The sequence below is a fragment of the Streptomyces sp. NPDC002676 genome (assembly GCF_053592455.1).
Window position 1 is genome coordinate 1 of sequence record NZ_JBSFVT010000028.1, and the last position, 57459, is coordinate 57459.

47 protein-coding genes and 4 pseudogenes (1 of these 51 only partly in view) are annotated in these 57459 nt (G+C 68.9%); 26 read left to right on the forward strand and 25 right to left on the reverse strand.

Annotated features, from left to right (window positions below):
- The 3 genes and pseudogenes from ACWD3E_RS39075 to ACWD3E_RS39085 all read left to right on the forward strand — a co-directional run.
- Positions 1 to 677: acyl-CoA carboxylase subunit beta (locus ACWD3E_RS39075; RefSeq protein WP_451392245.1), on the forward strand; the 677-nt coding region annotated here is incomplete at its 5' end.
- Between the two features lie 97 nt (positions 678 to 774).
- A pseudogene (locus ACWD3E_RS39080) lies at positions 775 to 879 on the forward strand (VOC family protein); the annotation flags it as partial.
- A 529-nt stretch (positions 880 to 1408) separates the two neighbouring features.
- A complete protein-coding gene (locus tag ACWD3E_RS39085; protein ID WP_451392293.1) occupies positions 1409 to 2239 on the forward strand; it encodes an AfsR/SARP family transcriptional regulator in 831 nt (276 codons plus the stop codon).
- A 224-nt stretch (positions 2240 to 2463) separates the two neighbouring features.
- Here the strand turns inward: ACWD3E_RS39085 and ACWD3E_RS39090 are convergent, their stop codons facing one another.
- Positions 2464 to 3885, reverse strand: coding sequence for a condensation domain-containing protein (locus tag ACWD3E_RS39090; RefSeq protein ID WP_451392246.1), 1422 nt, complete (start codon positions 3883 to 3885; stop codon positions 2464 to 2466).
- Positions 3886 to 4656: 771 nt separating this feature from the next.
- Here ACWD3E_RS39090 and qcrB point away from each other — a divergent pair.
- The 12 genes from qcrB (at position 4657) to ACWD3E_RS39150 (ending at position 18588) form a co-directional block, all read left to right on the forward strand.
- Positions 4657 to 6393, forward strand: a complete 1737-nt coding sequence (qcrB, locus tag ACWD3E_RS39095) for a cytochrome bc1 complex cytochrome b subunit (RefSeq protein WP_451392247.1) — start codon at positions 4657 to 4659, stop codon at positions 6391 to 6393.
- A gap of 295 nt (positions 6394 to 6688) precedes the next feature.
- Positions 6689 to 7045: a DUF3099 domain-containing protein gene (locus ACWD3E_RS39100; RefSeq protein ID WP_451392248.1), complete on the forward strand. Its 357-nt coding sequence runs from the start codon at positions 6689 to 6691 to the stop codon at positions 7043 to 7045.
- A 543-nt stretch (positions 7046 to 7588) separates the two neighbouring features.
- Positions 7589 to 8656 carry a type III polyketide synthase gene (locus ACWD3E_RS39105; protein ID WP_451392249.1) on the forward strand — a complete coding sequence of 356 codons (1068 nt, stop codon included), beginning with the start codon at positions 7589 to 7591 and terminating at the stop codon, positions 8654 to 8656.
- 30 nt (positions 8657 to 8686) lie between these two features.
- Positions 8687 to 9253, forward strand: a complete 567-nt coding sequence (locus ACWD3E_RS39110) for a cupin domain-containing protein (RefSeq protein ID WP_451392250.1) — start codon at positions 8687 to 8689, stop codon at positions 9251 to 9253.
- Positions 9250 to 10407 carry a DegT/DnrJ/EryC1/StrS family aminotransferase gene (locus tag ACWD3E_RS39115; protein WP_451392251.1) on the forward strand — a complete coding sequence of 386 codons (1158 nt, stop codon included), beginning with the start codon at positions 9250 to 9252 and terminating at the stop codon, positions 10405 to 10407. The genes ACWD3E_RS39110 and ACWD3E_RS39115 overlap by 4 nt, the downstream gene beginning before the upstream one ends.
- Positions 10408 to 10530: 123 nt before the next feature.
- On the forward strand, positions 10531 to 12117 hold the full coding sequence (locus ACWD3E_RS39120; RefSeq protein WP_451392252.1) for a class I adenylate-forming enzyme family protein: 1587 nt from the start codon (positions 10531 to 10533) through the stop codon (positions 12115 to 12117).
- A 152-nt stretch (positions 12118 to 12269) separates the two neighbouring features.
- Complete coding sequence (locus ACWD3E_RS39125) at positions 12270 to 13343, forward strand: polyprenyl synthetase family protein (RefSeq protein ID WP_451392253.1); 1074 nt, start codon at positions 12270 to 12272, stop codon at positions 13341 to 13343.
- Positions 13344 to 13386: 43 nt separating this feature from the next.
- A complete protein-coding gene (locus tag ACWD3E_RS39130) occupies positions 13387 to 14145 on the forward strand; it encodes a helix-turn-helix transcriptional regulator (RefSeq protein WP_451392254.1) in 759 nt (252 codons plus the stop codon).
- Positions 14146 to 14235: 90 nt separating this feature from the next.
- Positions 14236 to 15492, forward strand: a complete 1257-nt coding sequence (locus ACWD3E_RS39135; RefSeq protein WP_451392255.1) for a cation:proton antiporter domain-containing protein — start codon at positions 14236 to 14238, stop codon at positions 15490 to 15492.
- An 82-nt stretch (positions 15493 to 15574) separates the two neighbouring features.
- Positions 15575 to 16960: an MFS transporter gene (locus ACWD3E_RS39140; protein WP_451392256.1), complete on the forward strand. Its 1386-nt coding sequence runs from the start codon at positions 15575 to 15577 to the stop codon at positions 16958 to 16960.
- A gap of 130 nt (positions 16961 to 17090) precedes the next feature.
- Positions 17091 to 17864: a sigma factor-like helix-turn-helix DNA-binding protein gene (locus ACWD3E_RS39145; RefSeq protein ID WP_451392257.1), complete on the forward strand. Its 774-nt coding sequence runs from the start codon at positions 17091 to 17093 to the stop codon at positions 17862 to 17864.
- 97 nt (positions 17865 to 17961) lie between these two features.
- Positions 17962 to 18588: a TetR/AcrR family transcriptional regulator gene (locus ACWD3E_RS39150; protein WP_451392258.1), complete on the forward strand. Its 627-nt coding sequence runs from the start codon at positions 17962 to 17964 to the stop codon at positions 18586 to 18588.
- Between the two features lie 152 nt (positions 18589 to 18740).
- Here the strand turns inward: ACWD3E_RS39150 and ACWD3E_RS39155 are convergent, their stop codons facing one another.
- Entirely contained in the window at positions 18741 to 19016 is a 276-nt protein-coding gene (locus tag ACWD3E_RS39155; RefSeq protein WP_451392259.1) for a DUF6059 family protein, read from the reverse strand.
- A gap of 183 nt (positions 19017 to 19199) precedes the next feature.
- On the opposite strand from ACWD3E_RS39155, the gene tpg reads away from it, so the two are divergent.
- Entirely contained in the window at positions 19200 to 19754 is a 555-nt protein-coding gene (gene tpg, locus ACWD3E_RS39160; RefSeq protein ID WP_451392260.1) for a telomere-protecting terminal protein Tpg, read from the forward strand.
- Positions 19755 to 19824: 70 nt separating this feature from the next.
- On the opposite strand, the gene ACWD3E_RS39165 is transcribed toward tpg, so the two are convergent.
- From ACWD3E_RS39165 to ACWD3E_RS39180, 4 genes are all read right to left on the reverse strand, one after another.
- Complete coding sequence (locus ACWD3E_RS39165) at positions 19825 to 21399, reverse strand: DUF6851 domain-containing protein (RefSeq protein ID WP_451392261.1); 1575 nt, start codon at positions 21397 to 21399, stop codon at positions 19825 to 19827.
- Between the two features lie 169 nt (positions 21400 to 21568).
- A complete protein-coding gene (locus ACWD3E_RS39170) occupies positions 21569 to 23155 on the reverse strand; it encodes a DUF6851 domain-containing protein (RefSeq protein ID WP_451392262.1) in 1587 nt (528 codons plus the stop codon).
- A gap of 113 nt (positions 23156 to 23268) precedes the next feature.
- The gene (locus ACWD3E_RS39175) at positions 23269 to 24705 is read right to left on the reverse strand and encodes a DUF6851 domain-containing protein (RefSeq protein ID WP_451392263.1); all 1437 of its coding nucleotides are present in this window, start codon (positions 24703 to 24705) and stop codon (positions 23269 to 23271) included.
- A 113-nt stretch (positions 24706 to 24818) separates the two neighbouring features.
- Positions 24819 to 25724 (reverse strand): aromatic prenyltransferase, encoded by a 906-nt coding sequence (locus ACWD3E_RS39180; protein WP_451392264.1) that lies wholly within the window; start codon positions 25722 to 25724, stop codon positions 24819 to 24821.
- A 375-nt stretch (positions 25725 to 26099) separates the two neighbouring features.
- Here ACWD3E_RS39180 and ACWD3E_RS39185 point away from each other — a divergent pair, with 375 nt between their 5' ends.
- Both ACWD3E_RS39185 and ACWD3E_RS39190 read left to right on the forward strand, forming a co-directional pair.
- A complete protein-coding gene (locus tag ACWD3E_RS39185; RefSeq protein WP_451392265.1) occupies positions 26100 to 27032 on the forward strand; it encodes an aromatic prenyltransferase in 933 nt (310 codons plus the stop codon).
- Positions 27033 to 27286: 254 nt separating this feature from the next.
- Positions 27287 to 27790, forward strand: coding sequence for a DoxX family membrane protein (locus ACWD3E_RS39190; protein ID WP_451392266.1), 504 nt, complete (start codon positions 27287 to 27289; stop codon positions 27788 to 27790).
- Positions 27791 to 27922: 132 nt separating this feature from the next.
- Here the strand turns inward: ACWD3E_RS39190 and ACWD3E_RS39195 are convergent, their stop codons facing one another.
- The gene (locus tag ACWD3E_RS39195) at positions 27923 to 29236 is read right to left on the reverse strand and encodes an NAD(P)/FAD-dependent oxidoreductase (protein ID WP_451392294.1); all 1314 of its coding nucleotides are present in this window, start codon (positions 29234 to 29236) and stop codon (positions 27923 to 27925) included.
- 217 nt (positions 29237 to 29453) lie between these two features.
- Entirely contained in the window at positions 29454 to 30275 is an 822-nt protein-coding gene (locus ACWD3E_RS39200) for an AfsR/SARP family transcriptional regulator (RefSeq protein ID WP_451392267.1), read from the reverse strand.
- A 224-nt stretch (positions 30276 to 30499) separates the two neighbouring features.
- On the opposite strand from ACWD3E_RS39200, the gene ACWD3E_RS39205 reads away from it, so the two are divergent.
- A complete protein-coding gene (locus ACWD3E_RS39205; protein WP_451392268.1) occupies positions 30500 to 30700 on the forward strand; it encodes a hypothetical protein in 201 nt (66 codons plus the stop codon).
- 165 nt (positions 30701 to 30865) lie between these two features.
- Here ACWD3E_RS39205 and ACWD3E_RS39210 read toward each other — a convergent pair whose 3' ends face one another.
- Complete coding sequence (locus ACWD3E_RS39210; protein ID WP_451392269.1) at positions 30866 to 32398, reverse strand: FAD-dependent oxidoreductase; 1533 nt, start codon at positions 32396 to 32398, stop codon at positions 30866 to 30868.
- Between the two features lie 761 nt (positions 32399 to 33159).
- Here ACWD3E_RS39210 and ACWD3E_RS39215 point away from each other — a divergent pair.
- A complete protein-coding gene (locus ACWD3E_RS39215; protein WP_451392270.1) occupies positions 33160 to 33789 on the forward strand; it encodes a hypothetical protein in 630 nt (209 codons plus the stop codon).
- 291 nt (positions 33790 to 34080) lie between these two features.
- On the opposite strand, the gene pcaB is transcribed toward ACWD3E_RS39215, so the two are convergent.
- The 11 genes and pseudogenes from pcaB to ACWD3E_RS39270 all read right to left on the reverse strand — a co-directional run bounded on the left by pcaB (position 34081) and on the right by ACWD3E_RS39270 (position 48196).
- Positions 34081 to 35529: a 3-carboxy-cis,cis-muconate cycloisomerase gene (gene pcaB / locus ACWD3E_RS39220; protein WP_451392271.1), complete on the reverse strand. Its 1449-nt coding sequence runs from the start codon at positions 35527 to 35529 to the stop codon at positions 34081 to 34083.
- Complete coding sequence (locus tag ACWD3E_RS39225; protein ID WP_451392272.1) at positions 35519 to 37435, reverse strand: FAD/NAD(P)-binding protein; 1917 nt, start codon at positions 37433 to 37435, stop codon at positions 35519 to 35521. Before ACWD3E_RS39225 ends, pcaB begins: the two co-directional genes overlap by 11 nt.
- A gap of 91 nt (positions 37436 to 37526) precedes the next feature.
- Positions 37527 to 38501: a 3-oxoacyl-ACP synthase III family protein gene (locus ACWD3E_RS39230; RefSeq protein WP_451392273.1), complete on the reverse strand. Its 975-nt coding sequence runs from the start codon at positions 38499 to 38501 to the stop codon at positions 37527 to 37529.
- A 361-nt stretch (positions 38502 to 38862) separates the two neighbouring features.
- Positions 38863 to 40038 carry a hydroxymethylglutaryl-CoA synthase gene (locus tag ACWD3E_RS39235; RefSeq protein ID WP_451392274.1) on the reverse strand — a complete coding sequence of 392 codons (1176 nt, stop codon included), beginning with the start codon at positions 40036 to 40038 and terminating at the stop codon, positions 38863 to 38865.
- A gap of 4 nt (positions 40039 to 40042) precedes the next feature.
- Positions 40043 to 41104, reverse strand: coding sequence for a hydroxymethylglutaryl-CoA reductase (locus ACWD3E_RS39240; protein WP_451392295.1), 1062 nt, complete (start codon positions 41102 to 41104; stop codon positions 40043 to 40045).
- Positions 41105 to 42194 (reverse strand): annotated as a pseudogene (gene fni / locus ACWD3E_RS39245) (type 2 isopentenyl-diphosphate Delta-isomerase); the annotation flags it as partial.
- Positions 42191 to 43306 (reverse strand): phosphomevalonate kinase, encoded by a 1116-nt coding sequence (locus ACWD3E_RS39250; protein WP_451392275.1) that lies wholly within the window; start codon positions 43304 to 43306, stop codon positions 42191 to 42193. The pseudogene fni and the gene ACWD3E_RS39250, both read right to left, overlap by 4 nt.
- Positions 43306 to 44352, reverse strand: coding sequence for a diphosphomevalonate decarboxylase (gene mvaD / locus ACWD3E_RS39255; protein ID WP_451392276.1), 1047 nt, complete (start codon positions 44350 to 44352; stop codon positions 43306 to 43308). The genes ACWD3E_RS39250 and mvaD overlap by 1 nt, the downstream gene beginning before the upstream one ends.
- Positions 44342 to 45349, reverse strand: coding sequence for a mevalonate kinase (mvk, locus tag ACWD3E_RS39260; RefSeq protein ID WP_451392277.1), 1008 nt, complete (start codon positions 45347 to 45349; stop codon positions 44342 to 44344). Before mvk ends, mvaD begins: the two co-directional genes overlap by 11 nt.
- Positions 45350 to 45622: 273 nt before the next feature.
- Positions 45623 to 47143, reverse strand: a complete 1521-nt coding sequence (locus ACWD3E_RS39265) for an MFS transporter (RefSeq protein ID WP_451392278.1) — start codon at positions 47141 to 47143, stop codon at positions 45623 to 45625.
- 669 nt (positions 47144 to 47812) lie between these two features.
- The gene (locus tag ACWD3E_RS39270; protein WP_451392279.1) at positions 47813 to 48196 is read right to left on the reverse strand and encodes a winged helix-turn-helix transcriptional regulator; all 384 of its coding nucleotides are present in this window, start codon (positions 48194 to 48196) and stop codon (positions 47813 to 47815) included.
- A gap of 194 nt (positions 48197 to 48390) precedes the next feature.
- On the opposite strand from ACWD3E_RS39270, the gene ACWD3E_RS39275 reads away from it, so the two are divergent.
- From ACWD3E_RS39275 to ACWD3E_RS39285, 3 genes are all read left to right on the forward strand, one after another.
- A complete protein-coding gene (locus ACWD3E_RS39275) occupies positions 48391 to 48879 on the forward strand; it encodes a luciferase domain-containing protein (protein WP_451392280.1) in 489 nt (162 codons plus the stop codon).
- Positions 48880 to 49081: 202 nt separating this feature from the next.
- The gene (locus ACWD3E_RS39280) at positions 49082 to 49720 is read left to right on the forward strand and encodes an FMN-dependent NADH-azoreductase (protein WP_451392281.1); all 639 of its coding nucleotides are present in this window, start codon (positions 49082 to 49084) and stop codon (positions 49718 to 49720) included.
- Positions 49721 to 49783: 63 nt separating this feature from the next.
- Complete coding sequence (locus ACWD3E_RS39285; protein ID WP_451392282.1) at positions 49784 to 50197, forward strand: DUF6640 family protein; 414 nt, start codon at positions 49784 to 49786, stop codon at positions 50195 to 50197.
- A gap of 15 nt (positions 50198 to 50212) precedes the next feature.
- Here the strand turns inward: ACWD3E_RS39285 and ACWD3E_RS39290 are convergent.
- The 4 genes and pseudogenes from ACWD3E_RS39290 to ACWD3E_RS39305 form a co-directional block, all read right to left on the reverse strand.
- A pseudogene (locus tag ACWD3E_RS39290) lies at positions 50213 to 51144 on the reverse strand (IS5 family transposase).
- A gap of 53 nt (positions 51145 to 51197) precedes the next feature.
- The gene (locus ACWD3E_RS39295) at positions 51198 to 51782 is read right to left on the reverse strand and encodes a hypothetical protein (RefSeq protein WP_451392283.1); all 585 of its coding nucleotides are present in this window, start codon (positions 51780 to 51782) and stop codon (positions 51198 to 51200) included.
- A gap of 367 nt (positions 51783 to 52149) precedes the next feature.
- Positions 52150 to 52458, reverse strand: a pseudogene (locus ACWD3E_RS39300) (transposase); the annotation flags it as partial.
- The gene (locus ACWD3E_RS39305) at positions 52455 to 52709 is read right to left on the reverse strand and encodes a transposase (RefSeq protein ID WP_451392284.1); all 255 of its coding nucleotides are present in this window, start codon (positions 52707 to 52709) and stop codon (positions 52455 to 52457) included. The gene ACWD3E_RS39305 and the pseudogene ACWD3E_RS39300, both read right to left, overlap by 4 nt.
- 363 nt (positions 52710 to 53072) lie before the next feature.
- Here ACWD3E_RS39305 and ACWD3E_RS39310 point away from each other — a divergent pair, with 363 nt between their 5' ends.
- A complete protein-coding gene (locus tag ACWD3E_RS39310; RefSeq protein WP_451392285.1) occupies positions 53073 to 53936 on the forward strand; it encodes a DUF459 domain-containing protein in 864 nt (287 codons plus the stop codon).
- An 878-nt stretch (positions 53937 to 54814) separates the two neighbouring features.
- On the opposite strand, the gene ACWD3E_RS39315 is transcribed toward ACWD3E_RS39310, so the two are convergent.
- The gene (locus ACWD3E_RS39315) at positions 54815 to 55687 is read right to left on the reverse strand and encodes an SGNH hydrolase domain-containing protein (RefSeq protein ID WP_451392286.1); all 873 of its coding nucleotides are present in this window, start codon (positions 55685 to 55687) and stop codon (positions 54815 to 54817) included.
- Between the two features lie 357 nt (positions 55688 to 56044).
- Here ACWD3E_RS39315 and ACWD3E_RS39320 point away from each other — a divergent pair, with 357 nt between their 5' ends.
- Together ACWD3E_RS39320 and ACWD3E_RS39325 are read left to right on the forward strand one after the other, a co-directional pair.
- A complete protein-coding gene (locus tag ACWD3E_RS39320) occupies positions 56045 to 56857 on the forward strand; it encodes a DUF459 domain-containing protein (protein ID WP_451392296.1) in 813 nt (270 codons plus the stop codon).
- A gap of 1 nt (position 56858) precedes the next feature.
- Positions 56859 to 57459, forward strand: partial view of an acyltransferase family protein gene (locus ACWD3E_RS39325; RefSeq protein WP_451392287.1) — the start only. The gene runs 617 nt beyond the window's last position; only the first 601 of its 1218 coding nucleotides appear in the window; the start codon lies at positions 56859 to 56861; its stop codon lies off the right edge, out of view.

A 57459-nucleotide genomic window follows, 5' to 3' on the forward strand; every position in this document is an offset into this window, starting at 1 on the left:
TCGTCGACGACGGCGAGTACCTGGAGGTCCACGAGCGCTGGGCGCGGAACATCATCTGCGCGCTGGCCCGGCTCGACGGCCAGGTCGTCGGCATCGTCGCCAACCAGCCGCAGAACCTGGCCGGCGTCCTGGACATCGAGGCGAGCGAAAAGGCAGCCCGGTTCGTCCAGATGTGCGACGCCTTCAACATCCCCATCGTGACTCTGCTGGATGTCCCCGGGTTCCTGCCCGGCGTGGACCAGGAGCACGGCGGGATCATCCGCCACGGCGCGAAGCTGCTCTACGCCTACTGCAACGCCACGGTGCCCCGCATCTCCCTCATCCTGCGCAAGGCCTACGGCGGCGCCTACATCGTCATGGACTCGCAGTCCATCGGCGCCGACCTCACCTACGCCTGGCCGACGAACGAGATCGCCGTCATGGGCGCCGAGGGCGCCGCGAACGTCATCTTCCGCCGGCAGATCGCCGAGGCCGACGACCCCGACGCGATGCGGGAGCGCATGGTCAAGGAGTACAAGGCCGAGCTGATGCACCCCTACTACGCGGCCGAGCGCGGCCTGGTGGACGACGTGATCGACCCCGCCGACACCCGCGAGGTGCTGATCCGCTCCCTGTCGATGCTCCGCACCAAGCACGCCGACCTGCCTTCGCGCAAGCACGGCAACCCACCGCAGTAGCGAAGCAGTTGATGGCCGAGCAGGAACGTGCGGTGTGCACGCGGGAAGCCCTGTTCTGCCGGCAAGGGCGCGCTGGCGGACGCCGTCGAGGAGACGGCGGCTGTTCTTCCAGCGCGTTCCCGAAGGCAAGGTCGTAAAGAATCGGGTGCATCTCGACGTGCGGGTCGGCACCGGGCTCGTGGGTGAAGAGCGCCTCGCCGCACGCAGGACATCGAGGGCAACGAGTTCTGTCTCGACTGAGGCCGGGTCGGTGTCCCAGGAGACCGGGCGACCGGCCCAGAACCTGGAAGCAAGCAGACCGATCCGTTTTTTTAGCCGGGATTTTAGGCCGTGTTATGGCCGAATTCTGACGCTTGTACCGGGCTCGGCCGCGCCCCGTCCCGCGGGGTGACCGAAGCAGGCCGGGGACGCCGCACATATCCAGATGATTCGAGCGGGCCATTCCGGACTTCCGTCGGCTCCATGTTTCCGCTGCTCGGTGCGTTGCGGAAGCGGAACTCCAGCCTCAGCCTGCACTTTCTCCAGGCCGGGTGGGGTGTTGAGCGAACGTCGGTTCGATATGCAGGTGGCCGGATGTCGCCGCTCGGGTGGCGCGATGACGGGCCTGTGTTGACAAACCGACTGTGCTGTTTTTTTATCAGGGTGTCCAGAATCAAGCAGAGCACGGGACCCGGCGGCGGAAGCGCGAACGGCCGAACACCGGTCTCTTGCCTGAACTCATGGGGGAGAACGTGGACATCGAAGTGCTGGGCGCGCTGTCAGTGCGCGAAAACGGTGTGTCGATAGTACCGACGGCGCCCAAGCCGCGGCAGGTTCTCGCCCTGCTCGCCCTCCACGCCGACCAGGTGGTCCCCGTGACCGCGCTGGTGGAGGAGCTGTGGGGGAGCAGGCCCCCGCGCAGCGCTCGTACCACCCTGCAGACGTACGTGCTGCAGCTGCGCGAGCTGATCGCCGAGGCGCTCAACCACGGCGAGAACGAGCAGTGCACCCCCAAGGACATCCTCGCCACAGTGCCCGGCGGCTATCGCCTGGAGACGCGGAACGGCACTGTCGACTTCCGGGAGTTCGAGCGCCGCGCGGGCGCCGGCTACCGGGCCATGGACGCCGAGGACTACAGCGGCGCGGCCAGCCGGCTGGCGGACGCGCTCTCGCTGTGGACCGGGCCCGCGCTCACCGACGTCCAGGCCGGCATCCGGATCGACATGGAGTCCAGGCGGCTGGAGGAGGCGCGGCTGTGCGCGCTCGACCAGCGCATCGAGGCCGACCTCAGGCTGGGCCGACACCGCGAGCTGCTGCCGGAGCTGACGGTGCTGGTCAACCAGTACCGGATGCACGAGAGCCTGCACGGACAGTTCATGCTGGCCCTGCACCGCTCGGGGCGCCGCGGCGAGGCGCTCGACGTCTACCAGCGCCTGCGCACCACGCTCGTCTCCGAGCTGGGCCTGGAGCCGTCCGCCGCGCTCAGCCGCATGCAGCGCTCGATTCTCATGGCCCGCCCCGAGGCCTCGGCGACAACGGCCCCGAACGCCCCGGGCCGCCGCCTGGTGGCCCGCACGGTCTGAGCTGACACCGGCACGAACGCGGACGGCCCCTCGACGCCAAGGCCACTTCCCTCTGCATACGTGCCCTCCTCCTGTCGGGCATCGCTGCCGGGCCGACCCCGGCCGACCGGGCTCGGCCCGCCTTTGGGCCACGTCGAGCGGCCCTGACGTGTGGGGAGTCGATCAGCGCCCCGGACAGCCAGGCGCCGCCGGTACGTCATGCCCGAGCCGAGGCCCCCATTGCGTCAGTGCCGCGTCCCGCGGCGCGGCGGGGCCACGCGGGGTGGCCCGGTCTCGGCGAGCGCGGCCAGTACCCCGGTCACGGGCTCGGTGTCGTCGAGGGCGGGGATGCGGCCGAGGAGGCGGGCGCACTGGTCGGCCAGGAGGCCGGCGTCGGTGTCGGAGATGCGGGTGCGGTCGTGGAGGACCGTGAGGACGCGGGAGCCGTCGGCGTCGTCCCGCACGTGCAGGGCGACGGGCAGTGAGTGGGCACCGCCGGTGTGCCGGCGCCCGTAGCGGATGCCGGCGTCGTCGAGCTGGGCCCGCAGGCCGGGGAGGGCGCGCGGGGTGGGCTCGATGCAGACCACGCTCTCCGGCAGCCGGGCGGAGTGGCCGGTCCACTCCTGGATCTGCCCGGCGGAGACCCATTCGTACGCCGCCATGTCCAGCGCCCGGTCGCGCAGGTCGGCCAGCAGACGGCCGATCGGCCGGGCGGGGTCGACCACGGCGGTCATCGGCAGACAGCTGCGCATCGGTCCCACCACCCGCTCGGCACCGTCCAGGGCGATACCGCGCCCGGAGACGGTGATGCCGAAGCTCACCGGGACGGCCCCGGTCGTGTCCGCCGCGCGGTAGAGCAGCAGCGCCCACGCAGCGTGCAGCACGCTGGACTCCGGCAGGCCCCGCAGGGCCGCCCACCGGTGCAGCCGCTCCACGTCGGGGGCGGCCAGCCGCGCCTCGGCCCGGCCGTGTCCGTGCTGCCGGGTGCGGGGGCCGGGCAGCGCGGGCATCACGGCGGGGGGTTCCGCGGGCAGGGTCCGGCGGAAGAAGTCCCGTGCCGCGGTGGTGTCCTGGCCCTCCAGCCAGCGCATCCAGTCGCGGATGTCGGGCCGGCGCTCGCCGCCGGGAAGCACACCGCCCGCGAGGTAGGCGCGGCTGAACTCCCTTTGCAGGAGGAGGACGCTGCGGGCGTCCAGCAGCCCGTGGTGGAAGGTGAGCAGGGCCCGCGTGACGTCGGGTACGTCGGTGTCGACGAGGGTGATGCGCAGCGGGCCGGGGTGGCTCACGTCGAAGCCGTACAGCCGGTCCTGCTCCAGCAGTTCGTCCCAGTCGACGGTGCCTGGCCGGTGCCGTACGACCTCGGCGTGGGCGTGTGCGTGGAGGACGAGGCGCGGCCTCGCGTCCCACTCGAAGGCCGCTCGAAGAATCGATTCCCTGTCGATGACGGACTGCCAGGCGGTGACGAACCGCTCCGTGTCCAGCGGCCCGTACCAGCGCCACCACAGCTGCTCGACATGCCGTCCCGTGAACCGGTTCACGGTGGAGTCGAGCAGTGCGTCGCAGCGCTGCCAGGGCACCGGCACGATCGTCGGTGAAGTGCGTCCGGGCATTGCCGGGCGGCGGTCGGTACCCAGCCATTCCCGGAGCCGGCGGCCTGTCCTCGCCATGTCTCGTCCTCCTCGCAGTCGCTGCCTCACCACGGACAGGACCGCAGGTTCACAGCGGTCCCGGGGCACGGCATACTCGGGGCGCGGCGTTCTGGGGCACATTTTGCAGGACTCCGCCGCCAATGTCCTGACAGTGTGTCGACACAGCTCGATAACCGCTCGTGCACGCCTGGGGCGGCCTGGGCCGCCCGTCACCGCCGGGGGTTCTCGGGGGTGGGAGAGCCTCGTCGATGGCATCGCAGAGCCGTACCGTCTCCAGATCTGCCGCGCGGCAGGGTCGTTGATGATATCCGCGGGGCAGGGCGAACAGCAGCACCCGCCCTGGATGACCGTGGGCCAGACCGGCGGCGGTCGTAAGCGCCATGCGGCCAAAACCGCGCGGCAAGCCGTACCCGGCCGTGCGCCGTCCGGAGCACCGTCCTACGCTTCATATATGACACACGCAGATCAACTGGCGTCTGCGCGGGAGCACTTGAGTGATGCGTGGCTGAAATTCACTCATAACGAGCCTGCAAAGCAAGCCCAGTTGAGTCCGAAGAAGGTCCACATGCTCTTTGCCGACTCGCAACTCACTCGAGAACGGCTCGAGTTTAGACTGGGCTTAGACTCGAGGGCGGTTGTTCGTCCGCCTCACGCGTCGATAGCGTTTCAGCTGCTCCAAGGCACGGGCCCGCTTGCACCGCCGCGGCAGGCCGCTCCGATCACCGACCGCTCGCCGGCCGGACCCGATGTGCCTGTGACAGTCCAGCGGCAAGGGGAGGGTGCGCGGGTATGAGCGCGACCGAAACGGCACCGCCGAGTACGCGCACCGAGGCGTCCAAGGGCGAGCGCATCGCCGACTGGACGGACGGCCGGCTCGGCATCTACAACTTCCGCTTCATTGTCCGGAAGGTCTTTCCCGAGCACTGGTCGTTCATGTTCGGCGAGGTGGCGCTCTACAGCTTCATCGTCCTGCTGCTGACCGGGCTCTGGCTCACCATGTTCTTCAAGCCGAGCATGGGCGAGGTCGTGTACCACGGCCCGCACGTCCCGCTCCAGGGCATCCGGATGTCGGAGGCCTACGAGTCCACGATCAAGATCAGCTTCGAGGTGCGCGGCGGCCTGTTCATCCGCCAGCTGCACCACTGGTCGGCCCTGGTCATGATCGGTGCCCTGTGCCTGCACACGCTCCGGCACTTCCTCACCGGCTCGTTCCGCAAGCCGCGCGAGGTCAACTGGCTGTTCGGCATGGCCATGCTGGTGCTGGTCACCCTGGAGGGCTTCGTCGGGTACTCGATGCCCGACGACCTGCTCTCCGGAACCGGCCTGCGCATCGCCTCGGGTGTGCTGCTGGCCATCCCACTGGTCGGCACGTATCTGCACATGTTCTTGTTCGGCGACCAGTTCCCCGGACATGACATCGTGAACCGGTTCTACAGCTTCCACATCCTGCTGATCCCGGCCATCGTGGTCGCCCTGCTCACGGTCCACCTGATCCTGGTCTTCTACCACAAGCACACCCAGTTCCGGGGTCCGGGCCGCAGCGACCAGAACGTCGTCGGCGAGCCCTTCTGGCCGAACTACACGTTCAAGGCCGGCGGCTTCTTCTTCCTGGTCGCAGGCGTGCTCTCGCTGCTGGCGGGCATCGCGCAGATCAACCCCATCTGGACATACGGCCCCTACCGGCCCGACCAGATCTCCCAGGGCTCCCAGCCCGACTGGTACATGGGCTTCCTGGAAGGCGCCCTGCGCGCCATGCCGCCGTGCGAGTTCACCCTCTGGGGCGGCTACACCGTCAACCTCGGCGTCCTGCTCCCGGCCGTCGTCCTGCCCACGCTGATGCTCGGCGTGATCGCCCTCTGGCCCTTCCTGGAGGCCTGGGTCACCGGAGACAGGAGGGAGCACCACCTCCTCGACCGGCCGCGTGACCACCCCACGCGGACCGCGTTCGGCATCGCGTTCGTCTCCCTGTACCTGGTGCTGTTCTTCGGCGGAGCCAACGACGTCCTGGCCGAGGAATTCCATCTGTCCCTGAACCAGATCACCTATTCGGTCCGGATCGGCGTCTTCCTCGTGCCCGCGCTGACGTACGTCGTCACCCGGCGGATCTGCCTGGGCCTGCAGCGGCGGGACCACGACAAGCTCCTGCACGGCCGCGAGACCGGGCGGATCAAGCGGCTGCCGCACGGCGAGTTCGTCGAGGTGCACGAGCGCCTGCCGCGCGGGAAGGAGTACGCGCTGCTGGCCACGGAGAACTACGCGCCGCTGTCGGCGCCCGTGGCCGAACGCGACGGTGTGCCCAACCCGGAGCTCCGCAAGGAGGTGCTGCGCTACCGGCTCAGCCGCTGGCTGTACGGCGGACAGGTCGCGAAGCCGACGCCGAAGGAGCTGGAGCAGGCCCGGGCGCATCTCTCCCACTCGTCCAACGGGCATGGCTCGTTGAACGGGCACGGCTCGCCCAACGGGCAGCTGGAATCCGGCGCGAAGCGCACCGCCGAGGAGCGGGAGCCGGAGCAGGAACTGCACTGACCCGGCGTACGTCGCCGAGGGACGAGGCAGCAGTGGCGGCGCGGGTGATCAGAAGACGGTCACCCGCGCCGCCGTCGTTCCACCATCTCCCGTGACGCCGGTCGTCCCTTGCCGCGCGGCGCGCGGCAGCCATCCCTGACCCGGCCGTACGGCGCCGGCGCGCGCCGCCGCGGTGCAGCGCGCGGCCGTAGATCGGACGAACGCCCGCACTGCGCACCATTCCCGGCCACTCGGGCCGGGGCCCGCTCCCTTTCCGGTTGTCCGGCCTGCGTGCCGGAGTGTCCACGGAGGCCCGATGACCACAACCCCCTGGCGCCGGGGCGCCCCACGGGCCGAGTCCATCACCCGGGCCCGCACCGGCCTGACAGGGGACCTGCGCGGCCGTCAGCGCCGCTACCTCATGGCCATGCTGGTGCGCACCGCCTGTGTGGCCCTGATGGCCCTCACCTGGAACCGCTGGCCGGTCTTCGCGGTCTGCGCCCTGGTCGGCGCGGTCGGCATCCCCTACATTGCCGTGGTGGTCGCACAGGCCGGGTGGCGCCAGCAGCGGGGCGCGCGGCCCGCTTTGGTGCGGGTCCACGAGGAGCCGGCCGCCCGCGTCGTCCTCGAACCCACCCTGATCCTGCCGCCGGAACAGAACACGACGGGCTGACCTCCGCGACCACAGGTGCGTGAGCCAGGTCACTTTGGGGTGCCCTTGGCGCGGACAAGCCAACCGTGTCACTATTTCGGCACGCCTTTCCTGCCCAAAATCCGCCCTGGGTCCGATGTGGATCGTTGACCGGGCAGAGTGCTGGGCATGACGCCGGGTGCAACGGTCGAGCTGACCGCCGACCGGCTGCCGGGCTCTTCGCGCTGACCGTTCATCACCACGCGCGTGCCGTCGGCCGTCCAGCGCCACGGCGCGCGATGCATATCCCCGTTCCTCGCCGTCCGGCGCGCTTCCCCAACCTCCAGCGGCCTCGGCCGCGTGAAGCGTCGGACGCTTCACGCCTGCCCGCGTCCGCACGGGCACGGGCACCTCCACCCGGTGGCGTACGGCGGTCATCTGGACAGCGCCGCCGGTCCGGATCTCCATCTGCTGACGGGCACCGCCCCCCAGCCGACCCCCCGCTGTCGCCCCGTCAGGGGCACCGGGCGTGCGCGAACGACTCTTCACGTACTGATGGCAGACCTAGAGAAAGAGATCCCAGCTATGCCAAGGCTCTGCAAGCCCGCGATGCAAGCGCCGGAATACGTCATCACGATGGAAGAGACTCTGGACTTTGCATCACGAGTCCACGCCGGAAAGCCGCAGCTGCCTTTGGCGCTCCGACTGATCACGAACACGGGCGTGAAGAAGCGGCACCTCGTGCAGCCCATCGAGAAGACGCTCCACCACCCGGGCCTGACGGAACGCAACCGCATCTACGAGGTCGAATCCAAGAAGCGGACCCCCGAAGTCATCGAACAGGCCCTGGCCAACGCCGAACTGACGGCACGTGACATCGACACGATCATCTACGTGTCGTGCACCGGGTTCCTGATGCCGTCGCTGACCGCATGGCTGATCAACAAGCTCGGATTCCGCTCCGACACCCGTCAGATACCCATCGCGCAGCTGGGCTGCGCGGCGGGTGGCGCCGCGATCAACCGCGCCCACGACTTCTGCCTGGCCCACCCGGGAAGCAACGTCCTGATCGTGTCGTGCGAGCTGTGCTCCCTGTGCTACCAGCCGGACGCGGACGACATCGGTTCCCTGCTGTCCGACGGGCTGTTCGGTGACGCGGTCGCCGCCGCCGTGGTGCGCGGCAGCGGGGGCGTCGGCATCGACCTGGAGCACAACGCCTCGTACCTCATCCCGAACACCGAGGACTGGATCTCCTACGACGTGCGCGACACCGGCTTCCACTTCCAGCTGGACCGCCGGGTGCCCGGGACGATGGAGCCGCTGGCCCCGGTGCTGCGCGAGTTCGCCAAGGACAACAGCATGGACGCCGGCAACCTCGACTTCTACATCGTCCACGCCGGCGGCCCGCGGATCCTGGACGACCTCGCCAAGTTCCTCGAGGTCGACCGCAAGGTGTTCCGCCACAGCTGGGCGACCCTGACCGAGTACGGAAACATCGCCAGCGCGGTCGTACTCGACGCGGCCCGCAGGCTGTTCGAGGAGGACACCCCGGCCGTCGGCGCCACCGGTCTCATCGCCGGCTTCGGTCCCGGTATCACCGCCGAGATGGCGCTCGGCACCTGGGGGGCCGATGTCCCGCAGACCGTCGTCTGAACCCGTGCACGGACAAAGGAAGCGAAGCGTATGACTGACCTCATCCTTCCGGCGGGCGCGGGGCGGAAGCTGATCACCCCGGCGCAGGAGGTGACCTTCAAGGCCACGAAGGAGATGGGATCCTCCGTCTCGATCTTCGAGGTGATCGTGCCGCCCGGATTCGACGTCGGGGCCCACGTGCACAACCAGTCCCAGGAGTTCTTCTACGTCCTGGACGGCGAGCTGGATCTCCTGTGCTTCGAGCCGACCGAGCGCACGAAGGACAGCTGGCACCACTGGGAGTCCCCCAAGGGCGACCGGGTGATCCGCGCGGGTGAGGGCAGCTGCATGTTCGTGCCGCCCGGCACCCCGCACGCGTTCAGGAACGCCACGGACAAGGCCGTGAAAATGCTCTTCCAGTGCTTCCCCTCGCCCGATCACGAGGACTACTTCGAGGAGATCGCGGAGATCTGGTCGCGCGGCACCGCGGTGGACCCCGTGGCCGTGGAGGAGATGCGCAAGCGGTACGACGTCAGCCAGATCACGCCGCTGCGCTACGAACCGCCGGCCCCCCGGATCCCCGGCCAGGAAACGAACGCGGAGCGGAGCGGAAAGTGACCACGACAGAACCGATAGCCCTCGTTCACGCGAGCCTCGGCGAGCAGGAACTGGCAGCCGTGGCCGAGGTGTTCGCCTCCGGCTGGCCGGCCGGCCAGGGCCCCAGGGGCAAGGCGCTGGAGGCCCAGCTGGCCGAGAAGTACGGCGTCGGTGACGCCGTCGCGGTCAGCAACTGCGGCGCCGCGCTGCACCTGGCCATGCTCGCGCTCGGCGTCAAGCCGGGCGACGAGGTGATCGTCGCCGACTACGGGTTCCCGGCGCCCGCACAGGCCGCGCTCTACGTCGGCGCGGTCCCGGTCTTCGCCGACGTGCGTCCCGACACCTACACCATCGACCCGCAGGCGGTGGCCGACCTGGTCACCCCGCGCACCGTCGGGATCGTCGCGGTGGACACGGTCGGCATGCCCGCCGACTACACGGAACTCCAGGCGATCGCCGACCGGCACGGCCTGTTCCTCGTCGAGGACGCCGCCTGCGCCGTCGGCGCGACGTACCAGGGCCGCCAGGCCGGCGCGCTCGCCGAGGTGGGCTGCCTGTCCTTCCACGGACGCAAGGGCGCCTCCAGCGGTGAGGGCGGCGCGCTGCTCGCCCGCGACCCGAAGATCGGCAAGGACGCGCGGCTGCGCTCCTCCTTCGGTATCGGCAGCATCTTCGACATGGGGAACGTCGTCGGCCTGCCGATCCCGACGTTCACCGAGATCGGCTACAACTTCAAGCTGTCCGACATCGCCGCGGCGATCCTTCAGGTGCAGCTGGGCCGGATCGACGAGCTGCTTCAGCGCCGCGACGCCGTCGCCGCGCGGTACGGCGAACTGCTCGCCGGCGAGGAACTCCTGACGCTGCCGTCCGTTCCGCAGGACCGCACCCACGCCTGGCAGACCTACATGGTGACGCTGGACGCGAGCGTGGACCGCGCGGCGGTCGCCGCCGAGCTGCGCGGCCAGGGCATCGGCTGCGGCCACGGCACGTTCGCGGCCCACGTACAGCCCGTGTTCGAGACGAAGCAGAAGTGCCCGGTCTCGGCGGACCTCTTCCAGCGCCAGCTCGCCATCCCCATGCACGCCGAGCTGAGCACGGACCAGGTCGAACGGGTCGCGACGGCCCTGCGTACCGCGCTGCGGACCCACGCGACGTCCACCTCGAGCGCCGCGTAGCGCACGCACTCTCCCCCAGGCCGCCGCCGCTTCGGCAAGCGCCGCTGTCAGCACCCGCCACGGCCGGGAATCCCGCACGTGCGTCGTCGACCTCGCCTCGCGCCTCCAAAGGAGACAGTCCCCATGAAGGGCTCAATAGCCTACAAGTCGATACAGAAGCGCGGTCTTCACATCGGCCTTCTGCCGGAGATGGCCGCGGCCGTGAACGGGTCGACGCCGATCATCCTGGACCACGACCTGGACGTCCTGCCCGAGGCGGGGCGGCGTCTGACGGTGGCCCAGTACGCCGACCACGTGGACGACCTGGCGGCCCGCCTGTGGGCGGCCGGTGTCCGGCCCGACGAGCGCGTCGTGATCTACAAGACCGCCAACGCCGACCACTGGATGCTCGCCGCCGCGGTGTCCCGTATCGGCGCGGTCGTCGTGAACCTTTCGCCGGCCCTGGACGCCAAGACCGTGGGCGTCCTGATCCAGCGGGTCGACCAGCCGACGCTGCTCACCGACGGAGCCAAGCTCGACGTCCTCGCCGAGGTGCCGCTGGCGGACATCACCCGGCGGGTGATCACCTCGGCCGACGACAGGCCGGGGACCGTCTCGCTCGCCGAACTCGCCGGCTCGCCGCGGGTCAAGCCGGTTGTCCGGCCGATCGACGAGGCCGCCGTCATCACCCACACCTCCGGTACCACCGGCATCCCCAAGCTCGTGGTGCACACGGCCCGCACCCAGGGGCTGCGCCTGCTGCCGCAGTGGCGGCTGCTGTCCCTGATGCGGAAGAAGGAGACCGTCGCGATCCACGTGCCCTTCGTGCACTCGCGGATGGTCGCGGCGATGTCCCTGGCGTTGCTGAAGGCGTACCCGGTCCTGCTCATGCGGGAGTCGGACCCCGCCGTCGTCGCCGAGCACTTCCTCAAGCACCGCCCGGCCCTCATCGAGGCGCTGCCCAACTCCCTGATGGAGTGGGAGGGGCTCACCGAGGACCCGCGGATGCCGTTCGGGTCGGTGAAGGTGTTCAGCAGCACCTTCGACGCGATCCACCCCGGGACGATGAGCAAGCTGCTCAAGTCCTCGGCCCGGCGCGGTGCGCTGTTCTTCCAGATCTACGGCCAGAGCGAGGTCGGCCCCGCCGTCGGCCGCGCCTACTTCCGCAACTCCGCCCACAAGGCGAACGGGCGCTGCGTCGGCTGGGCCATGCCGTGGGGTGCGGCGAAGGTGCGCGTCGTCAGCCGCGACGGCCAGCGCCCGACGGAGCAGAACCCCGGCCGCATCGAGGTCGCCTGGCCCGGCCTGGCCAAGACGTACTACGGCGAGCAGGACCGCTACGACAGCAACCGCAAGGGCGAGTGGTGGGGGACCGGTGACATCGGCTACTTCACCAAGTTCGGCTGTCTGCACATGCTCGACCGTGAGGTCGACATGATCCCCGGGGTGCGCAGCTCCCTGGAGATCGAGGACGTCGTCCTGAGCAAGATGGACGAGCTGACCGAACTGGTCGTCGTGCAGGGCCCCAACTCCGAGGCGGTCCCGGTGATCTGCACGCAGGGCGACCAGCCGCTGGACCGGGACCGCTGGAAGGCGGCCGTCGCCGACTTCCCCCAGCTGGCCGAGCCGGTGCAGATCCTGCAGGCCGAGCTGCCCCGCACGGCCACGCTGAAGGTGCAGCGGCTGGCGCTGGCCCGCCGGCTCGAGGAGCGGCTTCAGCAGCAGGCGTGACCCGCGATCGGCCGCCCCCGGCGACGTACGCACGGCCATCGCCTCTTCTCGTGCTTCCCCCGGGACACGTCGACCACCCGAGTCCGAGGTCGGCCGTGCCGTTCACCACGCCCCGCTTCAAAGGCTCATAGGTCCGCTCAAGGAGATATGCAGTGACTACCGAAGTGAACTCCTGGCCCGCCGCCGGTCAGGAGACGACCGCCTCCGTGCGCCGTATCACTGATGACCTGCTGCAGCGGGTGGAGCACAAGCTGCGCTCGTTCCTCTCGGCCGAGCGCGCCCGCTATGCCGAGGTGGACGAACGGGCGGTCGTCGCCCTCGACGCGCTGTCCGACATGGTCACGGCGGGCGGCAAGCGGCTGCGGCCCACCTTCTGCATCACCGGCTATCTCGCCGCCGGCGGTGATCCGAACGACCCCGGAATCGTGGCGGCGGCTGCCGGCCTGGAGTTGCTGCACGTCTCCCTCCTCATCCACGACGACGTCCTGGACAACTCCTCCCAGCGGCGCGGAAAGCCGACCGTGCACACGGCCTTCTCCGAACTGCACGAGACCCGCGGCTGGCGGGGCGAGTCGCGCCGGTTCGGCGAGGGCATGGCCATCCTCATCGGCGACCTGGCGCTCGTCTACTCGGACGAGCTGATGTCCGAGGCGCCGTCGGGGATGCGTGCGGAGTGGCACAGCCTGCGCTCCGAAGTGCATCTCGGCCAGTGCCTGGATGTCGCCGCAGCCGCCGAGTTCTCGGTCGATCCCCGCCTCTCCCGCCTGGTCGCCCTGATCAAGTCCGGCCGTTACACCATCCACCGGCCGCTGGTCATGGGGGCGAGCGGGGCGGGACGGCCCGACCTCGCCGCCGCCTTCGCGGAGTACGGCGAGGCGGTGGGCGAGGCGTTCCAGCTCCGCGACGACCTGCTCGACGCGTTCGGGGATTCCGCGGAGACCGGCAAGCCCACCGGTCTCGACCTCAGCCAGCACAAGATGACGCTGCTGCTGGGCTGGGCGATGCAGCGGGACGAGCAGATCCGCACCCTGATGACGCAGCCGGGACACACCCCCGACGAGGTGTATCTGCGCCTGAAGGCCACCGGTGTTCCCGAGGACGTCGAACGGCACATCGCCGGCCTCGTCGAGCGGGGCCGCGGTGCCATGGCGGGTGCGCCCATAGCCCCGGTGTGGCGGAACGAACTGGCGGACATGGCCGTGCGCGCCACCTACCGCAACAGCTGAGCCCAACCCCCTGCTTGCGCTCCACGCAGATCAGGAGCCTTTCATGGAGCACTTAGTGCGGCATGCCGTCACCACCATCTATGAACGCTTCTGGGAGCCGCTGACCCTCGATGATCTTGCGCAGAGCGTGATGCTCAGCAAGTACCACTTCCTGAGAGTGTTCAGCCGGGTCACCGGTGTCACTCCGGGAAGGTTTCTGGGTGCTGTGCGGCTCCAGGAGGCCAAGCGCCTGCTGCTGAGCACCTCGCTCAATGTCGCCGAGGTCTCGGTGCGGGTCGGATACAGCAGTTCGGGGAGTTTCACCCGTCGCTTCACCGAGTCGGTCGGGCTCTCTCCCACGCAGTACCGGAAGCTGTCGCTCTCGGCCCGCGGCGACATGCCGGAATACGCGTTGTCCGAAGCGGCGCCGGCCGTGCCGGTGCCTGCGGCCCGGTGCACCGGCTCGGTGACGGGGGTACTGCGCACCACCGGTGCCGAACTGCGGACCGCCTACATCGGAGCGTTCGACGGCGCCATACTGCAGGGCGCCCCCGCCTCCTGGAGCAACGCCTGCGCGCCGGGGCGCTTCACACTGGCCCGGATCCCCACCGGCACGTGGTACATCCATGCGGTGGCCCAGGGCAGGCACCCCGACAGCGCCACCGGTGCGGACCTCACCCTGCTGATGGCCACCGTGGGCCCGGTGCAGGTGAAGGGCGATACGCGGCAGCCGCTCGACATCACCTTGTCCCCGATGGACTGGACCCGACCGCCGATCCTCTCCGCCCTGGCAGGCATCGACCCGCAGCCGATGGCGGCATGACCTGCCCCGAACCTGGACAGGAACCGACGGCACCGCAGTGCAGCTGCTGCCCTGGCCCCGCCCCACGCCCGCCTTACGGAGACAGAACGCATGAACACGCATCAAACCACGTCACTTCTCCTCAGCCTCGCCGTCATCGTGCTCCTGGCACGCCTGCTCGGCGCGCTGACCCGACGGCTCGGCCAGCCGGCGGTGATCGGGGAAGTCCTCGCCGGGATAGCTCTGGGACCGACCCTGTTTCACGGGGCGGTCTCCGACGCCCTGTTCCCGAAGGCCGTCCAGCCTCTGCTCAGCGCCCTGGCCGCGGTCGGCATCGCGGTCTTCATGTTCATCATCGGCCTGGAGTGGGACGCCGCGACGATCCGTGGCAGCGGAAGCCTCGCCGCCACCGTCTCACTCAGCTCCATCCTGGTGCCGTTCGGCCTCGGCATGCTCCTGGCTCTCTACCTGATGGACGACTACGGCAAGGGCGACAAGACGGCGTTCATGCTCTTCATGGGCATCGCCATGGCGATCACGGCGTTCCCGGTACTGGCCCGCATCCTCACCGACCGGCGGATGGCGCGCACCCCGCTGGGCGTGATGGCACTGGCCTGCGCCTCCATCGGCGACGCCCTCGCATGGGTCCTGCTCGCAGCCGTGGTCGCCATCAACGGCTCGGCCGGCGCCGACCAGTGGCGCATCCTGCTCGCCATTCCCTACCTGCTCGGCATGTTCTTCGTCGTGCGCCCCCTGCTGCACCGCTTCGCAGCCGGCCGGCCCGCATTCCGGCTCACCCCGACCGTGTTCGCGTGCGTCCTCGCGGGCCTGCTGCTGTCCGCCGCCGCCACCGAGTGGGTGGGGCTCCACTACATCTTCGGCGCGTTCCTCTTCGGTGTGGTCCTGCCCCGTACCGGCACCGAACGGCTCCGCGCCGAATTGCACGACCACATGGGGCAGATGACGGGCACGCTGCTGCTGCCGGTGTTCTTCCTGGTCGCCGGTCTCAAGGTGGATCTCTCGAAGCTGGACGCGAGCGGGCTGGGAGCCCTGGCGTTGATCCTGCTCGTGGCCGTCGGCGGCAAGTTCACCGGCGCGTACGCCGCCGCCCGCCTGAACCGGATGCCGGTGAGGCAGTCCGCCGCGCTCGCCACGCTGATGAACACCCGCGGCCTGACCGAACTCATCGTCCTGAACGTGGGCCTGCAACTGGGCTTCCTCGAACAGGACCTGTACTCCCTCATGGTCGTCATGGCCGTGCTCACGACCGCGATGACAGGGCCCCTGCTGAACCGGATCCTCGGCCGCCCGAAGGACACCGCCGACGAGCTCGAACACGCGGCAGGGACGGTGGGCACGGTCGCCTAGGGGCGCAGATGCCGCACGTGTCGTTCGCCGAGCGGTCAAGGCCTGCGCGTCTCCCATGTACCTTCGGAGGAAAGGGTCCGCCATGACCGCGGATGCTGCGGCACAGCTGAGTCCGCAAGAGTTCATCGACCAGAATCCGATGAGCCGTCGGCAGTGGCTCATCGTGGTGCTGGGCCTGCTCACGATGGTGGCCGAGGGACTCGACACCACCGTCGCAGCCTTCATCTACCCCAAGATCAAGGACGACTGGGGAACCGAAGGCCGCACGGTGACCGCCATCGTGACGCTGAGCGTCCTGGCGATGATCGTCGGTGGTATCGCCGCAGGCCCGCTCGCCGACCGGTACGGGCGCAAGCGCGTCGCCGTCATCGGCACCGCCGTCTTCGGCCTGGGCACGGCCGGCATGGGGCTCGCGCCCGGTATCGGCGTCCTCACCGGGCTGCGGCTCGTGGCCTGCCTGGGACTCGGCGCGGTGCTGCCGACCATGATGGCCCTTGTCGCGGACTGGACGCCTGCCAAGCGCAGGGTCCAGATGATCGCGTTGGCCTTTGCCGGGGTGACGGCCGGCACCACCGTCGGCGGAATTCTCGCCTCGGTCCTCATTCCCGCGTTCGGCTGGCACACGCTGCTGGTGGTGTGCGGGATCGTCCCCCTGCTGGTGATCCCGGCGGTCGTGGTGTTCATCCCGGAGTCCGTGAGCCTGCTCGCCACCCGAGGGCGGCCGGAGGCGGAGCTGCACAGAGCCCTCGCCGCTGTCGCTCCCGACCAGGATCTGTCCCGTGTGGTGTGGGACCGGACCACGGTGCAGCGACGCTCGCGGCCCGCGCCACGGATCGTTCTCTCACGGGACTTCGCCCCCACCACCCTCCTGCTGTGGCTGTGTCTGTTCCTGGGGCAGGGAATCGCGTACCTGATCATCAGCTACCTGCCCCAGCTGGCCGAGGACACGGGCCTGTCGGATGCACGGGCCGCACTGGGCGTCGCAGCGTTCGGATGGGGCGGCCTGATGGGACAGCTCTCCGTGTCCTTCGTCCTCAAGCGATTCGACCGGTTCCGGGTGCTGGCGGTCCTGTGGGTGCTGAGCGTGCTCGGCCTCGGAGCGGCCGCGCTGTGGGCCGAGCACTTCGCGGGGCTGCTCGTCACGGGGTTCGCCCTCGGGCTCTGCCTGCCGGCGGCCACCTCCGTGCTCCAGGCGATCGCCGCGGTCACCTACCCGTCGTCCGTGCGTGCCACCGGAATCAGCTGGGCGAACAGTGCGGGAAAGCTGGGTCCGGTGTTCGGCGGTCTGCTGGGCGGCCTGATGGTCGACGCGGGCTGGAGGCTGCACACGGTCCTTCTCGTCCTCGTCGGGCCGGTCGCAATCGGCCTCCTGGCCACGCTCGCGCTGCGCGCCCGGAGCCAGAGGCAGCAGGCCGAGCCGCCTTCCGGCCCCAGGCCGCTGTCGGCCCTCGCATCCGGGCAGTCCTGACCGCGCGGACGAGGGTGGCGCGATGGCCGGTCGGACGTGATGGTGCATCAGGTCACCGCTGCCGGAGCGGGGGAGCCCGGGCGGGGAGCCGTCGCCCGTCGTGGAGTCAGGGGTTCAGGGAGGAGCCGCTGTGACCAGGACCGAGGAGTTCGAGGAGCTGCGCCCGCTGCTGTTCGCGATCGCCTACCGGATATTGGGCAGTGCGAGTGAGGCGGAGGACGCGGTCCGGGCGACATGGCACCGCTGGGCGGACACGCCGACGCGGCCCGCGTCGATCGAGGGCCATCTCGCGGCCGAGGTCACCCGGATCTCCACCCGTGCCCTGCGGGCGGCCCGCCGACGGGGGCAGGAGCATGTGCCGTGGCCTGCCGAACCGCTGCTGGGCGGTCCTCACCAGGATGCGGAGCGGTCGGCGGAGCTGGCCGACTCGTTGCTGACGGCGGCCCTGCTGGTGCTCGAGCGGCTTTCCCCGCTCGAGCGCGCGGTCTTCGTGCTGCGGGAAGCGTTCGGGTGCGGTATCTCCGACATCGCATCGGCCGTCGGGTGCTCGGAGGCGGCGTGCCGTCAGCTCGTCGCCGCCATCGCCATGACCAGCGACGGTGGCCGCGAGCCGCTGCCATGGCCCACGTACATCGCCGGTGCCGAGAACGTGGCCCGGTTGCTCGCCGCGATCGTCCCTCCGCTGCTGCGGGTCGGCGTCACGCTGGAAGAGCGGCCGGTGGACGGCCGGCCCGGCTCGCTCTTCCGCGACCGGACCGGCAAGGTCCTCAACGCCCTCGCGCTCGACAGTTCCGAAGGCCGGAATTCGGAGCTCCAGCTGGTCATCACCCCCGACGAGCCCGGACACCCCGATCCCGTGGCCGAGGCCTACGCGATCCTTCGCGAGGCGAACCGGGGGCGCTGAGCACCCGGAGCGGAGCGGAAGACTCCGCCAGCGCAGGAGACCAGGCCCCGGCGGAGTCCCTGACCGGCCCGGCCGAGGGTGCGCGACAATGAGTGGTATGCCCTCTGCCACGTCCACCGTGCCGACGTCACCCGCAGTCGCCGAAGCCGGCCTCGGCCTGCGCGAACGCAAGAAGCTGCGCACCCGCCGGGCCATCCGTGAGGCGGCCCGTCGGCTGATCGACGAGCGAGGGTACGACAACACCACGATCGAGCAGATCGCCGCGATGGCCGAGGTCTCGCCGAGCACGGTCTTCCGCTACTTCCCCAGCAAGGAGCACATCGTCCTGACGGACGACTACGCCCAGTCCAGCATGGCCTTCCTGCGCGAGCGCCCTGCGGACGAGCCGCCGCTGGCCGCCCTGCGGGGGGCGCTGACGGAGATGGTGCGCAGGCTCGCCGGGGACGTCAGCGCGGAGTACCGGTGGCGGAGAGAGCTGGTGCGCCAGGTGCCCGCGGTACGGGCGCTGGTGGGCGAAACCCAGGACAGGATGGTCGACGCCGCGTGCGCGGTGCTCGCCGAGCGGACCGGCCGCCCGGCGGACGACCTCGAGCTCCGCGTCCTGGTGGGCGCCGTGACGGGCGCCTTCCACCAGGTGCTGTGGGGAGACCACAGCGAGGACACCGACCTGCTGGAGATGGTCGACCGGGCCCTGGCGCTGCTGGAGCGCGGCCTGACACTGTAGGGCGCCCATGAAGGCAGGGCTCCCCTGCTTGATGTGTGCCTTCGGATCGCGCACTACGGCCAAGCGGAGAAGCGCCGCTGCCGAGGCCCCACATGGGCCCCGGCAGCGGCGCTTTTTTTGTGTTCGGCGCCGGTGTGACGCACGCGCAGGCGCTACCCCGCCCCCAACTCCCACTCCCGTACCAGCTCCCGCTCCAACGGCGTCAGCGGTACATCCGCGCACAGCCGCTCCGGATGTCCGGCGGGCGGACCCGTGAGCGGCCCTGGCGGTGGCCCGATCACCGGCACGGACTCGCCCTCGCGGTGGCCGGCAGCACGGTGGGAGGCAACCATGGCCTGCGGCTCCGGGCCGATGTAGAGCATGCCGAACTCCACCAGGGCACGGTAGACCGCACGCAGCACACGGCCGGGGCGCAGCAGCTCCCACAAGGCGGGCTCCTTCAGTCGTCGCGGTGTCAGTCGTCCGCGCCACTGTCCGGCGCGCCGCCGGAGCGCTGCCGGAGCACTGCCGCAGATCCGCTCAAGCCCCGCCGCAGTACGGCCCGGCCCACCCGGGTAACGTCAGCGTCGAGAGTCAGGACACGGCACGACGACGAAAGGGCGAACGGCGCGATGGTCGGGATCGGGGACACGCTGGACGTGGCCACGGCCGTTCACTTCACGCGCCCGGCACCGAAGTCCGCCCCGGCCCAGATGCGCTACTTGGTCCGCCGGCTCAAGGGCACCAGACCGGTGGCCGAACTCCTGGGCGTCTCCCAGCGCACGGTGGAGCGCTACGTCAAGGGCCAGCTCCAACACCCCCGCCGCGACCTGGCCGAGCGGCTCACCGCGGAGACCCGCAGGCGCTGGCAACCGAAGGTACGCGAACGGGCCCGGCAGCAGGCGGCGACCACCGGCGGCATCTTCGTGTCGGCCCGCGCCCGCTTCGGCTTCACGGCAGCCCCCGGCACCACCGACGACCCCCGCGTACGCCACATCAACCAGGCCCTGCCCCCCGAGTACGCGGCCCGCCTCTTCACAGCACAGGAAGCAGGCGCCGGCGAGACCGAACTCCAGTCGATCCTCGCCGAGGCCCTGGGGGAGATGTACTTCCGCGACCGGGGCCGGCGCGCCCAGGGCCTTCTGGTGGAGTTCACGGGCGTCGAGGAACTGGAGCTGGACTTCTGACGCCTGCGGTGACCGCCGACTCGGAGCACTCGACGGTCACCGGAGGCGACCTGCGGCCGGTTCCGCTGCGTCAGTGCTTGACGTCGCCCTTGACCTGCCGCTGTATGAACTCGTGGGCCATGTCGCCGAACTGCTTACCGAACTCCAGGGACCTCGCGACCGTCTTCCCGAAGTGGACGCCGCCGTTCACCCGGCTCCTGGCACACGCGTTGTCGAGGTCGGTGAGGGTGGCGAAGTGGATCTTGAGGTCCTGGGCGGGGGAGATCCCCGGCTCCACCATCAACCCGCCGGCCGGGATGTTGATCGTCCAGTTCAGGTCGTCGGAGCCGAAGAAACGCCGCGCCGTCTGTGACGCGGCGGAACAGATCGTCGTGGAGCCCGACGGGTACTCCGGGTGGTCGCTCACGGGCAGGTAGCTGGCCCACTCGGAGGCGCGGATGTCGTTGACCGTGCCCATGCCGGGACCGCCCCAGGCGGTCAGCTTCTGCCTGCCGTACACGTGCCGGACCGCGCTGATCGGCCGGACCGCGTCGAACTTGTACTTCTGGTACCAGGCGGCGATCAGCGTGTCGAAGGTCGCCAGGGTGTTCTGGAGCGTCCAGTGAGCCCAGCGGTGCACGCCCATGTGGTCGTCCTGGTCGTTGTTCCGGGCGACGAGGACGGACGAGAAGCCGATCCCCCAGGTCTTGTTGTCCATGATCTCGCAGAGCGCCTTGCGCTCGTCGGTGAGCGAGGCCGACGCCTCGATGATCTCGTCCACCGAGCGCTTGTACTCCTGCGGCCGGGTGTGGTCGCTGTGCGTGGGCGGGGCGAGCTGGTACCGGCCCGGGTCGGCGAAGATGTGGGGCTTGGTCCGCCCGATCTGCGGGGTCACGAAGTGCTGGACGACGTAGATGCCCATGTCACCCGGGCCACCGCCGACACGGCGGCCGTTGTGGGGGAACAGCTGCGGCTGCCAGCGCGAGGGGTTGTTCAGCTTGTACGCCGTGTTGACGGGCTGGTAGCCGGTGTAGTCCGCCCAGGGGTGGGGGTTGTACTTGCGGCCGCCTTCGTAGCCGAGGAGGTTCATACCGTCATGCGACAGGGCCTGCCAGGCGGTCTTGGCGGCCACGTTGCCGATGCCGATCGGGCTGGTCAGGTTCTCCGACTCGTCGTCGGGGTTCAGGCCGAGCTGGACCATTATCTGCCGCAGGCCGCCCACGTTGAGCGGCAGCAGACGCTTCCAGATGCCGAGCTGGGCGTACATGGAGGCGATGTTCATGTTCCGGTTGGTCGCGGACTCGCTGGAGGGGCGGCGCGGAATCCGGGAGTAGATGCCGACCGCGGTCTCGTGGTACGGCGCCAGCGCGTCGAACACCGCCAGCATCGCCGCGTGGTTCGTCCACAGGAAGACGGTCGCGTCCATCGGCCCGATGAACGCCAGGCTGGGCGAGTAATGACCGCCCTTATCGTCGCTGGGCTGGGCCCATTTGATGTAGTTGTCCTTGTCCAGGTCGAAATCGAACTCGAGCGGCTCATCGCTCGTGACGGCACCGGCCGTGCGGGAGAAGGCCAGCATGGTCAGGGCGGCCGAGGTGCCGCCGACCAGCAGCGACCTGCGGCCCAACGAGGAGCCTGAGGCAGAAGTGTGTTCGGACGTCGTCATGATCGTCTTCCTTGTTCTCGACAGGGAAGGGCCTCCAGAGGCGAGCCTGCGGAGGGGCCCTTCATGAGGAACGGGATATCGATGGCTGCGCCGTGGCCTTCTGGCTTCGTCGACGGAAGCCGAGCGCGGCGGCGGGCTGGAGAGGTGCCCGCCGCCGCGATGGGAAGGGTCAGTCCTTGACGTCGCCCTTGACGTACCGCTGCACGAACTCGTGGGCCAGGTCGCCGAACTGGCGGCCGAGCACAAGGGACTTGTTGACGGTCTCCTGGAAGTGGACACCGCCCCACACCCGGCTGTCGGCACAGATCTGTGCGAACTCGCTCCAGGTGCGGATGTTCAGCTCGAGGTCCTTGTGGGGGGTGACCCCCGGCTCGACCAGCGACTTGCCGGCACCGATGGTGAACTTCCAGCCCAGCTCGTCCGTGCCGAAGTAGCGCCGTGCGGACTGCGCCGACGCGGCGGCGAGCGTCGTGGAGCCCGACGGGTACTCCGGGTGGTCGCTCACCTTCAGGTAGCCGCTCCACTGGTCGGCGGGCATGTCGTGGACCGTGCCCATGCCGGGTCCGCCCCAGGCGGTCACCTTGCTCTTGCCGTACACGTGCCGGACGGCGCTGAACGGCCGCACCGCGTCGTACCTGACCTTGTGGTGCCAGGCGACGATGGCCGGCTCGAACGTCGCCAGGATGTGCTCGAGCATGTAGTGGATCCAGCCGTGCATGCCCAGCTCGCCGTGCTGGTCGTGCTTGCGAGCCATGACGATCGCCGAGTGGCCGATGCCCCAGACCTTGTTGTCCATGACCTCGGCGAGCATCTTCTGCCGGTCGGTGAGCGAGGCCGACGCCTCCAGGATCTCGTCCACCGAGCGCTTGTAGGCGCGGGAGTGGGCGTTGTTGGTGTGCTTGGGCGCGGAAAGGTCGAACTTGCTCGGGTCGTCGAAGATGTGGGCCTTCACCTTGCGCAGGTGCGGGGTGACCATGTGCTGGACGACGTAGATGCCCATGTCACCGTGGCCACCGCCGAGACGGCGGCCGTCGTGCGGTCCCAGGAGCGGCTGCCAGCGCGTCGGGTGGGTCAGCTCGAAGGCCGTGTTCACGGGCTCGTAGCCGGTGTAGTCCGACCACGGCCTGGGGTTGTACTTACGGCCGTCCGCGTAGCCGAGGAAGTTCATGCCGTCGTTCTTGAGGGCCTCCCAGACCGCCTTGGCGGACAGGTTGGCGATGCCGACCGGAGTGGTCGGGTCCATCGACTCGTCGTCGGGGTTCAGGCCCATCGCGGTCATCATGGCCCGCACGCCGGCCATCTTCATCGGCAGCACCCGCTTCCACACCTGGTACGTGGCGTGGATGGCGGCGGTGTTCATGTTCCGGTTGGTGGCGGACTCGCTGGAGGGGCGGCGCTTGAACTGGGAGTAGATGCCGACCGCGGTCTCGTGGTACGGCGCCAGCGCGTCGAACACCGCGAGCGCCGTCAGGCGGTTGATCCAGAGGAAGACGGTCACGTCCATGGGGGCGAACAGGTCCGCGTTGGGCGACACCCCGGCCATGTCGTCGCTGGGCTGCGCCCACGAGAGGTAGTTGTCGGTGTCGAGGTTGAAGTCGACCTTGGGCGCATCGTCGCGAGGGGCGGCGACGGCCGTGCCGGCGGAACCCAGCGTCGTGGCCATCGCCACGGTCGCGGCACCGGCGAGCCCACCGAACAGCAGATGCCTGCGACCCGGCTCGAAGGTCGGGAAAGGAGAACGTCCGGACGTCGTCATGGTTGTGTCCTGATCCTTTGAAGGGATGCTGCGGGTCTGACAGTGAAGTGTTGGGAGCAAGGCAGAGCACGGCGGCGGGCCGGGGGATGCCCGCCGCCGCGGTCGGGGAAGGGTCAGGCCTCGACGTCGCCGTTGATGTGCCGCTGCACGAACTCGTGGGCCAGGTCGCCGAACTGCACGCCGAACGCGAGGGACGTCGCGACCGTCTTCTTGAAGTGCGCGCCCGCCCACACCCGGCTCTTGGCGCAGTCGTTCTCGAAGTCGGTCCAGGTGTCCCAGGTGAGCTCGAGGTCGCCGGCCGGGACGAGCCCCGGCTCCTTCTGCGCCGAGCCGGCCGGGAAGGTGTGCGTCCAGTCCAGGACGTCGTCGCCGAGGAAGCGCCGCGCCGCCTGCGCCTGGGCGGCGCAGAGCGTGGTGAAGCCGGACGGGTACTCGGGGTGGTTGCCCACGGGCAGATAGCCGGTCCACTCGTCGGCGGGGATGTCGTCGACCGTCCCCTTGCCGGGCCCGCCCCACGCCGTCACCGGGGTGTCGCCGTACACGTGCCGGACCGCGCTGAACGGCCGTACGGCGTCGTACGTGCGCTTGTGGTGCCAGGCGGCGATCAGGCTGTCGAAGCGCGCCACCGAGGTCACCATGAACAGGTGGACCCAGCCGTCCAGGTCCAGATCGTGGGCCACGGCCGCGGCGCGCGGCGACAGGGTGACGGACAGCGGAGTGTGCTCGAAGAACTCCGCCTTCACCTTCTGCTCGTCGGTGAGTCCGGCCGACGCCTTGAGGACCTCGTCCACCGCGTGCTTGTACGCGGCGGAGTCGTTGTGGTCGAGGTGGTCGGGCGCGGCAAGCTCGAACTGGCTCGGGTCCTTGTACGTCTGGGGCGTGACCAGCCCGAGCTGCGGGGTGGCGAACCGCTGAGCGGTGAAGACGCCCTTGTCACCCGGCCCCCCGTCGATGCGGCGGCGGTGCGGCTCCGTCGCCGGCTGCCAGCGCGAGGGGTCGACCAGTTCGTCGGCCGTGTTCACGGACCGGTAGCCGGTGTAGTCCTCGTAGGGCCGGCCGTTGTACGTGCGGCCCACGTCACCGAGGTAGTTCATGCCGTCGTGCGCACGGGCCTGGACGATGGTCTTGCCGGCCGTGTTGCCGATGCCGACCGGGGTGGTCAGGTCCTCCGACTCGTCGTCGGGATCCAGGCCGAGTGCGGTCAGCGCCTGCCGCAGGACCGGCGCCCTCTCCTCGAACGTGCCCTTCACCACCTGGTACAGGGCGTACAGGCCGGCGATGTTCTTGTTCCGGTTGGTCGCGGACTCGCTGGCGGGGCGGCGGGGGATCTGGGAGTACACGCCGACCGCGGTCGGATGGTACGGCGCCAGCGCGTCGAACCACGACGTCTGCAGCAGATGGGTGAGCCAGGTGTAGGTGGCCACGTCCCCTGGGGCCATGGCGTCCGCCGGCGGAAAGCCCCCGCCGCCGTGGGTGGTGATCAGATCCCGGATGAAGTTGCCGTTGTCGAAGTCGAAGGGGATCTGCTGGGCGCGACCGGACGTCGTCACGGGGTATGTCCTTTCTTCAGAAGAGGGCTCCGCAGCGCCATGCGGCGTCGGCCCAGGTCCTTTGCACGCACCGATGGTTCCGGCGCTGCCACGGGAACGGGTGAGCCGGACCGTTATCCCTCTGCTTCGCCGGCTGCCTTCAACGCCTCCAGATGCATCGGCGAAATCCGGTAGTACGCCGCAAGGTCGAGGAATTCGTTGGCGTGCGACCACTTGGCGGCCGAGGCGTTGATGAGATCACCGGCGTACTTGTGCGGAGTGGCCCGCATGAACTCCTCGAGCCTCGGCTCCAGCCGGGCGGGCAGCGAGGACAGGTCCATGTCACGACGCGGCCGAGGGCCGAAGGAGATCCGGTGGACTTCCGAAGAATCCCAGCTCAGGGTGGTGTAGACCCGGTACGACCTGGCGGCGTACGCCAGCATCTTCTCGTCCGGCTCGTGCATCTTGGTTTCGCGAAGCATGGACCGGACGGTCTCCGGTTCGAGGTTGCCTGCAGTGCCGGGGGGGAGCTGGAAGTACAGGTTCATGGTCCTGTGCTTGTAGTCGACCCCGATCAGCACCACGTCTTCCAGGCCGTAGCGGGCGAAGAAATCGGCATTCTCGGCCACGGCGCGCGGCATGGAAGGGAGCTCGGCAAGCTTCGACACCTTCTGCGCGCTGTGGGGGAAGTTCGCGTAAATTTTCTTGAAACCGCCGACGATTCCGCAGTCAATGTAGTATTCGCCGCCGGAGATCAGCGCCTGGATCTCCGAGAGCAGGGTGCTGACGGGATGGTCGGTCTCCGCAGCAAAGCCGTTCGACAGGGCGCAGGCGTAGGGGTCGTCGATCCCCGGAGAAACCTGGACGGTGTATTCGAGCTCCTCCACCTTCTCGCCGGCCTGCAGGCTGAAAATGACCCCACTCGCGCCGAATCCGTCGCGGTATGCGGACAGAACCGGCCAGACCTTGTCCCGCGAAAAAGGTGCATCCACCAGTCGAGCCGATTCCTCAATGACCGAGTACAGCTCTTCCGCGGTCATGCCTCCGGACATCAATACTCCAAGCGGTCGACGTCGACAGTTGTTTCCACGCGGAATCCTGGGCCGCACCTTACTGGCCACCACTAGAGGGGCGCTCGAAATCAACTAAGATCAGCGATCGGCTTGACGTGCACAGTATTCGGCGTCGACACTCCACAGAGCGACAAGAATAGGACACGCCATGTCTGGTGTTGACCCGGTCGCTGCGGCTGCGTCGGCCCTGGCCCTCGGTATTGAGGTCGCCAAGCGGTCATTCGTCAGATCGTCAACGAGTGGACAGATCGTCAACGAGTGGACCGAACAAATTTTCTAGCCGGCCACTGCCAATCATCTGCCCTGATTTACATAGACGCTCGGATCGATACTGGAGGACGAATGGCCAGGACAGATATGGAAGGTCTTTACTCGGCCATTGAGGAAGCAGCCGGACTGCTGGAGATTTCCCCCGCGCCCGACAAGGTCCGGCCGATCCTGTCCGCGTACGACCTGGACAAGGTGGTTGTCGCCTTCCGTGTGACCACTCGTGGTCATCAGGACCTCGACTGCCGTTTCACGGCTCTGCCGGCGGACGTCAACCCGTACCTGTACGCGGTCTCCCGGGGTATCGCCGAGGGCACCGACCATCCGGTGGGCAGGCTGCTCGAGGAGGTCCAGGAGAACATCCCGGTCACCGCTCACGGCGTGGACTTCGGGGTGGTCGGCGGTTTCAAGAAGACCTGGACCTTCCTGCCTGTCACCGATCTGCAGAAGCTGCAGAAGGTCGCCGCTCTGCCGTCGATGCCGCGCAGCCTGGCCGAGAACCTCGACTTCTACGCCCGCTACGGCCTCGACGACAAGAACAGCATGATCGGGATCGACTACCCGAGCCGGACGGTGAACGTCTACTTCCTCCAGTTCCCGGACGCGTGCCGCGAGCCCGAAACGGTCCGCGCCATGCTGCGCGACCTGGGCCTTCCGGAGCCCAGTGAGCGTCAGCTCGAGCTGGCCCGCCAGGCCGTGGGCATCTACACCACGCTGAACTGGGAGTCTTCCGAGATCCAGCGGATCACGTTCGCCACGATGGTTCCGGACGTCCGTGCGCTTCCCGACCGGATCACGGTCGATGCGCAGGTCGAGAAGTTCGCCAAGAACGTCTCCCACACCTACCCCGGCCCCCTGCAGGGCCTCTACAACGTCGCCTCCTACTCCGGCGGCGAGTACTTCAAGCTCCAGACGTACCACCAGCTGAGCGAGGGCTCCCTGGAGGCGAAGGTCCTGCTCGGCCCCGCCGGCACCGGCGCATCGTCGGCCCCGGAGGCCGGCCAGTAGTGGTGCGCCGATTCCCCGGGCGGTGAGTACCCGGGAACTCTGGGCGTGACCGATGTCGGGAGACGCCAGAACGTGAGAACGCCTGGTGGAACGGCGGCTGTCGAGCCGTGACCACCAGGCGTTTGGCGTATCCGTGCTGCCCGCAATCCGTCGAGGGCGCCGCCCTGCCGTGTCTCCACCAAGCCTTAAGCGGGACGCGAGACCTTCAAGGGAAAATAGCCGGAAATCGTGACACATACGGGGAGTTAAGGCCCATGCGTACTTATGGACAAGTCGCTCGCTTCCTCGAGAGTCTCGGTGCCTCGTTCGGGATCGCGGCACTTCGGATCTCCATAGGAATCATCTACCTGTGGTTCGGAGTGCCCAAGTTCTTTCCGGGGGTCAGCCCGGCGGAACCCCTGGTCCTGAAAACCGTGGATAAGCTGACGTTGGGGATCATCCACGGAACGGTCGCTTCCGTCCTGACCGGCGCACTGGAAGTATCTATCGGCCTGCTCTTGATCAGCGGAAAAGTGCGCACTCTGACGGTCATGATACTTCTCGGGCACATGGCGGGAACGTTCACTCCGCTCTTCTTGTTCCCGAGAGAAACCTGGGAGTCCTTCTGCGTCGGAACTCTTGAAGGGCAGTACATCATCAAGAACCTGGTGATCGTGTCGGCCGCCCTGGTGATTGTCGGTCAGTCGAAGCCGCGGAACCGGCTTGCGCCTGCCGAGAATCCTCTGCGTGCAGAGCAGACGGCAGGCTCGCATTCGTGAAAGGCGTCTGCGCGCCGGTGACCGGAAAGAAAACGGAGCTCGCCGGCAGTCCCCCCTCACGGGGACTGCCGGCGAGCTCCGTTATTGCGTTCCGACCGTCCGTTTCAGCCGTCCGTTCCGGCCTCCTGGACGTCAGTTCCCGGCGGTGGACGCACCCGTGGCGTCCTCGATGAGGTCGTCGAGGCTGAGCTCGAACAGTCCGCCCGCTCGTCCGCTGAGTCCGGAGATCAGCTTGACGAAGTCGACCTCCGCGTCGTTCTTCTTCTCGGGGTCGATCATGTCCTGGGCCATGTTGAAGTAGAAGCCCTTGGTCTTCGAGCGGTCGTAGAACCCCTCGACGAACTGGCGGATGTCGTGGAAGAAGTCCTGGTACGCCGCGGAGTACCGGTCGAGCGCCTTCTCCTCGATCTCCGGGTGCTGGAGTATCTGGTCGACGACCTTCGACAGCGTGCTGGCCGCCAGGGTCGCGAGCGCGACACCGGTCGAGAACAGCGGGTCGACGAACGCGGCGGCGTCGCCCACCAGCACCCAGCCGTTCCCGTGGAAACGCTCGTTGGTGTACGACCAGTCGCGCGCGGAGCGGTAACCCGCGGCCTGGGTCGCGTCCCGCAGCAGGTCCTTCAGCTTGGTGGTCTGGGCGATCTCGGACTCGAAGAGGTCTTCGAGGGACTTGTCGGACGCGCTTGCGAGCTCCGAACGCGTCACGTAACCGACGCTGAAGACGCCCTTGTCGATCGGGATGCCCCAGAACCAGCCGTCCTGGGTGCCCTCGATGAGGATGTTGCTCCACTCGTCACCCGGCAGACGGTGGCAGTTGTCGAAGTACGTCCACACCGCGACGTTGCGCAGCTGCTCGTTCCAGTTGACCTCGGAGTACTTGCGGCCGAGCACGCGGGCCTGCCCGGAGGCGTCGATGACCAGGCGGGCCCTGGCCTCGTGGTTTCCGTTGAGGCCGCGCAGGGCGTAGCGGATGCCGACGACGCGGCCGTCCTCCTCGATGGGCTCCTTCACCGTCGCGTCCTCCACGACGAAGGCACCCAGTTCGCGGGCCCGGTCCAGGATCAGCGCGTCCAGGTCGGCACGGCGCGTGTGGAAGGCGTAGGGAATACGACCGCCCGTGGTGAACGAGAAATTCCACGGAACCTCGTTGTTGCCCCAGACCAGAGTGCCGCCGTACTTACGCTCGAACCCCTTGGCCTCCATGCGCTCCTTCAGGCCGAGTTCCTCCATCGGCACCATGACGCCAGGAATGAGAGACTCCCCGACGTGATACCGGGGGAAACGCTCACGGTCGAGCACGAGAACACGGTGTCCGCGCTTGGCGAGAAGCGCTGCGGTGGTCGCACCGGCGGGTCCGCCGCCGATGACGATGACATCGAAATCGCCAGAAAACCCGAAGAGAGTGGACGACATACGAGACCTTCCCCAGTTCCGATCCGGCCGCATTCGGGAGGCGTGTGATGACAACTGCTGCTCCCGCAAAGCGCATTCACAGACCAGAATGCAGGGACCGATCAGGCGGTGTCATCGCCCAGATTGCTCAGCGGGGCATCCGTCGAAAGAGATCGGGATCCCAAAAAGAACGCCAGAGCTGCCGGAACAGCCGTCTACGACGGCCCCTTGGCCGGTCCGGGAGCAAGGGGACAGGTGAGGTGCGGCGGCGTCAGGCTGCGTACAAGTCGAACGTGGAGGTGCGGCGGGGGCCCGCGACGATGTCCAGGCGGGGGTCGACCGAGAGCATCGCCTGGTGCATGCGCTGGAGTTGCGGCGAGGGCTCGACGCCGAGTTCCTCGATGAGGCACTGGCGCAGCCGGAGGTAGACGTCGAGCGCGGCGGCCTGCCGGCCCGAGCGGTACAGGGCCACCATCGCCTGCGAGTGCAGCCCCTCGTGCTGGGGATGACGGGCGATCAGATCGGTCAGCTCGGCGATCAGTTCGACGTGCCGGCCCAGCCGCAGCTCGGCATCGATACGGCGTTCCTGGGCGACCAGGCGGCTCTGCTCCAGCCGCAGCACCTCGATCTCCAGCACCGGACCGACCCGGACGTCGACCAGCGCCTGCCCCTCCCACAGGTCCAGCGCCTCGCGCAGCAGGGAGGCCGCGCTGGCGTCCTCGCCGTTCTCGAAGGCCTGCTGGCCCTCGGCGACCAGCCGCTCGTATCGGTAGACGTCGACGGCCTCGGCGGGGATCTGGAGCAGATAGCCGCCGTAGCGGGTGGCGAGTACGTCCTTGGCCGAGCCCGGTACGTCCGGGCCCATGGCAGTGCTCAGCATGCGACGCAGTTGGAGGATGTACGTCTGGAGCGTGGTCAGCGAGCTCTGCGGCAGGTCGGTGCCCCAGACCTCCTCCATGAGGGTGGGCACCGGCACGACCCGGCCGGGGGAGAGGGCGAGCAGCGCCAGGATCTGGCGGGGCTTGCCCGCGGTCGGGACGATCGAGATTCCGTTCACTTCGGCACTCAGGGCACCCAGCACTCTTATGTTCATTCTTCCTCCGTACCCTGCCAGTGGCCGTCGATTCAGAGTTTTAACCAGCATTTGGATAGTGTCTTCAGTGCCGATTCTTCTCGGTCTGCCTCAGGGGGCCATAAAGCTTTCGTGGAGTTATACGCGAGGTGTCTTCTAGTATTTCTCCAGCCGTCTTCCAGGGGTGCGTCCCGGGGAACCCCGACACCTGTTCCCAGGCAGGGTTGTGCTGTTACCTTCCAGTCATGGCGACGGAATCGAAAGGTTCGACGGCCCATTGCGACGCGGGCCCCCTCATCCAGGGACTGCTGGCCCGTCTGGACTCGACGGGTGAGTGCGACTTCCTGCCGGATCTACCGGGGGAGAAGCTGCTCTCCTTGCTGAGCTGCTATCACCGGCGCCCGATGCGGGTAGGTTTCCCGGAACCGGCCACCGAGCGTACTTGAAATTCGCCGGAGGGAAATATTCCGGCACGAGGAAGGCATGAAAAACAGAATCCGCCGGCAAGCTGACGGACCCTCATGCACGCCGATCGGGGTGACGACCGCTGCGGACTGTGGCCTGCCTGGCAGACCTGCTACGACTGCTTCGCCAAGTGGCAGACCGGCCGCTCAGCCACCGGTGCCGCTCCAGTGGGCCGAGGAGGTCGTGGCCCGGGGCCTGGCGGAGCCGATGGAGACCCCGATGGCGGGTACGGCCGGCGCGGTGAGGCGGCGGCGCGGCCGGGCGCCCTGGCCGTGGGTGGTGCTGGGCGGTGTCAGCGGGGCCGGCATGCGCGTGGCGCGCAGGAGGGCCCGCAGCTCGCGGCGGCGCAGCCCGGCGGCCGGCGGGTCGACGGTGTGCAGGCGCTCGAGCAGCAGCCTGGCCGCGTCCTCGTCGCAGGTCGCGGCGGCGGCGATCCGGGCCTCGTAGCGCCGGCCGAGCCGGGCGCGCAGTCCGTCCGGCGCCAGGTGCGCCTCGGCGCCGACCGCACCGAGGTTGCGCAGACTCGCCTGCCAGGCGGGGGCCAGGTGCTCGGCGAGGGCGCGGCGCAGCCGGAAGTTGACGCCGATGGCGGTGCCCTGGCTGGCCAGCACGTGGTCGAGGACGAGGGCGGACTGCACGGCGAGGGTCATGCCGTGGCCGTGGGCCGGGTCGAGGGAGACGTAGGCGTCACCGACGACGACGAACTGGTCGGGCCAGCGGCGCAGCTTCTCGTAGTGGCGCCAGCGGTTCTCGGTGCGGGCGCAGGCGTAGACCGGGCCGAGGGGGGTGGCGGCCTCGATGACATCGCGCAGCAGCGGGTGGCGCAGGTCGCCCGCGGCGCGCAGCAGGGCCTCGTGGTCGGCGGGCGGGCGGCTGCCGTCGCCGGCGCTGAGCGTCACCGACCAGCGGCCTCCCTCGATGGGGTGGAGCATGCCCTGGCGGGGGTGGTCGGGGGTGCCCATGAGCAGCAGGCTGCTGAAGTCGGCGACATGGCCGATGGGCGGCGCGAACACGGTCGAGGCGTAGGTGGTCCGGCTGTGGGCGACCGACTCCCGGGGCGCCTGGTAGCCGAGTGCGGCGAGCCACTGGGGGGCGTGGGAGCCGCGCCCGGTGGCGTCCACCACGAAGTCGGCGGAGATCAGGTGCCGGGGGCCCCAGCCGTCGGGCGCCTGCCGGTCCCGGCCGCGCGCCCAGACGCCGACGACGGTGTCATGGCGGCCGGGCTCCAGGGAGACGACCTCGTGCTCCGGAAGGAAGGTCACCTTCGGGTCGGCGCGCAGCCGGTCGCGTACGACGGCGTCGATCAGGTCGCGGCCGGCGCTGAGCACTAACAGCCCGGCGTCGAAGCGGGGCAGCCAGCCGGCCGGGCCGAGCAGCAGCATGTCCTGGGGCATGCGGACCCGGACCGCTCCGGCGCCGGTGAGATCCGCGACGATGCCCGGGAACAGCTGCTCCAGGCCCTGGTGTGCTGCGGGCATGAGGGTGTGGGTGTGCCGGGCCTGGGGCACGCCACGGCGCCGCCCGAATCCGCGGGGAAGCCGGTCGCGCTCGATCACGGTGACCCGGTCCATGAAGTTGGCCAGGGCCCGCGCCGCGGTGAGCCCGGCGAGGCCGGAGCCGATCACCACGGCGTGGCCGTGGCCGCCGTCCCCGTCGATGGCACCTGCCTCCAGGCTCATCTCCGGTCCCCCTCCTGTGCGTTGTAGATGCATCATGCGGTGCGCGGCCCTCGCCGCGGCAGGGGATTCCCGGCCGGTCCGGACGGCGACGGGCGCGGCGGCACCGCTGCGGGCGGGGCCGGGAAACGTCCCGCGTCTTGGGGGTTTTCCGGGCCGATCTGCCTGGTGGGGGCGGGCACGTCGGCCCGGTCGGCGGCGCTGTGCGGGGCCGGCCCGCGGTGCCGGGCGGGCGCGAAGGTCTCGAGCGGTTTTCCAGGCGGTTGCGATGAGGACTCCGGTGAACATCGAGCACTCGGCAGGAGAAGGCCGGGTCCGGCAGGGCCCGCAGACCCTGCATCACATGCCCAGATCGGCACCGAGACAGTCTGGAGTTCCCCTTTAGAGCATCTTGATTGTCAATTCAGAGCATCTGGATTGCCAATGATCAGCGTTGACACCTTCAACCGCCCCGTGGAAGTCTCTCAGTGCACCCACAGTTATGTCTGGGCAGCGTCGGGGGGTACGGGACGCACGTTACACGCGATATCCGCTGAATGTGTCGGGGCCGGTATTCCGCCAGGCCGGACGGGCCCTTTGTCGACATTTTCTGCCGCAGAGCGTCCGGTTCACCGCCGTGACGTTCTTCAGTGATTTCGGCGTGCGGTCCGTTCATTCCGGTCCTCCCTCCATGGTCCACCAAACTGACACCAACAAAACGTCGTCATGAGGTTTCATGATATCCGTGACGACGGCAGGGCGAGTCACCTCATGAAGGAGATTCCATGGAGTTTCACAGATGCCCCAGAAATCACGCCCGAGAACTCCGTGCCGCCGCCGGGTCCGTCCTCTGTATTCCGTGTATCAGGCAGGTCGAGCGTAATCTGCGCAACCTTCCCAGTCTCTATCAGGAATGCCTGCATCACATATCACCCATATCCCGGCAGGCGTACCAGGCGAAGGTCTCCGGGAGCCGCAACAGGGATCACCTGAACATGTCCGTGCTCGACGCCCGGCACAACATCCTCGCCGTCCTGGAGGCATGGTCGGGATACGTCGTGGAGAAGCTCGGCAAGGCCGCCCCGACGCGGTCGGTTCCGCACCTGGCGCGCTTTCTGCTGCTCAACCTCGAGTGGCTCGCAGCCCAGCCGCCGGCCGCCGATCTCGCGGACGAGATCGACAGTCTCGGGCAGGAACTGCTGCGCACCATCGACCCCGGTCCGAGCGAACTCCACGTCGTCATCAGGGACTGTGTCGTGGACGACTGCCCGGGGACGATCAGCACGTCGCCGCAGAACATCGGGAGCGCTGGAAAGAGCAGTATCGGGTGCTCGTCGGGACATACCTGGGAGTTGCACGAGTGGATTACTCTGCGACCGCTGATGGAGAGTCAGCGAAAGGTCGTCAACACGTGACCAAACCGCCACGCCACAGGCTCGTTCCCACCAATGTTGCCGCCCTTGCGGCGGGCGTGTCCGAAGCAACCATCCGAAAATGGGTGAGTCGCGGGAAAATAACCCGCTACGGCACACCAGGCCGCTCGGAGTTCGACATAGAAGAACTCACCGAGATAGCTTTACGGCGTCGGTCCTGACGCATTTATCGTCATGGTTCTCGCGCAGGTCGGCGGGGTGCCTGTGGGTGTGAGCGCGGCCGTCCGATCATGACCGTCGGTGACGACGTTCCATGATCGGTCGGCCGCGCAGTCATGACGCCTGTCGCCTGCCTCTGGACGGCAGCAACCGGGACAGCGCGCGGTCCGTCAGGGGGCCGGCGGCCCCGGTGTACGCCTCTGGCTCGAACAGATCGGTCAGCCGGGCGTCGGAGAACACGGCCGACGCCCGGCTGTCCTGCCGCAGGACGTCGGCCAGCAGCTCGCCGGTGCGCGCCGAGTGGGCGGACGCCTCGTTGAGCAGATCGCGTGCCTGAGCCTTGCCGAGCAGCGGGGCGAGGACGACGGCGATCCGCTCCGAGACGATCTGGCCCCCGGTCATCTGGGTGTTGGCGCGCATGCGCCACGGGTCCACCGACAGCTGGGAGACGAGCTCCACCGCCTGGTGCGCCGCGCCGCCGGCCAGCCGCAGCAGGGCGCGCAGGGGCTCCCATTCGGCGTGCCAGGCGCCGGCCGAGCGCTCGTCCTCGCTCGGCAGACAGCCCAGCACCGTCGCGGCGAGCTGCGGGGCCTGCAGGGCGGCGGACCGGATGGCCGTCGCCAGTACGGGGTTGCGCTTGTGCGGCATCGCCGAGGACGCGCCCCGGCCGCTGGGCGCCGGCTCGTGCACCTCACCGACCTCGGTCCGGGTCATCGACAGCACATCGACCGCGATCTTGCCGAGGGCGCCGCACAGGAACGCGGCGGCCGTGGCCAGATCCACCATGGGCGTACGCAGCACGTGCCAGGGCACGAGGGGGACCGACAGCCCCAGTTCGGCCGCGAACGCCTCCGTCAGCTCCTGGACGAAGACGGCCGGTTCGGCAGCCGGCGCGAACTCGAGATATCCGGCCAATGTGCCTGCCGCACCGCCGAGTTGGACAGGAAGCCGGCCGGCTCTCAATGCGTCCAGCTTGTCCACCGCGTCCAGCACGAGGTGGCGCCAGCCCGCCGCCTTGAGGCCGAAGGTCGTCGGCACCGCGTGCAGGGCCAGGGTGCGGCCCGCCATCAGGGTGTCCCGGTGTTCTGCGGCCAGGACGGCCAGCGCCTCCTCGACGCGTTCCAGGTCGCCGCGGATCAGCTCCAGGGCCCGCCCGGCGACCAGGACGGCCGCCGTGTCGAGGATGTCCTGGCTGGTCGAGCCGCGGTGCACATACCGGGCCGCCTCCCGGTCCTCGCTCGCTACCAGCGCGGTGAACTCCCGCACGAGCGCCACCACCGGGTTGGCGGACTCGCGCGTCTGCCGGGCCAGGGATACCAGGTCGAGCCGGTCGGCCCGCGCGGCCTCGGTGATCACCCGGGCGGCAGCCGCGGGCACCGTGCCGAGCCGGGCCTGCGCCCGGCTCAGCGCCGCCTCGGCGTCCAGCATGGCCTGCAGCCACGCCCCGTCGCAGACCGCGGCCACGACAGGGGTGTCCGCCCAGACCGGCGACAGCAGACCCGGATCCGCCACGGACGCGAGGCCGAGTCCCGCCTCCGCGGCGAGGCTCAGGTCAGTGGACATCGGTGAGTCCCAGGGCCGCGCGCGCGATGGCGTCGGAGTCGGTGAGCGTCACCGAGTTGACGCCGGGCCGGATACCCGCGGCCGTCACCCAGTGCACCGACTCGGTCGGCACACCGAAGGCGAAGCGCCGCGGGTGCGGCCGTCCCGCCGCGTCGACCAGGTGGAACGGCCGCTCGGTGACGGCCAGTCCGTCGGTCTCGTACGTGCCGCCGGAACGGGTCGGGATGCGGTACGTGGCGCACTGCCCGGTTTCCAGCAGGTGGCGCAGCAGCGGGTCCTCGGTGCGGCGCAGGGTGATCTCGGGCAGGCGTGCCTCGACGAGCACGTCCACCCGGACCGCGGAGCCGGGCACGAGCGGCGAACTGACGGAGTATCCGCCCTCGCCGGCTTCGACACGCAGGTCGGGCCCGACGACGTGCAGCACACCGGCGTCGATCAGCGCGGCCATCTCCTCGACGCGGCGCGCCGGCGGGCCGATCGACAAGAACGCGTTGAGCGGGGTGTACCAGCCGTCCAGGTCGGCGCGGAACGAGTCGCCGTGCAGGCCGCCGTGGTCGACGGCGAGACGGATCTCGTTGCGCAGGTCCCGCAGGACGTCGAGGGCCGCCTTGAGCGGGCCGCTGACATTGCCGGACGCGGCTTCCTCGACGTCCTCGCGCAGGTAGCCGAGGAGCCAGTCGGTGAAGTCCCGCGGACTGGTGAACTCCCGGCCCCGGTAGGGGCGGGCGATCAGTTCCCAGTCCCAGCGGTACTTCTCGTCGAGGCCGTACGCGTCGAGAACGGCGCGCCCCGCCTCCTTCCCGGATCCGGCCGCCAGCAGGTCGTCCTGGAGCTGCTGCGCCCTGCCGGCGTGTCCGCGCGAGGTGAACAGCGTCCGGTAGTAGACGGCCACGACCTCACGGGCGATCAGCGGCCACAGCTGTTCCCTGAAGTCGAGCCCCGAGTGCTCGTGGGCGCGGCGCAGCTCGGCGATGCGCTCGGCGGTGAGCACGACCGGCTCGTGCCGGCCGTGCGGGCCCTTCTCGTTCTCGCCCCGGGCCTGGTACGGGATGCCGCGCCGGGACCCGGCGTAGAGCTGCGGCTCCTTGCCACAGGGGTGGTAGACGAGCCGGCCGTCGACCGCCTCGAACGAGCCGCCGCGGCCGGCGGTGAGCTGGGCCATGTAGTCGAAGAAGTTCAGCCCGAGCCCGCGCAGCAGCACCTTCGTGCCCGGGGCCAGCACGTCCAGGTCGACGTCGGCCGGGTTGGCCGGCCCGATGTAGGCGAGGCCCGCCTCCCGTACGCGGGAGACGAACTCCCGCTCGGCGTCGTCCGCCCGGGCCGGCAGGTGGCCCTGGCACAGGATCACCGCGTCCAGGTCCTCCAGCACGGTTCCGTCGGCGAGCACCACCCGCTGGCGGGCCGCGTCACCGGCGTCCGGGGCGTCGTCCAGGGCCACGGCCAGGGAGGCGTGCGCGGTGACGGTCACCCCGGCGGGCGCCCCCTCGACGATGTGCTGGTACACCCACGCGAGGTAGTGACCGTAGAACGCGCGGGTCGGGTAGGTGTCGGGGCCCAGCGCGCGGGCTTCTTCCACGACGTGTGCCGGGTGGGCGTCGCCGAACTCGCCCGCGACGAGGGCCACGGACCACTCGTGCAGGCTCGGCCCCGGCTCCAGGGGACCGTTCAGGTCCACGCTGGCATCGGTGAACACCGAGATCTGGCCGGCCACGGTGTTCATGAGCAGGTGACGGGACTGGTCCGTGCGCCATACCTTGCCGGGTCCCGGCGGGTAGGGGTCGACCACATGGACGTGGACTGTGGTGTCCTCGGACTGCGAACGGGCGTTGGCGCAGAGTCGCTCGACCACCGAGAGGCCACGCGGACCGGCGCCTATCACGCACGCAGTGCGATGTGTCGTTGTCATGATTCCTGTTTCTGCCGATGTCGGGCAACGGAGCGAGGGCCGTGCGGGCGCCGCGCCGGCCGACTTGAACAGCCTGAACCAGGCAGTGGTTTCACCACTCGACCAGCGCGAATCCAGCCGACATTCCTCCGCCGAAGCCGGCCAGGAGGATCAGGTCGCCTCGCTCGAAGGCGCCTGTGCGGGCGGCTTCGTCCAAGGTGATCGGGATGGAGGCGGCCCCCGTATTGCCGTAGTGCGTCAGTGAGAGATGCATGGTGGCCCGGGACAGGGCCATTTCCGCGAAGACGGTGTCGAGCATGACGCCGTTGGCCTGGTGCGGCACGAAGTGGCGGATGTCGTCGGGGACGACACCGGCCTCGTGGAGGAACTGCTTGGTCAGCCCGGGCAGATGGTCCTCGACGAAGGCGCGCACGGCGCGGCCGTCCATGGTGAAGTACTGCCGGCCGGCCTCGAGGACCGCCGGGTCGCAGGGCAGCCGGCTGCCGCCGGCCGGCACCTGGATCAGGCCCGACAGTTCGCCGAAGGTGTGCGCGCTGAGGTGCCGTACGCGCGAGCCCCGGCCGGTGCCGAGGACCATCGCGCCGGCGCCGTCGCCGAAGAGGACGACCGTCCTGCGGTCGGCCGGGTTCAGGATGCGGGAGTACACGTCGGCGCCGATGACCAGCGCGTGGCCGCCGCGCCGGGCGAGGATGCCCTCGACCGCGGCGAGCGCGAACACCTCGCCGGAGCACACGGCGTTGACGTCGAACGCCGCCGCGTCGTTCGCGCCCAGCAGGTGCTGCACGTAGGCGGCGGTGGGTGGCTGGGGTGTGTCCGGCGTGGAGGTGGCGACCACGATCACGGACAACTCGTCGGCGGTGATGCCGGCCGACTGAAGCGCGGCCCGTCCCGCCGCCGCGGCCAGGTCCGAGGTGGCCTGCTCGGGGGCCGCCCAGCGGCGCTCCCGGATGGCCGTCTTGCGGATGACCCAGGCGTCGTCGACCTGTGCCGTCGCTCCGACCTCGTCGTTGGAGACGACTCGTTCCGGCACATAGGCACCCGTACCGAGGATTCCGACTTCGGTCATGCGCCTGCCTCCCCCCTCAGGTGGTCTTGACATGACAGTTGCGACGGCGGCTGCGTGGCCGGACGCCGGCGAGAAACCGAACCGGGCCCCGGCAAGCGGCCGGGACCCGCGAAACCGGCAGGCGTCGTCGCCTGCTGTCTGTGCTGTCTGTGCTGTCTGTGCAGTCCGTGTGATCCGGGCCGGCCGGGCTGATGGTTGCCGGCGGGCTCGCGGATGACGACGTTCATCGGGGTCGGCGGCGCTGATGAGGGTGATCAGCGGCACCAGTGCGACCGGGGTGAGGCGCACCGAGGAGCGCGACCGGGCGGCTCGGTGGAAGTGCGACGTGCCCGCGGGTTACGGGCTGTGCGACCAGCGGGTCTCAGCGGGCTTCGTAGATGCGCTTGTGTCCGCGCAGGGCCGCCAGCCGGAAGGGTCCGGTCGTCTCGGCCGGGGTGAGGTGGTCGCCGCCGTCGGCCGGGAAGGACCGCTCGTGCAGCTCGCGGTAGCGGGGGATGTCGACGGTCTTGCGCCGGTCGATCGCCTCGCGGTTGGCCTCGGTGCGCAGGTGCTCGCGGTAGCCGGGTACGACGCTCCCGGCGAAGAACTCGGCGACGCTGCCGGAGCCGTAGCTCAGGAAGCCGATGGCCCGGTCGGTCAGGTCATCCGCCTGGTCGAGCAGGGCGGCCAGGCCCAGGTACACCGCGGCGGTGTAGCTGTTGCCGATGACGTTGTTGTAGGCCGTGGTCAGCCCGAGGTCGCGGGCGACGCGGTCCTCGTCGGTGTCGTGCCCGGTGACGTTCAGCAGGTGCCGGTGGGCCTTGTACGCCATCTTCGTGAACGGCTGGTGGTAGCAGAACGCGGCGAACTCGTCGAGCGGGCGCCCGCCCTGCTCGGAGTAGTCCTTCCAGCTGCCCTCCACCGCCTGGAGGTACGCGGTGATGGACTCCTGCCCGTCGACCAGGGCCTCGTCGCGGTAGTTGGGCCGCCAGAAGTCCATCACGTCGGCGGTGAACACGCCCGAGGGGTCCTCGATGCGCAGCAGGGCGGGGTCGGCGCTCACCAGCATGGCGACGGCCGCCGCGCCCTGGGTGGCCTCACCCGGGCTGTCGAGCTCGTACTTGGAGACGTCGCTGGCGACCACGAGGACCCGCTGCGTGGGGTCGCGGCGCACCAGGCCGATGGCGAACTGCAGGGCGGCGGTCGCCCCGTAGCAGGCCTGCTTGAGCTCCACGACCCGGCAGGCCGAGGGCAGCCCGAGCAGCGAGTGCACGTAGATGCCGGCCGACTTGGCCTGGTCGATCGACGACTCGGTCGCGAAGACGACCGTACGGATCCCGTCGCTGCCGTGCCGGGCGATGATGGGCGCGGCGGCGGCTGCGCCCAGGGTCACGATGTCCTCGTCGGCGGCGGGCACGCTCATCGACTGCTGACCGATGCCCTTGTGGTACTTGCCGATGTCGGTGCCGTTGTACTCGGCGAGTGCCGTGTGCGGCAGGACGTACTCCGTGGTGGCGAAGGACAGATCGTGAATTCCTATGGAGGAATCGCTGGCCATTTCCTTAAACACCGACCTTTGCTGTCTGGTTGTCGCGTTCCAGCTGGACGTGTGCACGCATCAGTTCGCCCGGGTTCGTCTGGGCCGCGAGCAGCGAGAGCTCGCCGCACAGCACGGTCGCCGCACAGATCACGGCGAGCCTGCGGGCGTTCTCGCCGGGTTCGCGCTCCTCACGGCAGCCGAGCCGGGCCAGGTTGGTCTCCACGAAGGCGAGCCCCTTGCCGTTGCCGACCGTGCCCACGATCAGGTTGGGCAGGGTGCAGGCGAAGTAGAGGTCGCCGTCGCGGTCCTCGGCCATGACGACGCCCTGGGAGCCCTCGACGATGTTGGCCGCGTCCTGGCCGGTGGCCAGGTAGAACCCGAGCAGCATGTTCGCGAAGTGGGCGTTCGCCGAGCGGATGCCGCCGGCGAGCAGCGTGCCGAGCATGTTCTTGCGGATGTTCAGCTCGACGATCTTGGCGGCCGTGGTGTGCAGGACGTTCTCGACGACGTCACGCGGCACGAGCAGTTCCGTGACCACGTTCTTGCCGCGGCCGAGGATGCCGTTGATCGCGGTCGCCTTCTTGTCCGTGCAGTAGTTGCCGGAGATCGACCCGTAGGAGATGCCGGGGATCGTGTCCAGCAGGTGCTTGAGGAGCACGTCGGAGGCGAGGGTGGCCATGTTGTGGCCGGAGGCGTCGCCGGTGCGGAACTCGAAGCGGATGAACAGCAGGTTGGCGTTGATCTCGTGGTGGATCTTGATCAGCTCGGCGAAGCGGCTGCAGGTGCGCACCACTTCCTGCAGCTCGGTGATGCGCGAGTCGATCGTCCGCGCGGCCGTCAGCGCGGTCTGCGCGTCCACCGCCTCGACCAGTACCGAACGGGTCATCCGCTCGTCCACGAGGGTGGCGACGATGCCCTTCTCGGCCAGCATGGAGACCTTCGCGCCACGGCCCACGGAGGGCCACAGCGGCGACTCGTAGGTGGCGAGCGGGACCTGGGTCTCGGTGGTGGCGACGTTCCCGGAGATGCGCAGGGGTCCCACCCAGCGCATCGGGACGCCGGCGATCGCGTGTGCCTCAGTCATCGTTGTGGTTCCTGTCGTCTCAGTGGGCGGCGTCGGAGCTGCTGGAGCGGCGGGCCAGCGGCCGTGTGTCGATGCCTCGGTCGGTGCAGAAGTCGCGCAGGTCGCCGTGGATCAGCAGATCGCAGCGGCTCAGGTCGGCGGGGGTGCGCGCGCCGAGCATGGTCTGCAGCGCGGCGAGCTGGTCCAGCCAGGCCGTCAGCAGCGCGACCAGCGCGTCGACGCCGCCGTCCAGCAGCGTGCGCAGGAACTTCCCGGAGGCGCCGACGCCGCAGGCGCCGAGCGCGAGGGCGCGGGCGACGTCGAGCGGGTTGCGTACGCCGCCGGAGGCGAGGACGGGGATGCCGGCGCCCTGCGCGTCCAGCAGGCAGGCGGCGGTGGACTGTCCCCAGTCGTGGAGGTAGCCGTAGTCCGCGAGCTCACGCCGGCCGTTCTCGATGCGGGCGAAGTCCGTGCCGCCCCGGCCGCCGAGGTCCGCGACCTTCACGCCCAGCTTCTCGATCAGGTCGACGGTCTGGCGGCTCAGCCCGTTGCCGACCTCCTTGACGATCACGGGGACGTCGACGCAGGCGGCGATCTTCTCGATCTGCGGGACCCAGGAGGAGAACGACCGGTCGCCCTCCGGCATGGGCGTTTCCTGCGCCGTGTTGATGTGGATCTGCAGGGCGTCGGCCTTGATCAGGTCGATGGCGCGCTGCGCCTTCTCCACCGACGCCGTCGCGTTGACGTTGGCCATGACGAACCCGTCGGGGTTGTTCTCGCGCAGCACGCTGAAGGTGCCGGCGCAGTCCGGGTCCTTGAAGTAGGCGCTCATGGAGCCCGACGCGATGGGTACGCCGGTCTCGCGCGCGGCGATGGCCAGGTCCCGGTTGATGATGCCGGTCTTCTGGCTGCCGCCGGTCATGGCGTTGATGTACAGCGGCACCTGCCAGGTGATGCCCGCGAACGTCGTGGCCAGGGACACGTCCTCGCGGTCGATGCCGGCCAGGGCGTGGTGGACGAACGACACCTCGTCGAACTGGTTGCGTCCGCTGTGCTCCCGGTGCTGTTCGACGGCGAGCCGGACGTGGTCGTCCTTGCGTTGTGCGATCATTCCTCGTTCCCTTCCGCGGCGGCGATCGGCAGGGGCAGCACCCCTGCCTCGGCCCACCGTTCCCGCAGGTGAGCGATGTCTCGTGACGCGTCGGCGTCGAGCAGAGCGATGCCGCAGTCGCCGCCGCCCGCCCCGGAGGGCTTGGCGGCGCCGCCTACGGCTTCGGCCGCGTCGCACAGCGCCGTCAGCCTGGTCGTGAAGATTCCCAGACCGACCTCGTCATCCAGTCGAGCCAACTCATGCCGGGCCCGCCGGATCTGGTCCAGCAAGCCCTCGCGGTCCTGCTGCTCCAGTGCGGCCACGGCCGCGCCGACGAAGTCGGTGGTGGTCTCCACGAACCTCTGGTGGGACGCGCTGCCCCGCCAGGCCCGCCGCCGGTCCAGGTCCGAGACGAGGGCCGCGGTGGAGGCGGGGTTTCCGGTCCAGCCGACCTCCAGCGCAAGGCCCTTGGGCGCCGGCAGCCGGCGTACCGCGAAGCCCGGCCAGGGGGCGCGGAGCGCCTCCTCGACGCCGCGGCTGCGGGCCAGGTCGAGCACGGCGGCCCGGTCGGGCGCCTGGTAGGTGATCCAGCCGCCCCACGTGCTGGCGGCGAGGTCACCGCCGGAGGCCCTGGGTTCGAGTTCGGCGGTGGCGAGCATGGCCAGGCGGTAGCGGTCCTCGAGCGACAGCCGAAGGCCCGCGAAGGCGGCCACGGCCGCGACGGTCGCCACGGTCACCGCACCGCTCGACCCGAGGCCGTACTTCCGGCCGTCGTCGTGCAGGCCGCTTTCGACGCAGAGGCCGAACGCCGGTACGGGAAGGCCGCGTTCGGCCAGCAGCCGGGCCACCGTCTCGATCGCCGACACCACGTGGGCCAGGCGGGCGCGTACACCCTGTTCGTCGTCCGTGCCGTACGGGCGGAGCCTGCCTCCTTGCCACTGCCAGCGCACCCCGCGCGGGCCGAGGTCGGAGGAGATCTCGACGCCCGCTTCGGCGCAGCCGGTCACGGTGACGGTGATGTACCGGTCGACGGCCACCAGGATCGCCGGGTTGCCGGCGTCCACCACCGCGTACTCGCCCGCGACGAACAGTTTGCCCGGCGCCCGCCGGACCACCGTGTGCTGCGGGGTCATCATCCGCCCTCGGGCAGCAGGCGCGCGCCCGGCCCCGGCCCGGCGATGTGCACCTGGCCGTCTCCGACGGCGCCGCGCACGGTCTCGGCCACCCGCTCGGCGTCCGCGCGGCGGCACAGCACCTTCACGTTCGGCCCGGCGTCCATGGTCGCGTAGGCCAGGACGCCGTCCTGCCGGAGCTGGAGCACGCTGTCGAGCACGGTGAGCGTGGGCGCCGACAGGTAGCGCACCGCCGGGCGCGCCGCCAGCATCGTCGCGTGCATGCCGAGCGCGTTGCGCTCCGCGATCTCGCCGACCGCTTCGAGGTCGCCGGCGAGCAGCGCCGCGCGCATCTCGGTCAGGTCGTCCTTGCTGGAGACGGCCCACGGCTCGTACAGCGGCGAGGTCTCGACGGTGCGGCGCATGGCCGCGCGGCTGGAGACGGCCTTCGGGCCGGCGTTGACGACCGCGATGACCAGCGCGGGGTCGAGGTCGGCCGCGGGCACGGGCTCGGCGTAGGAGCCGAGGTCCGCCTCGGCGGGCGTGCCGGTCCCGGCGTGCCACATCGCGAAGCCGCCGAAGACGGAGCGCGAGGCCGACCCGGATCCGCGCCGGGCCAGGCGCGAGAGCCCGGTGGCGTCGAGGTCGAGCCCGTAGGCCGCGGCGGCGGCGAGCGCGAGGGCGGCGAACCCGCTCGCGGAGGACGCCAGGCCCGCGCCGGTGGGCACGGTGTTCACGGTGTCCACGACGGCCCGCTCGGGGGCCCCGGCCGTCTCCCGCACCAGGTCCAGGAAGGCGATGATGCGGCGCAGCGCCTCGCCCTCGGAGGGCACGCCGTTGAAGGTCACAGCGTCCTGCCCGGCTCCGGGGGCGAGGCGGACGGTGGTGGTCGTCGGGAAGATGTCCAGGGTCATCGACAGGCTGTCGGTGCGCGGCAGGAGCAGTTGTTCGTCGCGCTTGCCCCAGTACTTGATCAGCGCGATGTTCGGGTGCGCGACGGCGGTGACACCTGCCGCGGTGTCCCCCTCGCGCGGTCGCACCAGCGTGGTTCGCGTCTCAGCGCGCATGCCCGGCAAGCCCCTTCTGCGGTAGCACCCATGTCTGTACGGCGCCGGCCGCGTGGAGCCGGCGCGTGGCCTCGCGGGCCTGTTCCGGCTGGGCCAGCGCGATCACGCAGCCGCCCAGACCACCTCCGGTGATCTTGGCGCCGAGGCTGCCGGCCGCGCGTGCTGCCTCGACCAGCGCGTCGATCCGGTCGGTGCTGATGCCGACCTCGCTGAGCAGTTCGTGACAGTCGTTCATACGGGCACCGGCGTCGGCCAGTTTGCCGTCGGCGAGGGCCTGCGCGACCTCGTCGGTCAGCTGCGTGGCACGGCCCACGAAGTTCTCCCGCGCGCCCTCCTGGCGCTCGAAGCCCGCGCGCAGCATGTCGACGGCTTCCTTGGTGCTGCCTGCTTCGCCGCTGTCCGCGAGGATGAACAGGGCGTCGCAGCCGATGCTCAGCTCCTCGGCCTCGCCGGCCTGGAAGCGCAGCGGGACGGTCGCGCCGACCGAGCGGGCGTCGACACCGCTGGCCTTGCCGTGCGCGACGTTCTCGGCGAACTGCACCAGGTCGAAGACCGCCTTCTCGCTCACCTCGCGGCCGTGGAGGTCGGCGAGGGCGAGGACGACCGCGCGCGCACAGGCCGCGCTGGAGCCGAGTCCCCGGCCGGGCGGGATCGCCGCGTCGATGATCACGTCGAGGTGGCGGCTGTCGGTCACGCCGGTGGCGGACTTGAACTCGGTGATGAGACGGCGCAGCCCCTCGGAGGCCTGGGTGACCACCGGGCCCCATGCGGAGCCGGTCATCGTGAAGGACACGTCGCCGCCGTCGTCGGGGGTGTCGGACCATCCGGCGGTGGCCGTGACCGTCAGCTGCGGAACCGGAAGGGCGAGTGCCGGAGCCCCGTAGACGACCGCGTGCTCCCCCAGCAAAATGGCCTTGGCGTGGGCGCGTCCGACGCCGACGGAGCCGTCCCGGTGGCCTTCTGATACCCCCTCAGCTGAGGCCGGTAGAGTCAACACGCTCAGCTCCCCATGTCGTTTCTGCATTGAGATCACAACTCCCGAGTTCTGGGAGGGAATGAAGCAGGACATCAGTTCCAGGAATCCTTGAACTCGATCTGTAACTCGGGTCAGTCTCCCCGCCGATGCCCCTGTCGTGGAGCCGTTTGGCGTGTTGTCCCGCCTTCGGGTCGAGTTCTACGAGGCCTCGGCATCCGGCCGCCTGCCCACAACAAGGCACCGCCCCCGGGGAGGTGTCCGGGGGCGGTGCGGGTTGCGTCGTTCAGACGCGGTTCAGGAGGCGGCGGCAGCGGAGGGCCGGGCGCCTGCCTGCTCGGCGGTGGCCGCCTCGGACACGGCGTCGCGCATCTCGGTGGCCACCCCCTTCTGCAGCACCGCCAGGACGACCAGGCCCATGAAGGCGAGGATGCCGGCGGCGATGCGGAACGCCAGCGCGTAACCGTCGGTCTGCGCGACCTGCGCGAGGGTGCCGTCCTCGATGTGGTGCTTGACGTAGCGGAAGGCGAAGGGGACCAGAGTGGCCAGGCCGAGCGCCGCGCCGATCTGCTGCATGGCGGTCTGGACGCCGGAGGCCAGGCCCGAGTCCGCGCCGGTGACGTCGTGCAGCGCGCCGTTGATCAGGGCCGGGTAGCCGAGGGCGTTGAAGAAGCCGAACACCATCAGGCCGGGCATGAACCCGCTGACGTAGGAGGCCGTGGGGTCGAGACCGGCAGCGACGATGAGCAGGGCCCCTGAGCAGCCGAAGACGGCGATGCTCATGACGCCCTTGACGCCGATGCGCGGCATCAGGACGGTGGCCAGACCCGCGCCGAAGATCATCGTGATGGTCAGCGGGATGTAGGACAGGCCCGTCTTCATCGGGGACCAGCCGTGCACCTGCTGGACGTACAGGGTGAGCAGGAAGGCGTAGACGTGGAACGACCCGATCATGGTCAGGCTGACGAAGTTGGTCGTCACGCGGGTGCGGTTGTTGAAGAACCGCAGGGGGATCATCGGGTCCGCAACGCGTGCCTCCCACGCGACCATGAGGAGCAGCAGGGCGATGCCGCCGAACAGCGGCAGCAGCACGCGCCCGGAGCCCCACGAGTGTTCGGCGGCCTGGAGCAGGCCGTAGACGATCGCGACGAGGCCGCCGGTGGCGGTGGCCGCACCGATCGCGTCGATCCGGCGCCGGCCGGGCATCCTGCTCTCGTCCATCACGCGCGGCACCATGATCAGCGCGATGACCGCGACGGGGATGTTGATGAAGAAGACCCAGCGCCAGCTGATCGTGTCGGTGAAGGTGCCGCCGAGCACGGAGCCGACCGCGCCGGACAGCGCCGACAGACCGCCCCACATGCCGAGCGCCTTCGCCCGCTCCTTGTTGTCCGGGAACAGGACGGGGATCAGGCCGAGCGCCGCCGGTCCGGCGAACGCCTCACCCAGGCCCTGGACGAAGCGGGCGCTGACCAGCATCCAGGAGTGGGTCGCGGAGCCGCAGACGGCCGACGCGATACCGAACACCAGCACACCGGTCATGAACATGCGCCGACGGCCGAAAATGTCGGCGAGACGCCCGCCCAGCAGCAGGAAGCCGCCAGCCACCAGCACGTAGGCGTTGACCACCCAGGCCAGGTTCTCGTACGAGAAGTGCAAGTTGGTCTGGATCTTGGGCAGCGCAACGTTCACCACGGTTATGTCCATGACGAGCATGAACTGCATTGCCGCGAGGACAGTCAGCGCCAGCCAACGCCGCGGGTCGCCACCGGCGACGCCGTCCGCCCCGTCTCGTGAATCCTTGGCCACGGTACTCATTGCCTTGGTAGTTCCTCCGGGTCATCAGCGGCCGATGAGGACCACCGGGCGGGCGTGCCCGCCCGGCGCGCCGGTCGCGCAGGGATACGCATGTCTGCAGTACGACGAAGCGGCTTCCCGGAATGTGACATGACCGCGGATGATCAGTTGCCGGCGAGGCGACGACGGAGGAACGGCGCCCGGCCGATCAGGTAGCGCTGGAACGTGGGGGCGAACCATGCAGAGAACCCCGCATGCGAGCAGGGACTTTGAGGGTTTCTCAACTCAGCTGCTGTGAGGGTGGATTCCCCTGCCGACTCCAGCCTGACCGAGGCGGCGGAGCCGAACCGCCGGCGGCGAGGGGGGCCTGTGCCGTCGGCATTTGGGCAGGGGAGGCGTGCAGATATAGTGACACAGGCGGCGCCTTGGCAGCAAGAGCACCCGAAAGTGCTGTAGCCCGCCTCACACCAGAAGCGGCAGCGCTCCGGCCTGTACGTTGCGCCCGTTCACCACCTCGAGGCTCACCGCGGCCGGCTAGGACTTGTCCGGCCGATCATGTGACTACGCCTTGCCCGGATCATTGATGTGAGCAAGGGGATGGGGCCCGTTGCGCGGCCACGAACCCACGCCCGCCATTCCCGGCAGCTGCACCAGGCACAGGCCGGTGTGGTCAACCCCGAAAGCTTCTCCTCAGCCCTGCGCCCAGGCTTCTTCCTCTGCGCGTGCCGTGTCGTAGTCCCGGCGGGCAGTGGTGACCTGGGGCAGGTGGGCGTCGGACCAGCTGGCGATGGCGTCGAAGACGGGGACGAGGGTGCGGCCCAGCTCGCTGATGGCGTACTCGACCCTCGGCGGGATCTCGGCGTGGTAGGTGCGGGTGATCAGGCCGTCCCGTTCCAGCTGGCGTAGGCGCTGGGTGAGCACTTTCGGCGTGATCGTGGGCAGGAGCCGCTGCAGTTCGTTGAAGCGCGAGCGTCCGTGGTGTTCGAGGGCCCACAGGATCGGGGTGGTCCAGCGGCTGAATACCAGCTCCACCACCGGGTTGATCGGGCACACCTGCTGCGCCGGCTCGGTCACGGCACCTTTCCTTCCGCTCTCGCCCGCGCTCCCCGTACTCAGCGGCGGGGTACTTTCCTAGAGGAAACCACTATCCCGAGGATACTAGCTTGGTGGTGTCAGCGAGCGAGCCGGCAGTCAGTTGGACCGCTCGGCGATCAGCTGGCGACCCGTCGTACCGACGGGCCGTCCGCGCCACCGAAAGAGGCACCACCGTGACGTTCCCCGCGCTGCCCGAGCGTGCGGGTGACCGGCCCGAGACCGGTCCCGAGGTCCCGCACCTGCAGCTCACCCAGCTCAGCCCGCCGCAGATCAAGGAGGCACTGCGGCAGTGGATGGCCACCGCGCTTCCCGGCACCGTCTCGGGCCGCAGCGAGATCTCCGTCCCCAGCACCTGGGCGGTGTTCCTCGGCGATGCCGCCCCTGCCCGCGGTGCCCGGCTGTTCCTGCCGCGCGGGGACGCGGAGTTCGTGCACCTGCACGCCGACGGCAGCCTGCACCTGGCCCTGGACCCGGCCGACCACGCCGCGTTCCTGGCCTCCGGATGGGGCGAGAAGCACCCGCTCTACAACCGTGGCGCCAATGTCGTCATGTTCTACGCCCCGCGAGACGAGACCGAACTGGAGGTGGCCAAGAAGGTCATCGCCGCTTCCTACCGGTACGCCACCGGCCACGCACCGACCGCCGGGCCCGCCGCGGCCTGACCGCTCTTCCCACCCCGCGCCGGGACGTCGGCGCAGGTGACCGGCACAGCCGACGTACCACCCCTGCCGAGGGCTACATCGAAGCAGCCGCCAGGCCCCGCACGGCATCGACGCAGTCACGTCACCCACACCGCACAAGCCCAGCCCGCGGCTCCGCCCTGCCCATTTCCCGTTCTCCACACCGACCAGCAAGGGCTCCTCCATGTCCTATCTGCTCCACATCGACTCCTCCTCGCTCGGCGCCGATTCGGTGTCGTCCCAGGTCGCGCGCTCCTTCCGGGACACCTGGGACGCGCCGTTCGTCCACCGGGACCTGGCCGCCTCGCCTGTACCCCACCTGGGCGCGGCAGGCATAGCGGCCTGGGGCACCGACCCCGCCCGGCACACCCCGGAACAAGCCGCGGCCGCCGCTGTCCAGGACGAACTCATCGAGGAGTTCCTCGACGCGAGCGCCTACCTGTTCACCGTGCCGATGTACAACCTCACGATGCCTTCGGCGTTCAAGGCATGGCTTGACCAGGTCATCGTCAAGGGCCGCACCTTCGGCCTCCCCGACGGTCCCGCGGCGTCCGGCCGTCCGGCCCTGGTGGTCTCGGCACGCGGCGGCGGATACGGCCCCGGCACCCCCAACCACGGCAAGGACTTCGTCGTGCCCGCGCTGGAGACGATCCTGCACGACATGCTCGGCCTCGAAGTCACCTCGCTCACACCCGAGTTGACCATGGCACCCGTCGTGCCGGCCCTGACCCATCTTGTCCCGCTCCACGAGGCGTCCCTGGCCGACGCGCACCAGCAGGCCCGCCGGCAGGCCGGGAAGTTCCGCGGCCAGATCGCCGCCTGACCCGTTCCGGGACCCGCCACCACGCCCGCCGCGCACACCATTCACCCCCCGAGGAGAAACCCCATGCCCAAGATCACCACGGGAAAGGTCCTGCTGACCCTCACCTCACTGGTCACCATGACCGGCGCCTACATCGCAGACTGGAACAAGACCCACATCTACAACCCCAACTGGCCGCCGCACGCCAAGTTCCACAACGCCCAGACCATGAGCATGGGCGCTGCACTCGGCCTGATCGGCCTGTACCTGCTGTGGGTGCACCGGGGCGCCTGGACGCGCTCCCTGGTCCAGGTCATCGTTGTCGCCGAGTCGCTGTACTGGATCACCCAGCTGTCGGCGATCTTCTACCCCGGAACTGCCCTCGTCGACGGCGACTGGGTTCCGCCCATCCAGCCGGTCCTCGCCACAACCATGCTGGCCCTCAACGCACTCGCGTACTTCCTCGAACGCCGACGTCTGGAGCACCAGATCGCTTAGGACTGGTCCGGGCGGTCATGTCTGAAGCCAGATCACCAGGGCTGCCGCGGTGGCGGTGCCGAGGTAGACATAGCCGCGCTTGTCATAGCGAGTCGCCACGGCCCGGGACTGCTTCAGCCTGTTGATCGCCCGCTCAACGGTGTCTCGTTTCCTGTACCGCTCCTCGTCGAAGCCAGGCGGCCGTCCACCGCGTGAACCCTTGCGCAGGCGGGCCGCCTGGCTGTCGGACTTCTCAGGGATGGTGTGCCGGATACCCCGGCGCCGCAGGTAGGTGCGGCATGGCCCGTTGCTGTACGCCTTGTCCGCGGTCAGACTGTCGGGCTTCGTGCGGGGCCTGCCCGGCCCGATGCGTGGGACGCGGATCTTCTCCAGCACCGCCGTGAACTGGGTGCAGTCCGCCCGTTGTCCGCCGGTTACGAGCAGGGACAGCGGGCGGCAGCGGCCATCGGCGGTCAGGTGAAGCTTGCTGGTGAACCCGCCGCGTGAGCGACCCAGGCCCTCACTCCCTGCGCCACCTCCACCAAACGGGCGAGCAGGCTCTGCCTCGGCGTCTCGCCCTGATGTTCCGTTCCACCTGCCCCCTTTGAAGCAGGTACCGGAGGCGGATCAGTACGGGCGCCGGCCGCGTGCTGGTGGGCGCGGACGATAGTGGAGTCCACCGAGATGTCCCAGTCGATCTCTCCCGCGGCGGCAGCCTCGGCCTGCACCTGTTGCAGCAGACTCTCCCAGGTGCCGTCTGCCGACCACAGCCGGTGGCGTTCATACACCGTCTTCCACGGCCCGAACCGCTCCGGCAGGTCCCGCCACTGCACCCCGGTCCGCACCCGGTGCAGAATCCCGTCGATCACCTGTCGGTGATTTCGCCACCGGCCACAACGTCCATTACTGACTGGCAGGAACGGCCGCAGCCGCTCCCAATGGGCATCCGTCAGATCACCCCGCCCCATGCCGACACCAACGACACAGACACAGGGCAGTCGCGTGATCGCCCGGACAAGTCCTAGCCGTCGAACTCGGTCAGCCCCGCCGGCGCCCCGTTGAGCCACGTCGTTGCCCGGCGGCGCGGGGCGCGGTGGCGGCGGTAGTAGGAGAGGGTGACGGCAGCAAGTAGCGGGCCCCAGAGGACCAACGGCTGGTAGAGCATGCCGACGAAGAGGTGCCCGGCGCGCGTCATGTCGGTGTGCGGGTATGTCCACCACCATGGGACATTGGCCCAGAGCAGGGTCAGCGCGATTGCCCCGAAGGCGGCGGGGATGACGGCGGCCATGGGACGGACTCTTCGCCCTCCGATCAGAGGTATCCAGCGCGGCACGATCTCACCCCACGGCCGTACCAGACCGATCGTCAGGAAGGCACTCAGCTCGCAGATCACGCTGAGTGTCAGCATCCACACCTTTGCCCCTGTCGTCTCGAAGCCGACGAAGCCCGCCTTGCTGTAACCCGCCGGGTATCCGAGCACCAGGGCGATGCGCCACAGGCTGCTCGGCAGGACCACCAGCGTGGTCAGATGCGCGGCCCAGATCGCCCAACGAGGTGCTGGCGCTGTGGGTGTGACAACAGTGGATGGGTTGGGCTGAATGCTCATGCAGGCCATCTTCACGCGCTCCGCAGCGCGTTCCATCGGCCTGCACGGCTGTCTCGGGTAGCCACGCGGCACGAGACTCGGGCGACGTGATCAACCGCGTGGGGGACCACCCGTCATCCTCTGAGGCGATGGGCTCGGCGACTACGTCCGTGCTTCCCCAACGCTCCGCTCCGGCGACTGGGTTCGTTGGCAAACAGGCTGGAATCACTGATTGAACAGGCGAAATGTGCGCTCCAGGTCGAATCTTCGCAGGTAGCAGGACCAGACGTAGCGGGGCGTGTCGTTCACGGTCACCACCGCTGGCTCCGGCCAGGTCTCCGCCTTCGTCAGGCGGAACTCCGGTCCGTGCTAGCGGGTCGTAGACACGCGGCGGCTTCGGCAGCCTGAGCACCCGGTCGGAGCGCAGGCGCCCGACCAACTCGACCGGAAGGCCGGACAGGGGCCAGGCCAGGCGCATCACGTCGTAGCCGGAGTCCATCACGACCAGGATGTCCCGGTCACTGCCGCGCCACTGGCCGGCGGCGATGAGGCGCTCGATCGCCTGCCGCAGCTGGGCTGCGGTGACGGCCGCGGCGTCGTCCTCGGGGCCGAGCCGGCGAGCGTCCAGCACGGCGGTCCATGCGGTGCGATCCGGGGCCGGCGCGGCGACGACCGAGTACGGCCAGCCGGGGATCATCGCGCGGCCGACCGGGAGCGGCCGTGCACGTGGCAGAACAACCGCTGCGGCGAAAACGCCGCGTCCCAGCGCAGCCACGGGGAGACGTCCACGATCACCACAAGCCGCCCGCCGAAGCGCGGCAGCGACACCGATACCAGCAGGTCACGCAGCCGCTCTACGTCGAGACGGCCGTGATTGAGCGCGGCGTACAGGGAGCCGTAGCCACGGCGGTGTCCAGCGGTCAGCGACAGCTCCGCCGGTGTCTTCACGGGCCCCTCCGCGCAGCAATGCGTCCGAAAGATCGAAGAACGCATCCGCCCGAGCGGCTGGGATTCTCGGGAGTCCATCATCGCCGGACGGCGTTTGTCGAGTCCGCGCGCAGAAGCTCTGTAATCAGGCGGAACGAAACCCCGCGCTGACTCGGAAGCAATCGGATTGATCAGCAAGATGTTAGCCGTCCGGCTGCTGGCGCGAGGTTCTGGCACGCCCGTTGTCGATGCATCATTCGGTGGCAGTCACCCGGTCGCCCAGGGCCGATCAGGCGTAATGCCGTCTAGCCTCGCCGTGTTGGGCAGTCGTACAGCAGCTCCTCCCCAGTACGCTCTGGTTCGCTGAGTTCTCGAAATCTGCTGGTGAACTGTGTACTTCCTTCCCTGGAGGGGCTGGCGAAAATGCCCGCGATTCAAGTGCTGAAAGGCGCCTCCCTGTGCCTGGCAACCGGTATTTTTGGGTGCCTGAGTGGCACCTCCGGGATCACTCAAGAGCCGACGCGCTCGGACATTCCGTGCTACGCCGCTCCATGCTTGTTGCCTCAAACACCCCCAGCCTTGCGTAACACCGGCGTCCCCCCGTGGGGCGACCCCACCCTCCTGCCGGGCGCGGAAGGGAAGAAAGTGCTGGTGGTCGGAGATTCCTGGGGGATGGCTACGGCCTCCGGGATTGCCACGGCCTTTGCCGGAAAGGGGCAAGTCACGGATGCCGCGAGAGGCGGCTGCGGGATCCGCGTTCGGCATTCCGCAAGTTGTCCGAACTGGAAGACCGAGTGGCCCAAACTGATGAACAAGGTGCGTCCGGACGCGGTTCTAATGAGCGTCCAGATGGACGCGCTGCCGCAGCCGGTCGACCCGGGCGGGAAGTCGGTGACGATTCTCGACGACAAAGCGAGAAAGCAGTTCGTCACCAGTCTCGACAAGGCCATCCGGATCCTCTCCCAAAGGCGGACCCCGGTGTACCTGCTCGGATGGCCTGGCACGCATTACCCGGGCTCGGTGACGGTCGCATACTCCGGGATTCTTCTGGAATTCAGCAAGAAGTATCCCAGGGTACATCACCTGGATACCCACCACCAGCTCTGCAACGATTTGAATCAATGCCCGAAAGAGATCTCCGGGATTCCCGTCTACGGCCCCAGTCACCTCAGTAAGCAATCTGAACTGCGCCTTGGGAATTGGATTCTCAATTCCATGTTCCATGCAGGCGCATTGCATGGAAAATAATCGAGAAGAAAGGAGTCTGTGGAAATGAATGGCGTGAAGGTCATGCGGGCGGCAGGCCCGGGGCTATTGGCGGCCACTCTGCTGGCGCTGCTGCCTGCGCCCGCGCACGCGGCTGACGGGGACTTCTCCTGGAGCACCTCCGGAGTGGGTGCGCTGGACGGAGTGCTGTCCTCTCCGAAGTCGGGCCGCTGTTACTCCCTGGTGGGGAACAGCCCTCCATTCTACGCATCGAACAACACGGACCGGACGGTTCGTTCGTACCCGTCCAGCGGTTGTCGGGGCAAAGTCCAGAGCACCATCGGTCCCGGCGAGTTTGGGCACGTCTTCAAGTACGTGAAGTTCGATTAGCCCGGGGGATTCGGACCCACATCGGTCACCCGCCAGCCGGTCTTCTTGGGCTGGCGGGGAGGTCGGCGATCTAGCCGAGGGTGGGGAACAGAGCCAAAGCCAAGCGGGACCCCTGATGGCAGTGTTGATCTTCTGCCTGTCACGGGTCCCGTTTCGTTTGTGCCCTTCTTGTGGCCTTGGCTCAAGATGTATGGCGCCAAAGCCCCCGCACTACTGAAACTTCACGTACTTGTAGACGTGCCCCACGCCACCAGGCTCGATGGTGCTCCGGACTGCGCCTCCACACCCGCTGGACTGATACGAACGCACCGTCCAGCCGGTGTAGTTCGACGCGTAGAACGGAGGGTTGTCCCCCCTTAGGGAGTAACAGCGACCCGACACCGGGGAAGACAGCACTCCGTCCTGCGCACCCAGTCCGGAGGTGCTCCAGTAGAAGTCCCCGTCAGCCGCATGCGCGGGCGCCGGCAGCAGCGCCAGCAGAGCGGCCGCAAGTAGTCCCGGGCCTGCCGCTCGCACGACCTTCACGTCAATCATTTCCCACTCCAGCCTCTTCGGGTATTTTCCATGCGTGCCATCTGCCGGTGAAACATCGAATTGAGAATCCAATTCCCAAGGCGTGCTTTGGTTTCCTTGCTGCAGTGCACGTTGGTGCCGTAGACGGGCACCCCGGAAATCTTCCTCGGGCATTGATTCAAATCATTGCAGAGCTGGTGGTAGATATCCAGGTAATGCACCCCGGGATACTTCTTGCTAAATTCTAGAAGAATCCCGGACAGCAAGACCGCAATCGAGCCCGGGGTATGCGCAAAGGTAGACCCGAAGACGTAGACCGGGGTGCGCCTCTGGGAGAGGATCCGGATGGCCCGGTCAAGATTGACGACAAACCTCCTCCGCGCCTCGTCGTCGCGAATCGTCACCTGCTTCCCACCCGGGTCGATCTGCTGCTCGGCCGCATCCCACTGGACGCTCAGCAGAACCGCGTCCGGACGCACCTTGTTCATCAGGGCAGGCCATTCGACCTCCCAGTTCGGACAATGTCGGTTCGGCATCGGATTGATCGGCTTACGGATCCCGCAGGCGAGTGCCGAGGCATCCTTGACTCGCCCCTTTCCGGCAAAGGCTGTGGCAATCCCGGAAGCCGCATCCCGCGCCCAGGAGTCTCCGACAACCAGCACCTTTTTCCCTTCCGCACCCGGCAGGAGGGCTGGATCCCCCCACGGGGGTAGGCCGGTATTGCGCAGGGATGGAGATCTTTCAGGGAACGAGCACGGAGCGGCATAGCAAGGAATATCCGGGCGTGCCGGTTTGAGTTCTTGAATAACCCCGGAGGCCCCACTCGGCCACCCCGAAATGCTGCCCGCCAGGAGCAGGGAAACGCCTTTCAGTGCTTGACCTACAGGCATTATCGCCAATCCCTCCGGGCGAAGACAGTATGCAGCTCATCAGCAGGTTCCGAGAACTCGGAGTACGACCCCAGAGCGTACTGGGGGGCAGCTGGACAACTGTCCGACACGACTCGGCTGTACGGCATTTCACCGAATCGGGCCAAGCCGACCGGAAGACTGCCTCCGGATGATGCACCAACGGGCGCGCCAGAACTTGGCAGTAGCGGCCGGAGGGCTAACCTCCTCATGATCAATCCGATTGCTTCCGAGTCAGCGCGGGGTGTCGTTCCGCCTGATTACAGAGCTTCTGCGCGCGGAATCCACAAACGCCGTCCGACGATGACTGACTCCCGAGAATCCAGGTGGGTAATCATGATGCGAGGAAGAATTCGCCAACTCGGCGTCGCCGGAGTGGTCACCGTGCTGGCGTGCGGTTGCGCTCCGCAGCATGCGGAGAAGAACGCGACGACACATGCCGAAGCAGTCCCGGGCAGTGCCGGTGAACCACATTACGGGGCAGCAGTTCCCCCGCTCGGTTCCCCTTCTCTCTCCCCCGCGGTGACCGGGAAGACCGTGTTGGTGGTAGGGGACTCCTGGTCCGCCAGCATCGGCCGCGGTATGAGCGAAGTCGCGGCCTCTCACAACACCGTCGTGAACGCGGGACTCGGCGGCTGCGGAATCCTGCTCCCCGTGGGCGAGGAGACCCCGGAGGCATGTCGCAAGTGGCCCACCCAGTGGCCCTCCTATCTGGAGAAGTACAAGCCCGATGCCACCTTGTTGACAGTCGGTTTCTGGGATGTCACCCCGCAGCGGCTGGCAGGCGACGAAAAGCCCCGCGATCTCGCCTCGCCGACGCACGAGCAGGCCTTCCGGGACCGGCTGAACCAGGCCGTCTCTCTCCTGACCCGCCGGAACACCCCGTTGTACCTGATGACTTCGCAGCAGGTCGGCAATCCGAAGTACCGCTCCTCCGCCCTGGTGATGAACCGGGTCCTTCGGGAAGCCTCAGCGAAACATCCCGGCGTGCGACTGCTGGATCTGCGCGGCCAACTGTGCAATGACGACGGGTGTCCCAAACTCCTCGCAGGAACACAGGTCTACGACCCCACTGACCACCCCACCAAACCCGCCCGCGCACGGCTAGCCAACTGGGCTCTGAACGCAATGTTCACCAAGGACGGTGCCTGAGGTGTCGCTGACCCTCGAACAACGTCCGGCCACAGCTGCAGGGGAGACTTTCCGCGGGAGAATCGATTCGATCGACGGCCTACGGGCCCTCGCCGTTGCCGCAGTCATGGCTTTCCACTACGGGACCGGGCTGGACGGCGGATTCCTCGGCGTCGATCTGTTCTTCGTCATCTCGGGGTTCGTCATCACCCGGCTGCTTCTGGCGGAGCGAGTCCGAGCAGCTCCACGCCCGTCGCTGTGGAGCTTCTGGTTCCGGCGGGTCAAACGACTTCTCCCCGCAGTCCTGCTGGTGGTCGGAGCCGTCCAGACGTGGATGCTCCTGCAGGATCCTCCGGGACTGCGTCCCACCGTGAACGCCCAGACACTGGCCGCCCTCACGTACACATCCAACTGGTACGCGGTCCTTGGACACGTCGACTACTGGGACGTGTCCAAGGAGCAGGCCCCACTGAACCACCTGTGGTCCCTGGCCGTCGAGGAGCAGTTCTACCTCCTGTGGCCCCTCCTTCTGATCGGGCTCACCACCTGGGGGGCCGGGCGGATCCGCCATCCCCACCGGCTTCTCCTCGCGGCTGCGGCGGTCTGCTACCTGCTGGCGCACC

Coding starts and splice junctions, on each gene's coding strand:
- ACWD3E_RS39090 (WP_451392246.1), bottom strand. CDS start 3,885: ATGGCGAGGACAGGCCGCCGGCTCCGGGAATGGCTGGGTACCGACCGC.
- qcrB (WP_451392247.1), top strand. CDS start 4,657: ATGAGCGCGACCGAAACGGCACCGCCGAGTACGCGCACCGAGGCGTCC.
- ACWD3E_RS39100 (WP_451392248.1), top strand. CDS start 6,689: ATGACCACAACCCCCTGGCGCCGGGGCGCCCCACGGGCCGAGTCCATC.
- ACWD3E_RS39105 (WP_451392249.1), top strand. CDS start 7,589: ATGCCAAGGCTCTGCAAGCCCGCGATGCAAGCGCCGGAATACGTCATC.
- ACWD3E_RS39110 (WP_451392250.1), top strand. CDS start 8,687: ATGACTGACCTCATCCTTCCGGCGGGCGCGGGGCGGAAGCTGATCACC.
- ACWD3E_RS39120 (WP_451392252.1), top strand. CDS start 10,531: ATGAAGGGCTCAATAGCCTACAAGTCGATACAGAAGCGCGGTCTTCAC.
- ACWD3E_RS39130 (WP_451392254.1), top strand. CDS start 13,387: ATGGAGCACTTAGTGCGGCATGCCGTCACCACCATCTATGAACGCTTC.
- ACWD3E_RS39135 (WP_451392255.1), top strand. CDS start 14,236: ATGAACACGCATCAAACCACGTCACTTCTCCTCAGCCTCGCCGTCATC.
- ACWD3E_RS39140 (WP_451392256.1), top strand. CDS start 15,575: ATGACCGCGGATGCTGCGGCACAGCTGAGTCCGCAAGAGTTCATCGAC.
- ACWD3E_RS39150 (WP_451392258.1), top strand. CDS start 17,962: ATGCCCTCTGCCACGTCCACCGTGCCGACGTCACCCGCAGTCGCCGAA.
- tpg (WP_451392260.1), top strand. CDS start 19,200: ATGGTCGGGATCGGGGACACGCTGGACGTGGCCACGGCCGTTCACTTC.
- ACWD3E_RS39165 (WP_451392261.1), bottom strand. CDS start 21,399: ATGACGACGTCCGAACACACTTCTGCCTCAGGCTCCTCGTTGGGCCGC.
- ACWD3E_RS39170 (WP_451392262.1), bottom strand. CDS start 23,155: ATGACGACGTCCGGACGTTCTCCTTTCCCGACCTTCGAGCCGGGTCGC.
- ACWD3E_RS39180 (WP_451392264.1), bottom strand. CDS start 25,724: ATGACCGCGGAAGAGCTGTACTCGGTCATTGAGGAATCGGCTCGACTG.
- ACWD3E_RS39185 (WP_451392265.1), top strand. CDS start 26,100: ATGGCCAGGACAGATATGGAAGGTCTTTACTCGGCCATTGAGGAAGCA.
- ACWD3E_RS39190 (WP_451392266.1), top strand. CDS start 27,287: ATGCGTACTTATGGACAAGTCGCTCGCTTCCTCGAGAGTCTCGGTGCC.
- ACWD3E_RS39195 (WP_451392294.1), bottom strand. CDS start 29,236: ATGCGGCCGGATCGGAACTGGGGAAGGTCTCGTATGTCGTCCACTCTC.
- ACWD3E_RS39200 (WP_451392267.1), bottom strand. CDS start 30,275: ATGAACATAAGAGTGCTGGGTGCCCTGAGTGCCGAAGTGAACGGAATC.
- ACWD3E_RS39205 (WP_451392268.1), top strand. CDS start 30,500: ATGGCGACGGAATCGAAAGGTTCGACGGCCCATTGCGACGCGGGCCCC.
- ACWD3E_RS39210 (WP_451392269.1), bottom strand. CDS start 32,398: ATGAGCCTGGAGGCAGGTGCCATCGACGGGGACGGCGGCCACGGCCAC.
- ACWD3E_RS39215 (WP_451392270.1), top strand. CDS start 33,160: ATGGAGTTTCACAGATGCCCCAGAAATCACGCCCGAGAACTCCGTGCC.
- pcaB (WP_451392271.1), bottom strand. CDS start 35,529: ATGTCCACTGACCTGAGCCTCGCCGCGGAGGCGGGACTCGGCCTCGCG.
- ACWD3E_RS39225 (WP_451392272.1), bottom strand. CDS start 37,435: ATGACAACGACACATCGCACTGCGTGCGTGATAGGCGCCGGTCCGCGT.
- ACWD3E_RS39230 (WP_451392273.1), bottom strand. CDS start 38,501: ATGACCGAAGTCGGAATCCTCGGTACGGGTGCCTATGTGCCGGAACGA.
- ACWD3E_RS39235 (WP_451392274.1), bottom strand. CDS start 40,038: ATGGCCAGCGATTCCTCCATAGGAATTCACGATCTGTCCTTCGCCACC.
- ACWD3E_RS39240 (WP_451392295.1), bottom strand. CDS start 41,104: ATGACTGAGGCACACGCGATCGCCGGCGTCCCGATGCGCTGGGTGGGA.
- ACWD3E_RS39250 (WP_451392275.1), bottom strand. CDS start 43,306: ATGACCCCGCAGCACACGGTGGTCCGGCGGGCGCCGGGCAAACTGTTC.
- mvaD (WP_451392276.1), bottom strand. CDS start 44,352: ATGCGCGCTGAGACGCGAACCACGCTGGTGCGACCGCGCGAGGGGGAC.
- ACWD3E_RS39265 (WP_451392278.1), bottom strand. CDS start 47,143: ATGAGTACCGTGGCCAAGGATTCACGAGACGGGGCGGACGGCGTCGCC.
- ACWD3E_RS39280 (WP_451392281.1), top strand. CDS start 49,082: ATGTCCTATCTGCTCCACATCGACTCCTCCTCGCTCGGCGCCGATTCG.
- ACWD3E_RS39285 (WP_451392282.1), top strand. CDS start 49,784: ATGCCCAAGATCACCACGGGAAAGGTCCTGCTGACCCTCACCTCACTG.
- ACWD3E_RS39295 (WP_451392283.1), bottom strand. CDS start 51,782: ATGAGCATTCAGCCCAACCCATCCACTGTTGTCACACCCACAGCGCCA.
- ACWD3E_RS39315 (WP_451392286.1), bottom strand. CDS start 55,687: ATGCCTGTAGGTCAAGCACTGAAAGGCGTTTCCCTGCTCCTGGCGGGC.
- ACWD3E_RS39320 (WP_451392296.1), top strand. CDS start 56,045: ATGCGAGGAAGAATTCGCCAACTCGGCGTCGCCGGAGTGGTCACCGTG.